This window comes from Gemmobacter sp. 24YEA27 (assembly GCF_030052995.1).
Classification (GTDB): domain Bacteria; phylum Pseudomonadota; class Alphaproteobacteria; order Rhodobacterales; family Rhodobacteraceae; genus Pseudogemmobacter.
In genome coordinates, this window is record NZ_JASJPW010000001.1 from 1,279,173 (window position 1) to 1,333,799 (window position 54,627).

The window sequence follows — 54,627 nt, forward strand, 5'->3', positions numbered from 1 at the left end:
CATCGCCGCGCCGGACCGAGGTTTGCCAGACCTGGGTGCGGCGCCCCTGATGGAGAGGCTCAGATATAGCGCGCACGACCTCGCCCAGCACCAGCGGGCGGAAGAAATTCGTCTTGCTCTCGACGGTGGTGGTGCTTTGATCGGGGCGGATCGCGGTGACAGTGCCAAGCCCGCCGAGGATATCCGCCAGCGCCATGATCGCGCCGCCATGCAGCACGCCATTGCGGTTCAGAAGATCCGGCCGCACCGTCAGTTCGGCCTCGACCCGTGTGGCCGTGGCCGAGATTACCCGCAGGCCGATCATCCCGGCAAAGGCGGAAATATCGTTGGCCTGTGGCGGGCCGGGGGGCAGGTTAAGCTCTGTCATGATCCAGGATCCTGTGCGGCGCCTGCCTCTGTGACAATGCGGGCGCTTTTGCCGATGCGGGGGGATAGCAGCATGGCCGCCCGGAAGGGGCAAGGGGCCTCAGCGGCGCGATCTCGCATCGCGCCTCACCCGGTGATAGCCTGACATCCGCTCCCGCGTGACCTGGCGCCCCCTCGATCCCGCCGGCAAAAGCGATGCACCTCGCTCCGGTTGCCAGCAGCGCCGGATCTTCGTCCGTATTGGCGAGCGCCATCGCATAGCCGCGGAAAGGGGACAGGCAGAGCTGAGATCGGCCATGGCGCGCCGCACCTCCTTGCGGGTCTGGTCGCGCAGCAGCGGGCTGTTCCAGGCCATGCAGGCGGCACAAAAGCACCATGCGCTTTGTCGCCAGATCCGGCTGTGCCAGAAGACCGGTCTGATCCGCGAGCCGGCAGACGCAGGCAAAACGGGCAATACTGCGCGAGTAATGAAAGGCCGCGGGCAGGATGAAACCCGGCTGATGGCCGTTCATCCAGGCGAGAGAGGCGATGCCGCCTGGTCAAACGGCCGCCAGTAAGCGCGGTGAGAGATGTCAGGCGTGGCGCCAGTCGCGGGAGGCGCTCTTGTCGTCGTCGGGATTGCCTGGCTTCCCGCCGCCTTCAGCGCCTCGATCTGTTCGACAGAGGCGGCAGCGCTCCAGCCCGCCGGCAGTCGTCGGAAGGGTGATCATGCGCCTGCTCCGCAATCGAGGTCGAATACGAGGATGCCGGCGAGCCCGCCAACCGCCGCCGCGACCAGCCGCGCGCCAAGGGCGCGGTGATCGGGATGGGCCTGATAGGCGGCCAGCGCCGCCCAGTTGTCGAAGTCGATTGTGAAGCCATGCAGATAGCCGCGCTCGATCTGTTCGGGGCTTTCCGAGCGCCCGGCATGGATCGCACTGATCCCGGCGACCTGGTCGCGGATCGGATGCAAACTGGCGAACAGTGCGGCGATCTCTGCTTCGCTGACAGTCTCGCAAAATCGGATCAGGACGATATGGCGGATCATGGGGAGGCTCCTTGCAATCCATGGGGCGCGCGAATCATGCTCGCGGCTTTCTCGGAGATCATGATGGTGGCAGCATTGGGGTTTGATAAGACCGGGCGCGGCATCACGGTGGCATCGGCCTCCCTGAGCGCCGCAATCCCGTCGAAGCAAAGCTGCGGGTCGACGACCGTCTCCGGGTCTGCCCCCATACGGCAAGCGCCGGCCGGGAGGTGGTCGGTGCTGGCATTGCGACAGGCATGGTGAAAGTAATCCTGGTCGCCTGCGACCCCCGGCCCCGGCAGACGTTCGGCCAGCACGAAGGGTTTACGGCGCGGCCTTGGGCATCATCTCATGCGCGAGCTTTGGCCCCTCGACCGGCATCCGGCGGTCACAGGGGGCGCCCCAGTGATACGGGTCTGTCAGCGGCGCGTCCAGCGGATCGACATTCCAGACGCCACCAGTCTTGAACAAGGACGGGGCGACGGGGCTGCGTTTCGTCAGGATGAACTGCGGTCCGGTCAGGGCCGGTCAGAGTGGTTCTGCATAGCGGTCATAGCTATGCGGGCGCGTATCAGGAAGGTCGCCGCGCGTGATCGCCGTCATCCCACCTTACCGCCAGACGCGCACCAAGTCGCAGCGCCAGCGCCGCGATGGCCAGCGATGGGCTTACCGCCGCCGAAGTCGGCAGGACCGAGGCGTCCGCGATATGGGGGTTGTCGAAGTCATGTGCTTTCAGGTCGGAATCGACCACCGAAGCGCACGGACTCGCCCTCATCCGGCAGGTGCCGCAATGATGGCGGGGCGGGCGTTTCCCGAACCCTTTGGTGAAGACAATCGGCCAGTGCACGCGGCAGCCGGGTTTCCGCCGCGAGGATCAGCGCCCGGGCCCCCGAAGGCGCCAGGGCAGTGGCGAGTGACGCGCCGCCGATCCCGGCCCCGATGATGATATCGGGGCTCATACCTGAATCCGGTCTCCGGTTTTCGGATCAAAGGCCACTGCCTTTTCCATATTCACCGCGAAATCAAAGGCCTGATGGGGGTGGACGTCAGCATCCGCACGCATCCGCGCGATCACATCCTTGCCCGAAAGGGTCATTGTCACGAAGGTGTCGGCACCGGCGGGCTCGGTCACGGTGACCATATTGCGCAAGGGCTGCACATTATGGGAATTGCGATCGGCGCCTTCCGGGTCGGTGATCGCCTCGGGGCGGATTCCAAGAAGGATATCGCGCCCGTCCCAGGCCGCATAATTGCCCGAGGAAAACCCAAGGCGCAGTGGCTTGCCGGCGGCGTCGGTGATTTCAGCCCAGGCACGGCCCTGGTCCACCGCCAGCTTTGCCGGGATGATGTTCATCGCCGGCGAGCCCATGAAAGTTGCGACAAACAGGTTCGCCGGGCTGTCATAAATCTCTTTCGGGGTCCCAAGCTGTTGCACATAGCCCTTGTTCATCACCGCGATCCGGGTCGAAAGCGTCATCGCCTCGATCTGGTCATGGGTGACATAGACGATGGTGCGTTTCAGTTTGTGATGCAGCTTTTTGATCTCGGTCCGCATGTCGACCCGCAGTTTCGCGTCGAGATTGGACAGCGGCTCATCGAACAGGAAGACATCCGGATCCCGCACCAGAGCGCGGCCCATGGCGACACGCTGACGCTGGCCGCCGGAAAGCTGGCCGGGTTTGCGGTCGACGAGATGGTCGATCTGCAAAAGTTTTGCCACATCGGCCAGCGCGCGGTCGCGTTCGGGCTTTGGCGTCCCGTGCATCTCCAGCCCGAAGGTGATGTTCTGGCCGACCGTCATATTCGGATAAAGCGCATAGCTCTGGAACACCATTGCGATATTGCGCTTTGACGGATGGACCCCGTTGACCACCCGGTCTTTGATCGCGATCTCGCCGCCCGAGATGCTTTCCAGCCCGGCGATCATGTTCAGAAGGGTAGATTTGCCGCAGCCCGAGGGGCCGACGAGGACGAGAAACTCGCCTTCCTGAACCTCAATGTCGACGCTGTGCAGCACTTTGACCGCGCCGTAGGATTTGGTGACGTTCTTGATGTCGAGAAAGCCCATGGCATCAACCTTTAACAGAGCCCGCCATCAGGCCACGCACAAAGTAGCGGCCCGCGACGATATAGACGATGAGGGTGGGGATGGCGGCAAGGATCGCGGCGGCGAAATGGACGTTGTATTCCTTCACGCCGGTCGAGCTTTGCACGAGGTTGTTCAGCGCGACAGTCATCGGCTGGGTGGTGCCGCCGAAACTGGCACCGAACAGGAAGTCGTTCCAGATATTGGTGAATTGCCAGATCACGCAGACCACCGCGATGGGACCCGAGACCGGCAGCATGATGCGCCAGAAGATGCGGAAGAAGCCCGCGCCATCGATCTGGGCTGCGCGGACCAGCTCGGTCGGGAAGGCCGCGTAGTAGTTGCGGAAATAAAGCGTCGAAAAGCCGAGGCCGTAGACGACATGGACGAGGATCAGGCCGGGAACCGATCCGGCCAGCCCCAGCATCCCCAGCACCCGCGCCATCGGGATCAGCACGATCTGGAACGGGATGAAGCAGGAAAACAGCATCAGCCCGAAGACAATTGTATCGCCTCTGAAGCGCCATTTCGTCAGGATATAGCCATTGATCGCGCCGAGAATGGTCGAGATCGCGACCGCCGGCACCACCATCAGGATCGAGGTCAGGAAGTAGGGCTTAAGCCCCGTCGCCTGCACGCCGATCTGGGCGGTGGACCAGGCCGAGCGCCAGGGATCGAGCGTCCATTCATTCGGCAGCGACATCATATTGCCGCCGGTGATCTCGGACAGAGGTTTGACCGAATTGATCCCCATCACATAGAGCGGCAGCAGGTAAAACAGCGCGAAAAGCAGCAATATCAGATAGATGAAAGTGCGGGTGATGCGGCCGGTCGAGACGGCGGTGTCCTGGGTCGCGACACTCATTCCTTCTTCTCCTTCAGTTCGGAGTAGAGATAGGGGATCATGATCGCGGCAATGGTCATCAGCATGATCACCGCCGAAGAGGCGCCGACGCCCATCTCTTTGCGGGTGAAGGTGTAGGAATACATGAAGGTTGCGGGCATCTCGGTGGCGCGGCCAGGGCCGCCGCCGGTCAGGGCTATGACAAGGTCGTAGGACTTGATCGCCAGATGGGCGAGGATGACGAAGGCCGACAGAAAGGCCGGCCGCAAAAGCGGGATCACGATGCGCCGGTAAAGCTGCCAGTTCGAGGCCCCGTCGATCTGTGCCGCTTTCAGGATTTCATTGTCGATGCCGCGCAGGCCGGCGAGGAACATCGCCATCACAAAGCCCGAGCTCTGCCAGACCGCCGCGATCACGATCGTATAGATCGCCATGCTGTTCGACTTGATCCAGGTGAAGGAGAAGCTCTCCCATCCCCATTGATGCATGACATGTTCCAGCCCGATGCCAGGGTCGAGGAACCATTTCCAGGCGGTGCCGGTGACAATGAACGAGAGCGCCATCGGATAGAGGTAGATCGGGCGCAAAACGCCTTCACCCCGGATCTTCTGGTCGAGGAAGATCGCCAGCATCAACCCGATGGCGGTGCAGATCACGATGTAAAGCGTGGCGAAGATCGCGATGTTTTTCAGCGCGACATGCCAGTGCGGCAGCGAGAACAGCCGGACATAGTTGGAAAATCCGACGAAATCCCAGCTCGGCAGCATTTTCGAATTGGTGAAAGACAACACCACTGTGAAGAGGATGAAGCCGTAGACGAAAAACAAGGTCACCGCGACGGATGGGGCGAGAACCAGCTTCGGCAGCCAGTCCTGCAATCTCGTGCGGAAATCGGCCTCGGATGCAGATGCCATTTCCCCTCCCTATTCCCGCTTGCGGGGCGGTCGCGCCTGGGGCGCGACAAAAATTTACGTAAATTTTTGAGCAAATTCCTGTTCAGGAATTTGTGGCGCGGGCGGTGTCCGCCCGCACCGGGATCGAAACGCGGGCGTGATTACTGCGCGGCCGCGACGGCGTCCTTCAGGGCAGTGGCGGCAGAGGCGCCATCGGTATATTCGCCATTGAAGACGGCGGTGATCACGTCATAGGTCGCGTTTTTCACCGCAGCCGGCGCACCATAGCCATGCGCCATGGACCCAAACAGCGTGCCATTGGTATTGGCTTCGGCGAGATCCTTGATGCCCTTCTTGCCGCAATCGTCGAAATCGGTATCCGGCACATCAGTGCGCGCCGGGACCGAGCCCTTGACCACGTTGAAGGCCGACTGGAAGGCCGGGCTTTCAATAGCCGAGGCCATCGCCAGCTGCGCTTTGACTTTTTCCTCGCCCTTTACCTTGAACATCGCGAACTGGTCGGCATTGAAGGTCACCGCGCCCTGCGTGCCGGGGAAGCGGATGCAGATAAAGCCTTCGCCCGGCTTTTGTCCGGCTTTCAGGAATTCGCCCTTGGCCCAGTCGCCCATGACCTGCATGCCCGCTTCGCCATTGATCACCATGGCCGACGCCAGGTTCCAGTCGCGGCCCGAGAAATTGTCATCGACATAGCTGCGCAGCTTGATCAGCTGATCGAAAGCCGCAGCCATCTTCTCGCCGCCAAGCGCTTCGGGGTCGAGGTCGATAAAGGCCGCCTTGTAGAAATCGTTGCCCTGGGCCAGCACGAGGCTGTCGAAAATCGTCGCATCCTGCCAGGGTTGGCCACCATGGGCCAGAGGCGTGATGCCGTTTTCCTTCATCTTGTCGAGAACCGCGATCAGCTCGTCCCAATTGGTCGGCTCGCCCAGACCGGTCTTGTCCAGTGCCGCTTTCGAGATCCACACCCAGTTGGTCGAATGCACATTGACCGGCGCCGCGATCCAGTGGCCGTCATGTTTGGAAAAGGCCTGGAGCGCCGCCGGGATCACCTTGTCCCAGCCTTCCGGGCCCGCGACCGCGTCGAGATTGCCGAGCACGCCCTGTTCGGCCCAGTCGGTGATGTCAAAGCCCAGCATCTGCACCGCAGTCGGCGGGTCGCCTGCGGTCACACGTGCCGAAAGCGCGGTCATCGCCGCCTCGCCGCCGCCACCGGCCACCGGCATGTCGACCCAGCCGATGCCTTGCGAGGCAAGATCCTCTTTCAGCACGTTCAGCGCTGCCGCCTCACCGCCTGCGGTCCACCAGTGCAGCACTTCCACATCTTCCGCCGCCGCCATTGAGGCGAGGCCGAAGGTCAGCGCCAGCGCCGAGACCATGCCCTTTGTCATCTTCCTCATCGCATCCTCCCAGATGTTAAGCCCCTTGCGGGAACAGATTATTGAAACGTTACAATATGGCTGCCCGTCAACTGTTTCTTTCTGCCGCTCCACATTGCTGCAATGCAGAAAAATAAGCGATTTTTGCGCTATGGTGCGGAAATATCGCGAAGTTTCTCAGATTCAGTTCTTCAGTTGTATCGTTGCATTTTTTTGTCATACTCCGGGTTCACGCCATGGCAACACGGGCCGGCGTGTCCGCCCCCGCACACGCCCCGGAGTGAAGCCCCTGACCGACCGTCCAACCACTCCTGCCGATCCGCTGTTGCGCCGCGCTGGTGGCCGGGCAAAATCCCGCCCGACCCTGCGCACCATTGCGGCCGAGACCGGCCTGGCGGTCACGACCGTGTCGCGGGCGCTGGCGCTGGATCCGCAGATCAAAGCCTCGACGCGGGATCTGGTCAGGGCAGCGGCAGACCGGCTTGGCTATGTGCCTGATCGCGCGGCACAAAGACTGCGCACCGGACGCACGCGGGTGGTGCAGCTGGTGCTGAATCTCGACCATGAATTCCTTGGCTTCACCCATGAGCTGATCGGCGGCCTGTCTGACGCGCTGACCGGCACCGGCTATTCGGTGACGATCTTCCCCGATATTCTCGGCAGCGACCGGCTGTCCTCGGTTCGCCGTATCGTCGAGGCGCGGCTGGGCGACGGTGTCATCTTCAACCGGACCGAGCCCTTTGACCCGCGCGTGCGCTATCTGCTGGAACAGGGTTTTCCCTTTGTCAGCCATGGCCGCACCGAGTTTTCCGCCCCCCACCCCTGGGTCGATTACGACAATGAAGCCTTCGCCCGTCTCGCGGTCGAGCGGCTGATCGCCCGGGGCCGCAAACGCCTGATGATCGTGCTGCCCCCGGCGAATTTCTCCTTCGCGCAGCATCTTCGCTGGGGGGCTGTGGCAGCGGCAAAGGCGGCAGGCATCAGCTGCGAGATTCCCGAAGCGATCAGCCTCGACACATCCGCGGCCGAGACCATGGCCTGGCTGCGCCAGCGCCTGTCGCAGCCAGACCGCCCCGATGGCATCATCGGCGTGGGCGAGGTCTCGGCGATGGCCGCGCTGGCCGCGATCAGCGATTGCGGGCTGGTGCCCGGGCGCGAGATCGATGTCGTGGCCAAGCGCGCCTCGGCGATTTTCGATCTGATGCGGCCCCGGATCGACACGATGGTGGAAGACCTCCGCCTTGCGGGGCGCAGCATGGGCGAGATGCTCTTACGCGCGATGGCGGGCGAGGAGCCGTCGCGCCTTCAGGTCCTGCATCAGCCGCTGGTGGATTTCTGACCGGCTCACCGCATCCAGTTCGCCCACGTGCGACCGATGCGCCTGACCACCGATTTCGGTTCGAGATAGTCCTCACGCCCGCAGCGACCGTTTTCGCGGCCAAGGCCTTTTTGGTTCATGCCGCCGCTCGCAAGATCGCCTGTTTGGCGATCTTGCGAGCGGCGGCGAGGAATTATGTACGATTTATGTAATTAGCTCAGGCCAATGTGACCTCTGTGGGGCGTCAGGCGTCCGAAAAATGATATTTCTTGTAGGACCACTTACGCGAGCTTTCGCGAGAAAGCTGCGTTCGCGACGAGTCCGGCGCGATGCCGAGGCCGGTTTTCGGCAGTGAAATCGTCGCGCCCGGCACCATCACGCGCAGGTCGCAGGCGCATGTCAGCTCCAGCCCGCCGCCAAAAGCGTGACTCTCCATCAAGGTAAACATCGGCTGCGCCGGTCGCGCCAGCCGGTCGAAGATCCGATGCCCACTACGCACCCAATGCCGGGCGAAATCCCGGGGGCTCAGCCCGCTCCAGCCGGTGATATCGGCACCCGGGCAGGAGCATTTTTCCGGTGTAGCGGTGACCAGCGCCCGGCGCGCTTGGCTTGTCTCAATCGCGTCGAGAAGGGGGGCAAATTGCGCCAGCATATCGGCACTGAAACAGGTCAGCTGTGCCGGATTTTCGAGCCGGATCCCGACTATCTGCCCATTGCGGTTCAGATGCACCGCGCTCATGGTGGCCATCCCATCGGCCCGGAGCCATGGAGCGAGAGCGGCATGCGTATCGCGTTTTCCGCAACTCGGACCCGTCCCCGGCTCGTGGCGGGGATGTCGCGGGCGCGCAGCAGAGAAAGTGACATGTTCGAATTTCTCAACCATCCTGATAAATTTGACAGGTATTGCAAAAGAAAAGCCGGATCCTGTCAATCCGACCCCCGCCTTTGTCTGGAGCCAGCCCGAGAAGGCGATCGTCCTCGCATGCGAAGTGATGTCGACAAACCCGCCGCAACCGGCGGTCAGACGGGTTTTTTACCAGATTTCGCGACACTGACATTGCACTCGGTATCCATCTCGGGAAGGACAGGAACGACATGTCGAACCCGCGCCCTGGAAATAGATGACTTGCTGCGCTGAGGGCACATAGGCAAATGAATTGGGGGTGTAGTCGGTCCGGCACTTGCCGCCCATCGCACCTTGTTCTATCGCCCGGGTCTCCGCCTGTGGACGACCGCCTTCCAGCAGGATACGCGCCACCATGACGGAAATGCCGAAACCGTGATTGGCGGTCTGGCCGCCCATCAGTTCCATCGCGGCGCGCGATGGCTTGTTCGATCCTGTGTTCGGCTCAGGTAAAGCTCTCTCCGGGGCGCAGGATCTGCCCGGAAATCGGCGTGTTGTAATCGGTTCAAGTAGTCTGGCGCTGATGGGGATCCAGGACCACGAGATCCAGCAGATTCCCCGGAACGCGCACATCAAGCGTTCTCAGGAATCCGGCCCAGGTTTCCGCGAAACCTGGGCTATCACCAGTTCGCCTTTGTTGCGGGTGGCGATTGCCTGTTCCCGGCCGCCAAGACAGGCACCCTGATATCCATAGGTAAGGTTGCCATTTGTGTCGGAAGTGGAGATGCGGAGCGTGCAAATATCGGAATAAATGTTCGGAAAGTGTAATCAGGTCTCGTCACCAAACTCGGCGCGGCGGGTAATCGGCCAGCTTGCGGCACACGCGTTCATCGCGCAGCATATCGAACACAATCCCCGACGAGGTTTTCCAGACCACGACCTCGTCTTCGGTGATCATCTTCCAGAACTCCGGCGTCGGCATTTGCGAGCCGTTGGCAGGGTAAGACCCGACCAGAACCTTTGAGATCAGCCCGACCTGCGCGAGCCAGTCGATCCACTTGACGCCAGATATATCGTCAGCCGCGCTCAGGTGCAGCATGGTGATCCCGGGCGGATGTTGCTTCTTCTGAAGCACACACCAAGGGCGCGCAGCTCGAAATCCGGGCAGCCAAGGGCCGAGTAGGAGAAGACGGTGACAGTGGCGCCAACTTTGATATGGGCCGCGGCCTCGGCGTCGGTGATGATCCCGGCGCCTCCGGTGATGCAGAGACCGGTGGCGGAGAAGGGATGGGTAGGGCTCTCATGGCTTTGCACCATGGCGCCCGATGGCATCTGCCAGACCGGTATGGCTGAAGCCACTCCCCTGACCCATGCCCGGGGCCGACATTCCCGCGACCAGCGAGACGGGGTCCTCATTGAACAAAAATCGCACCGTATCAGTGTCATGAACGGCGATGTCCGGGATCACCCCACTCCTCCGTCGCAGGACAATCGCAGCCGCGCGCGGCCGAGGTGCTGACCATGCGCCGGACCTCGCCCCTGGATTGCGGGCGTTGTTTCGCGTGATGCCGCAGATGAGAATTATCCTGGATCGTTCCAAGAGATAGAACGTTCCAGATCATATGCCAATCTTGCTGAATCTGCCTGGCTTTGCGGCATTGTTACAAAAACTTCACGCAGGCGATCCACATTGCCGGGATATAACGCGGGCGTATGCCCCTGGGGAGTGATGTGACCGAAGCCGTAACGCCCATGCCCGTCCTCTCGCCGGACACCAGCTGCGAGGACGCCCTTGGACAGCTGATCATCGGCTGCTGCGCCGCGCTCGACCGGCAGCTGGCGGTTTTTCTGGAAACCGAAGACGAAAGCGGCCCGCATAAGGCCCGGGTCGCGCTGCGCCGGCTGACGACGGCGCTGGACGCTTTCGCGCCGATCCTCAGGCGCAAACAGGCGGGGCAGGTGCGGTCAGCCGCAAAACGGCTGTTCCGGGCGCTTGGCGAGGTGCGCGATGCCGATGTCTTCCTCGCCTCGCATCCGGGCGACAGCGAAACGCTCGGGCGGCGTACGCTGGAGATCCGCCGCAAGACCCGCAAGATGTTGCGCGACAGCAAGGCGGTCGGTTTCGCGCCAGGGCTTTTGAAGCTTTACGGCTCGCAGGAGCTGTTCAAACAGAACCGCCGCAGCCAGATCGTACGGGCCGCGCCGGTGCGCCTGCTCGCCGGGCTGGTGATGGGGGATGCCTGGCGGGCCGCGCGCAGCCATGGCGATGACCCCGCGAAGATGGAAGAGGTCGCGCGGCATGATTTCCGCAAGGATCTGAAGACTTTGCGCTATCTGGGCGAGTTCTTCCAGGACTTCTGGCCGGCGGAAGGCTGGCAGCTGTTCCTGGCCCGGATGCAGGAATTGCAGGATGAGCTGGGCCTGCTGAATGACCTTGCCAATGCGCGGCAAAAGGGGCGCGAGGGCGAGCGCACAGAGGTCACCGCGGCGCTGAAACGCGCCACCGGGCTTTGGGGCGCGCTCAGCACGATGCCGCCATTCTGGCTGCCGGTTGCGCCCCCGGCTGCGGCTGATCCGGAACCCGATCTCTGACCCGGGGTCAGGCGTTCAGAAAGACGCGGACCGTTTCTTCGAATTCACGCGGCTTTTCGGCATGGAGCCAATGGCCGGCGCCGGGCAGTTTCGCGAAACGCGCATGCGGGAACAGCGCGCGGATGGTTTCGCGGTGTTCGGGGCGGACGTAATGGCTCTCGGCGCCGGTCAGGAACAGGGTCGGGCCGTCGAAATGGCCTTCCGTCCCCGGCCAGCCGATGATCTTTGCCATATCGCGTTCCAGCACATCAAGGTTGAGCCGCCAGACCGGCCCGCCTGCCGCCTTAAGATCCAGCGATTGCAGGAAAAACGCCCGCAGTGCCGGGTCATCGACAAGGGCCTGGAGCCGCCGGTCGGCCTCGCCGCGCGAGGTCAGGCCGGTCAGATCCAGCCCCCGCATCGCGTGGATATGCGGGCTCTGATCGTGATTATAGCCGACCGGCGCGATATCGGCGACGATCAGGCGGCGGATCAGCGCGGCTTTGGTCAGGGCCAGCTGCATCGCCGCCTTGCCCCCCATGGAATGACCCAGAAGATCGACCCTACCGCCAAGGCTTTCGATCACTTCGGCCAGATCCCCGGCCATCGACGGATAATCCTGGATCCCGGCGCGCGGGCTTTCGCCATGGTTGCGCATATCCACCGCCACCACATCGCGCCGGTCGGCCAGCCGGCGTGCAATCGCGCCCCAGTTGCGCGCCGAGCCAAACAGGCCATGCACAATCAGGAGCGGCACAGAGCCATCGGGGGCGGAAGCGGGGTGACGGACTGTTGCAAGCATGAACGTTTCCATATCGAAACGAATTGTCCCGAACCAGAGCTGTTGCGAAAACCTCAGGTAAAACGGATAATTTCTGCAGATTGTGAGGACAGATCATGAGCGCGGTCACCATCCGCCAGATGGCCGGCAGGGTCGAAGAGCTGCTCGTCGAGCGGGTCGGCGCGCGTGGGCGCGATTTCGATCAGAAGCTGCGTCATGCCGGGCGCAGATTGCCGCGCCGCGTTCGCAAATCGGCGGCGGCGCTCGCCCAGGCAGCGAATATGACCCAAAACCCAAGGCTGCACGCGCAGATTGATGAGGGCTCTGTCGCCCGCGATTACGATATCTGTCTGCGCTACCTCTCGCCGCTGGCGCGGGGAGAAGGGCGCCGGGGGCGCGGCAGTGTGCTTACCTCGATTGCCTTCTCGCTGATTGTGGTTGCAGCGGGATTTGTGGGCTTTCTGATGTGGCGCGGACTGATCTGATCGCATCCCGGTTTCTGGCGCGGGGCAGGGGGCGCCCGGGCGGGTAAAGCGCCTCGCGGCTGACCAGCGAGACCGTCACAAAGGCCACATAAAGCAACAGATACCAGGATCCGATCTTGGCAAAGCTGACGAGGTGGTCCGGTCGCTGCCCGGCATAAAGCCATGTGCCGGTCAGGGTTCCGATATTCTCGGCGATCCACAATGCCAGCGATGACAGAAATGCGGCAAGCGGCAGCGGCATCCACCAGTCCCGGTCCGAGATGCGAAACCAGATCCGGGTGCGGCCGAACAAAAGCACCGTGGCGACAAACAGGAGGATACGGATATCGGGCAGGACGTGATGGCTGAAGAAATTCACATAGATCGCGCCCGCCAGGATCCAGGTCAGCCAGAGCCGTGGATAAGGCGCAAAGCGCATCTCGAAAATGCGGATCACCCGGACCATATAGCTGCCCACCGCCGCATACATGAAGCCCGAGAACAGCGGCACGCCCATTAGCTTCAGCAGCCCCGCCTCGGGATAGGCCCATGACCCGGCGCCGACCTTGAACCATTCCATCGCGGTGCCGGTCAGGTGGAAGAGGAGGATAACACGCGCCTCGTCCCAGGTCTCGAGCCTCGTCCAGAGGAACAGGGCCTGGATGGCCATCGCGAAGAGAAACAGGAAATCGTAGCGCGCCAGCGCCCAGTCGGGCTGCCAGACCGCGCGGGTGATCAGGATCGCCACCAGCAACAAGCCACCAAACAGGCAGGCCCAGCCCTGTTTCAGCACGAACATCACCAGCTCTGCGAGGCCATAGGGGGCAGGGCGGCACGCACCCTTGTGCCCATATGGCGTTCAAGGCTGCGGGTGGTTCGGGGCTGCGGCGACATGATACCTGGTACGAAAGGGCAGAACCGCCGCAGGATCCGCTGGCACAAGACCCTCCGCAAGGGGGGATTTCTGCCACGCGGTCTGGCGCAGAACAGGAAAAGGCCGGGTGGAGCCCGGCCTTTTATCAGTGAGAGAAGGGTCTGATCAGAACTTTCCGGCGTTCCAGAACAGGGTCTCGCCCGAACTGTCATCGACGCCGTCATTATCGGTGACGATCCAGGCATTGCCCTCGTGATCGAATGCCAGACCCTCGACCTTGTCGACCACATAGCCATTGGTCAGCGATTTCAGCTCAGGGATCAGGTCGCGAACCTCTTCCTTGGTGATGACGGGCAGGGTCTCGCCCAGTTTCACCGGCTTCAGATCGGCCAGCTTCACGCGGAAGATCTTTTTCACCACCGCCGCATCGCCGATCAGATTGTCACGTTCGATGACATAGGCATGATCGCCATGGACGGTCAGTTCCGACAGCCCCATCCAGCCCTCGCCCTTCGGCTCCAGCGGATAGGCGACGGCGCTCCATTCCTTTGCGTCAAGGTCATAGGCCAGCAGCTTCACCTGACCCTTCGGATCATCGCCCCATTCGCGCTGCATCGCCACCCAGAGCACATTGCCGACCTTCGCGATCCCTTCGGCGCCAAACCGGGTCTGATGCGCCAGCAGTTCAACCGGCAGCGAGATCTCTTCCCTGATCTCGCCCTTTGCATTCACGCGCAGGATCGCATGCGGCACCAGTTTCTCGGCATTGCCCTCATTCGCCAGCCAGAAGCCGCCTTCGCCATCCGAGGTCAGCCCTTCGATATCGAGCTTCTGCGCCGGCTGGCCGCCGCGCGTCACCACGGTCTGGGCGACGATCTTCGCCGGGCTTTGCGTGATGTCGATCTCATAGATCGAGGGCATTGCCGAATAGACGCTGTCGGAGGCGGCGAAAAGGCGGCCTTCGACGCCCTCAACCGAGGCCAGCGCCCCAAGCGCGCCCCAGCCGATCAGCTTCTCTGCCCCGGCAGAGGTCAGCATCGGATAGGCGGGCGCGGCATCGGTCAGCTCATAGATCATCACATGCGCCCGTGCGGCGCCGTCCTCGCCCAGATCGGCCTCATTCGCGGTAACCAGCAGGTTGCGCGAAGGGATTGCCATCACGCCTTCGGGCGAAATCCCCGAGGGCAGCAGCTGGGTCAGTTTCGGGGCGGCAAGGTCGGTCACATCATAGACCGCCGCGACCGAGCCGCGCTCGGACAGAACGAACAGATAGGGCGTATCGCCGAAACGGGCGAATTCCATGCCCTCCGGCTCGATCCCTTTGGCTTTCGAGCGTTTTTCGGGGTAATGGCCGATCCCGATGATTGCATGTTCCAGGCTGTTGCCGGAATCCCAGATAATCGTGCCGTCCTTTTTCCAGATCGTGAAGCCGCGGGAGCCGCCCTTCCAGTCGCCTTCATTGGCGGTTGCGAAATGGTCATTGTCGATCCATTGCACGCCATCGGGTTCGCGCGGGAGCGGGTCGGTTGTGGTGGTGAAGTCGAGCTTGCCGTCGGTTTTGGTATCGACATTCTCCAGCACGACCTCGCCGGCAGAGAAATGCGCGGCGATCTGGCCGTCCGCGCCGATCACCACGATATGGTTGTTTTCCTGCAGCGTGACGACGATCTCGCCGGCCGCATTGATATCGACGAATTCCGGTTCGGGATCTTCGCCGCCAATGCTTGCAAGGCCGGTCATGTCGATCTTTTGCATGGCCGCGCAATCGGGGCGCCGTCTTTCAGCGGCAGCTTTACCACATAGCCCGCCGGCATCTGCGGCAGCCCGCCATCGCCCAGGTCTTCATCGCGCTCATTCTCGATCGCGACGGCGATAAAGCTTTCATCTGGTGCCACCGCGACCGAATCCGGCTGACCGCCCAGATCGCAGGATCCGGTCTCGGTTGCCGTTGCAATGTCGATGATCGCGAGACGGCCCGAGGGATTGGCATAGCTTTCCGAGGTATTGACCCCCACCACGGCCTTGTCGCCGATGATATAGGCGGTGGTCGGCTCGCCATGCAGGTCGATATTGCCAAGCGGTTTCGGGGCTTTGGCATCGGTGATGTCGATCAGGCCAACGCCGCCCAGCGGGCTGTCGGTATAGATCAGCGTGTTGCCGTCCTTCGAGACCGAGATGATCTCGGCCGAGGATTCACGCGATTTGTCCTCGCCATCGGCCATATTGGCGATGACCGGGAAAGACGCGATGCGGTTGAAGCTCTGGGAGAGCGCCGGGCTCGCCAGCAGGGCGAAAACGGAAACTGCGGAAAGCAGGCGGGGGGTCATGGCAGCACCTCAGGTCGTTGCGACCTGTTCCCTAACCGCCGATTGCAACAGCGGGGTGAAGGTGACGACCGACCCGGCTCAGAGCCATTTCTTCCAGCGAAAGAACATCCAGGGCGCCACAGCCGAAACGACCATCATCACCAGCGCCGCCGGATAGCCCCATTTCACCGCAAGTTCCGGCATATGTTCGAAATTCATGCCATAGATGCTGGCGATCAGGGTCGGTGGCAGGAAGACGAAGGCCACCACCGAGAAGACCTTGATGATGTCGGACTGGCGGATATTGATCACACCCAGCGTCGCATCCAGCTGAAACCGCACTTTCTCTGCCTGCACCGCCGCCACTTCGCGCAAGGACCGCACGTCATGGATCAGGCTTTTCAGCTGATCGCGATCGATGCCCTTAAGCGCCTCTTTCGCGGCCACAGCGCCGGGCACCGAAAGATAGCCCAGCACCCGCTGGATCGTCGCAAGGCTTTCATTGATCTTGCCATTGCGGTCTTCGGCAGCCCCGATCCGGGTCACCACGCCCGACAGCGCATCGCTGGCGGCCTTGCGGCTGTCAAAGATCGTCTTTGACAGATCATCCAGCTGGCGGGCCTCGTTTTCCAGGATATCGGCAAGCCGGTCGACCATCGCCTCCATCAGCCCGAGAAGGGTCGCGATCCCGGTCGAACAGGGGGTGTCATGGCGCGCCGCCCAATCGGCGAAAAACGCGAAAGAGCCGGGGCGGTGGTAATGCACCGTCACCAGCCGGGCGGGTTGCACCATGAAGGTCACCGGCCCGATCATGAGCTGTTTCATATCGGGCGAGGCCAGCACCTGGGCGGTCAGATACAGCACGCCATCCTCGACATAGATCCGCGACGAGGGCTCGATTTCCTGCATATCTTCGCGGGTCGGGATGCCAAAGCCGAGCGCGTTCTCGATCAGGTATTCCTCGGCATGGGTCGGCGCCTCGATGTCGATCCAGACCATATCGCGCAGCGCCGCAGTGGCGGCAGAGCTGTCCCCCGGCAGAACCGGGGTTTCGGGGCTGAGCCGGCCAAAGGTCGCGGGGATGAAGTTTTCCGGCGGGACGGAAGCCAGCCGCATGCCCTGGCTCTGAAAGCCTCTGATCATATCCGGACGCCCCTGTTTGCTGCCAGCGCCCTGCGCCGGGATCAGCGGCGAGATTAGCGCCGCATCTCGGCAGAGAAAAGCCCGGGCCCGCCTGGCGGATCCGGAGTTTTCTCCCGACTGTTTCCCTGACTGGTCCCCGGGGACGGGGTCAGGCGGCCCTGGTTTCGCCGGGCTGGCCGTAAAAGCTCGTGCCGTTTTCCGCCATCTCGCGCAGAAGGGCGGGAGCCTCGAAGCGGTGCCCGAATTGCGCGGTCAGCTCGCGGCAGATCTGCACGGCACGCGCCGCCCCGATGATGTCGAGCCAGCCGAATGGCCCGCCTGACCAGGGCGCAAACCCCCAGCCCAGGATCGCGCCGACATCACCTTCGCGGATATCGGTCAACACACCTTCCTCCAGCGCCCGGACAGCCTCCAGCACCTGCGCCATCATCAGCCGGTGCTGCACATCTGTAAGCGAGAGCTGCACCTTGTCGGCGGGGTATTTCCCGGCCAGCCCCTCCCAGAGCCCCAGGCGTTCGCCCTTGTCGCTGTAATCATAAAACCCGGCATTGGTCTTGCGGCCCAGCCGTCCCTGATCCGCCATCCAGAAGATCACCCTGTCGACCGCCTCATCGGGATAATCGGCGCCCATCGCGGCTTTGGTGGCCTTCGCGATCTTCACCCCAAGCTCGATCGAGGTCTCATCGACAAGCTGCAACGGCCCAAGCGGCATCCCCAGAAGTTTCGCGGCATTTTCGACCAGCGCCGGTTCGGTGCCTTCGGCGACCATGCGGATGCCTTCGTTGATGTACGGAATGATGCAGCGATTGGCGTAGAAGAAGCGCGCATCATTGACCACAATCGGCGTCTTGCGGATCTGGCGCACGAAATCGAGCGCCTTCGCTACGGCGCGGTCTCCGGTTTTCCTGCCGCGAATGATCTCGACCAGCATCATCTTGTCGACGGGGCTGAAGAAATGGATGCCGATGTAATTTTCGGGGCGCGCACTCGCCGCCGCCAGCCCGGTGATCGGGAGGGTCGAGGTATTGGTCGCGAAAATGACCTCCGGACCTGCGGCCTCTTCGGCCAGCTTTGTGACGCCTGCCTTGACCTTCGGGTCTTCGAACACCGCCTCGACGATCAGGTCGACCCCTTTCAGGCTGGCATAATCGGTGTGGCGGTGATGAGGCCCAGCACCTCGTCTTTCCTCGCAGCCGTCACCTTGCCACGCTTCTCGCCCTTGTCGAGCAGGCTTTCCGAATGCGCGCGGCCCCGGTCGGCGGCCTCTTGCGTCGCGTCGATAAGCACGACCTCGATCCCGGCATTGGCCGCGACATAGGCGATACCGGCGCCCATCATGCCGGCGCCCAGCACGCCCAGCCGCTTCACCGTCTGATCGGCGACTTTGGGCCGGTTCGCGCCCTTCTCAAGCGCTTCTTTGTTGATGAACAAAGACCGGATCATTGCTGAAGAAGACGGGTTCATCAGCACAGAGGTAAACTGGCGTGCCTCGATCTTCAGCGCCTGGTCAAAGGGCACCAGCGAGCCTTCATAAACCGCCGATAGCAGCGCCTTCGCCGCCGGAAACACGCCTTGCGTCTTGCCGTTCACCATGGCCGAGGCGCCGACAAAGGTCATGAACCCTGCCGGATGATAGGGCGCGCCGCCGGGGAATTTATACCCTTTGTCATCCCAGGGCTTCACCAGATCCGCGTCTTTCGCGGCCAGAACCCAGGCCTTTGCGGCCCCGATCAGATCATCCGCGGGCACCACCTCATCAATCAGCCCGGCCGCTTTCGCGCCCTTCGGATCCGAAAGCTTGCCTTCCAGCAGGATGGGTGCGGCCATCATCGCGCCAAGCTTCCGCGACACCCGCGTGGTGCCGCCGCCGCCGGGAAGATACCAACCTTGATTTCCGGCAATCCGATCTTCGCCTTCGGGTTATCGGCGGCAAAGATGCGATGGGTGGCCAGCGGCAGCTCCAGCCCGATGCCGAGCGCGGTGCCGGGCAGCGCCGCCACGATGGGTTTGGCCCCCTTTTTCGTCCTGAAATCCATGCCCGCGAGTTCGATCTTGCGCAGCACAGTATGCATCTGCATCACGCCGTCAAAGATCGCCTGGGCACCCCCCGCCCGCATCCCCGCCAGCACATTCAGATCCATGCCGCCGGCGAAATCCTTCTTGCCCGAGGTGATCACCACCCCCTTCACGGCCATGTCGGCCAGCGCCCGGTCGATCAGTGCATCAAGTTCGGCAAAACCCGCCATCGACATGACATTCATCGACTTGCCCGGGGTGTCCCAGGTGATGGTCGCCACGCCGTCTGCGTCGAGATCCCAGATGAAATCAGCCATTTTCCTCTCCCTCGGGCTGCCAGGGGCGCCCGTCCTTATGGGTGCAAACACCGGCGCCATCTGTGACGGTCAGCACCATGTCGACATCTGAATAGGTCACCACCTCTTCGCGGGCCTTCGCGCCGATGACGACGAACACCGCCGGCGTATCTCCCCGGTTGATGAATTGATGCCCGTCCGGCGTCCCGGCGGGAAAACCGGCGCAATCGCCCACGCGCATGATCTCTTCACCGTCATCGGTGATCATCACGCATTCGCCCGCCACCATCAGGACGAATTCGTCTTCCGCGCTGTGCCAATGGCGTAAACTCGACAGCGCGCCGGGTTTCAGCGTCACGAGATTGACGCCGAATTGCGTCAGCCCTGCCGCCTGACCGAGCCGCAGGCTTGAGCGCCCCTCCATCATTTCAGCATAGGGCGAGGGGTAGATGGAGCCGGTCTTGACCGGAACCTTTGTCAGATCGAGCTTTTTCATCAGACCCTCTCGATGATGGTGGCGGCGCCCATCCCCGATGCGATGCACAAAGTGGCAAGGCCGAGGGTCAGATCGCGCCGCTCCATTTCGTCCAGCAGCGTGCCGATGATGATCGCGCCCGAAGCGCCCAGCGGGTGCCCCATCGCGATCGCCCCGCCATTTACGTTCACGCGATCGGGCGAGACGTTGAACGCCTGCATGAACCGCAAAACCACCGCAGCAAAGGCCTCATTGACCTCGAACAGGTCGATATCGCCGATTCTGAGGCCGGACTCCTTCAGGATTTTTTCCGTCACCGGCACCGGGCCGGTCAGCATGATCGTCGGATCGGTGCCGATCTTGGCGGTGGCGCGGATCCGCGCGCGCGGCTTCAGCCCATGCGCTTTGCCAAACGCGGCATTGCCGATCAGCACCGCCGCCGCGCCATCGACAATCCCCGAGGAATTCCCGGCATGGTGGATATGGTTCACACGCTCCAGCTCGGGGTATTTCATCAGGGCAATCCTGTCGAAACCGGGCATTACCTCGCCGATGTCTCTGAAACTGGCTTTCAGCGCGCCCAGGGCCTCGGCCGTGGTGCCGGGGCGCATATACTCGTCATAGTCAAGGATGGTGAGCCCGTTGATATCTTTGACCGGCACGATGGATTTTGCGAAACGCTGATCCGCCCAGGCCGCCGCCGCCCGGGCCTGGCTTTCGGCGGCCAGCTGGTCTGCCGCTGCGCGCGAAATGCCGAATTTTGTCGCGATGATATCCGCGGAAATCCCCTGCGGCACGAAATGGGTTTTAAAGGTCAGCGCCGGGTCCACCGCAATCGCTGCCCCGTCCGAGCCCATGGCGACCCGGCTCATCATCTCGACGCCACCGGCGATATAGGCCTGCCCCGCGCCGGCCTTCACCTGGTTGGCGGCAAGGTTCACCGCCTCCATGCCGCTGGCACAAAACCGGTTGATCGAGAGGCCGGGGATCGCCTCGTCCAGATCCGAGAGCAGCACCGCCGAGCGCGCCAGGCAGCCGCCCTGTTCCCCCACTTGCGTGACATTGCCCCAGATCACATCCTCGACCGCATGGCCTTGCAGCCCGTTGCGGGTCTGCACCGCGTTCAGCATCTGCGCCGAAAGCGCGACCGAGGTGACCTCATGCAGCGCGCCATCCGGGCGCCCGCGCCCGCGCGGGCTGCGCAAGGCGTCATAGATATAGGCGTCAGTCATCGTCTTTCCTCCATCCGTCTCAGGCCGGACCTCTCACGGGCCGTCACAATCGCAGGTCAGGTCGCAGCCTGGTGTCGATTTCCGTCCAATACAGTCACTTGCGCCGTCGGGGCCGGGAGGGGCAGGGATCGCTTTCGCAGCCATTCCGGCCTCAGTCTGATGCCGCTGTCCTGTTCATCTTCTTGTCTTTGGTGGATTTGCGCAATGATACCGCTGCGTCACGACATCTCGTAAAACGCATGCGGAGCAGCGGCAGCGCGGGCGAGGGTGCGCTGATTGCCGACCCTTTGTTTCGCGTATTCTCGAAGGCTTAAGGCCTGGGAAGAAGAGAAAGGGCTGGAGGTTGTTCACTTTGGGATGAAGCAGAGGAAGGTGAAGCGGGGCGTGTAGCCCCGAAGAAAGTACTGCGCTTCTTCGGTCTTCATCATCCTTCTTTCCCATATCTATCCCTGTTACCCCCCCCCCCAGTCATATCTTTCCATGCGCCAGGTCAGAGAGTGCCTTATTTAGGGTAATATGCTGATACAGAAATATTTTGGTTGGGAGATGTGGGTAATATGCGCGATCAAACTGATCTGTCCACCTTACACCCTGTGCCTGACCTCTGTTCTTTCTTTTCTCCCTTACATGTACCAAATTTTGCAAAGGACAGCCTGTGCTTGCAATGAAACGTCAGGGTCAACGGTTAGCTCCGGTCGGCGCACCGTGGGATTTGCAAGCTTCGTCTGATCGGATATGAATGGGGTGGGACGCCGTCGCCGAATGACTGCCTAGGGGCAGCAATGCTGCAGGGCGGAATTTTGCCCTGTTACAGCGAAAGAGAATGGTTTTATTTGACGTAACAGGGGTTTGATTGAGTTGCGCATAAAGAGATGATTTCACTGCAGAACCGCTACAAGCTTTGCAAAAGGAAAGTGCCGACATGGTGCAGGTGACTGTTCCCCCTTCCGAAGTGGCATATGAAGTGGTTGATGTATCGGATCTGGGGGCAATGCTCTTGGCGCGATCCCCGAAAGTTCTGGGAGCGACGATAGAAATCGCTGTCGCCGGTACAGGACCTCAGCGCTTGCCGGTACGGGTTCTCGCGGCGCCGCGCGGGGATCTGACTGGCGTAGCGCTGGTGGTGGCGTTCCATGGCGGGGTCAACCGGGAGAAGATGAAAATACCGGCATTTGACGGTCGCTTCATCCTGTCGGCTCCGGATCGGCGCGAGACGATTTTATTGTCGATTGCCGACCCGTCACTTGCGATGGCGGATGATCTCGCGGCCTGTTTTTTTGCCGGCAATCACCTTGGTGACACGCCCGCGCAGATTACTGCCGTGGTACGGTCGGTTGCAGAAAGCATCAAACCTGAGCGGATCATCTTTGTCGGAGGATCCGCCGGCGGCCATCCAGCGCTTTTGCAGGCGAGCCGCTTCGAGGACAGCATCGCAGTCCTGTGTAACCCTTTGACCAACATATCAATCTACTATCAACCTACCGTTCGTCGCTATTATGAGATCTGCTGGCCCGACCTCTCAATCGAGGAGATCGAAAGCCGGATCGTGACCGATGCCTCAATTGTTCTCGGGCCCAGGATGGCCGGCAAAGTGCTTTGGTTGCAAAATGCGACCGATCACCATATCACCAATCAGACCCTGCCAGCGCTTGCGCGGCTGAACAATCCGCAAAAGCTCATGTTCCTCAGCACCTTTCTGCCCGGTCTTGTCGGTCACAACTTTGATCCGGCCCTCTGGGCGCTTTGGGTCAGGGCGGCGGTTGAATCTCCGGACGCCAGTCTGGTCGGCATCGCGGGCTATTTTGCGACGATTCAGGAACGGATTGCTGCGCCCGCCGCGGGCAGGAGTGGCAAGTCAAAGCCGGCTGATCCGCGCCAGATTAGTATCGCAGACCGCATTGCGGCCTGGGCAAAGGAGATCAGGGCATGAGCCACCCTTACTCGGATCTGCCGGAACGAGCCTATTGGCGCGCAGCCGTTGGGGGGCGTCATTACGCCGACCTTAAGGACCTGGCCGAGCCGATCCCTGTGCCCGAGGGTGCGCGGATCGCCACGGCAGGCAGTTGTTTTGCTCAGCATATCGGCCGCCATCTGCGCCTGCGCGGTCAGGGCTATCTGGACATGGAGCCCGCGCCTGATTTCCTGACTGCATCAGAGGCGCGGCAGAATGGCTATGGTCTGTTCACCTGCCGCTATGGCAATGTCTATACCGCCCGGCAGCTCTTGCAGCTGACGCAGGAGGCAATGGGCCTGCGTCAGCCGCTGGATATTGTCTGGCCATTGGGTCAGCGCCATGTCGATGCGCTGCGCCCTTCGGTCGATCCGGTTGGCCATGCGCAGGCAGCGGATGTCCTGGCGCTGCGGGCCCTGCATCTGCGGGCAGTGCTCGATATGCTCAAAACGCTGGATGTGATGGTCTTCACGCTGGGCCTGACCGAGGCCTGGCGCGACAGCCGCGATGGCACGGTTTATCCAACTGCTCCCGGAACCGTGGCCGGAGTCTATGATCCGCACATCCACGAGTTCGTTAACTTCAGCTACGTGGATGTGCTTGCGGATCTGACTGAGTTCCGCAAGCTTTTGCACAGTGTCAACCCGGGGGTCCAGATCATCCTGACAGTGTCGCCGGTGCCGCTGGCGGCAACGGCATCGGGCGGGCATGTACTTGTCGCGACCGGCCAGTCGAAGGCGACCTTGCGTGCGGTCGCCGGTGACCTTGCCCGCAGTCATGGGGATATCTTTTACTTTCCCTCCTACGAGATCATTTCTTCTCATCCGGCACGGGGTATGTTCTTCGAGCCGGACCTGAGGAATGTGAACGATTTCGGTGTCAGTCTGGTCATGCAGCATTTCTTCGGCGCTTTGGGCGCGCACCCGGCTGTGGTCACTGACACGGCAGCGCCTGACACCCCGATTTGCGACGAGAGCCGCCTTGACGTTTCTGCCCTTTAATGGCGCGCTGCACCCGCGGGCCGGATGGTAATCCTCCCCGTTTTAACGGGGTGCATGTTGTTTCTCACCCAGAACTGAGCCATTTAAGCGCATAGTTTTCACTGAGAACTGAGCCATGTGAACCTTCTCCCAACGCGGTTAGCGGCGGGAGCAACTGAGTGATCCACATGGGACTTTTGAACATCATCCGACGCATGCATTTGCGGCAGAATCTGTCGATCCGCGAGATTGCGCGGCTAAGGGGCGTGTCACGGATCGAAGCCATTGGACGCCATTGGTTCGAGACCAATGGCTGAGGCGTGACCAGGCACCTGGCGGCTAATATGATAGAGCCAAAATTTGCAACGCCGGAGCGACCCAGCAAGCTTGATGCCTATGCCGAGAAGCTGGCTGGTTGGCTGAAGACCGAGGCTGGAAAGTCGCGCAAACAACGGCGCACGGTGAAGCAGTTGCATGCCGATCTTGCAGTGCCTGGCTTCACCGGCTCCTATCCCCGGGTTGCAGCTTTTACGCGACGATGGAAGGCAGATCGTCAGCGCGAACAGCAGACTATGGCGCGCGGGATCTTTGTGCCGCTGCATTTTGCCCCCGGTGATGCTTTCCAGTTCGACTGGAGCGAGGATTTTGCGGTTCTGGGCGGCGAGCGCACGAAGCTGCAGATGGCGCATATCAAAGCGTTGCGGTTAGTCGGTGAGTGCGCTGGTTCAGAACACCAAACAACCCCGACAACCCCGACAAGGCACGGTGGCGCGACTCCTGTCACGCGGTGCTGAGTGACCCTTACTTTGCGAATGGGATGGGCGGGGCCGCAAGCCTCGCCCTTTCTACATGTCGAACGAGTCGCTAAGGTGCTGAATGCACCATGTGGAACACCCACATGACTGTAACACATGACGCGAGAGGCGTCTTGCTAAGTCTTTGATTTTATGGAAATAAAACGATTGGCTGGGGCGCCAGGATTCGAACCTGGGAATGGCGGTACCAAAAACCGCTGCCTTACCACTTGGCGACGCCCCAACCGTGAGCGGGTGTTTAGCGAAGGCTCTTGCAGGCTGCAAGAGGGGATATGAAGGAAATTTGGCAGGAGTTTGTATGGCCGGGATCTGGGATGTCATCGTGCTTGGCGCTGGTGCGGCGGGGATGCTCGCGGCGGTTGAGGCGGGACGGCGCGGGCGGCGGGTGCTTGTGATCGAACATGGCGCGAATCCGGGCGAGAAGATCCGCATTTCGGGTGGCGGAAGATGTAATTTCACCAATACAGGGATCGGGGTCGGGAATTACCTTGGGGCCAATCCGCGTTTCGCGCTTTCGGCGCTGAAACGGTTCAGCCAGTGGGATGTTGTGTCGCGATTCGATCAGGCCGGCATCGCCTGGCATGAAAAAACACTCGGGCAGCTTTTCTGCGACGGATCGGCGAAACAGGTTGTGGCCTGGCTGGTGGGGGAAATGCGCGATGCCGGGGTCGAGCTCTGGCTTGCGACCGAACCCGGAGAGGTGAGCCGGTCGGGCGCTGGCTTTCGCGTGGCCACGCCGCGCGGGGTGCAGGAGACGCGCTCCCTTGTGCTGGCCACCGGCGGCAAGTCGATTCCGAAAATGGGGGCGAGCCCCTGGGGATACCGGGTCGCGGAAAGCCTCGGGCTGAAGGTGACGGATACGCGGCCGGCGCTGGTGCCGCTGACATTTGCGGAACAGGAACTGGCCTGGATCTCGCCTCTGGCCGGGGTCTCGGCGCCGGTGCAGATCAGCTGCAGGGGCGGGCGGTTCGATGAGGCAATGCTCTTTACCCATCGCGGGCTGTCGGGGCCGGCTGTCTTGCAGATCTCGAGCTATTGGCGCGAGGGGGACCGGATCTCGGTTGACCTGCTGCCGGGGCGGGAGCGGGATGCAGGCTTTGCCGCATTGCTGAAAGCCGCGAAACGCAAGGGCGGGCGGGGGACGCTGACCCAGGCGCTGAGCCCGGTGCTGCCGGAGCGGCTGGCGAAGCATCTGGGCCAGGGCGAGCCGGGGCCTCTGGCGGAAATGGCGGATGCAAAGCTCGACCAGCTGGCGGCGGGGTTGCATGACTGGCAGCTGGTGCCGGTGGGCTCAGAAGGGTATCGCACGGCCGAGGTCACGCTGGGCGGCGTCGACACTGACGGGCTGGACGCAAAGACCATGGCGGCGAAGGCGGTGCCGGGTCTTTATGTGGTGGGCGAGCTGGTGGATATCACTGGCTGGCTTGGCGGGTATAATTTCCAATGGGCCTGGTCTTCGGGCTGGGCGGCGGGGCAGGTGGCCTGAACGTCGCCGGCAGCCAGAGCAGAATGAAAAAGGGCGGCCCGATGGCCGCCCTTTTTGCTGCTGTTGAAAGGTCAGGACGAATGACGGATCAGGATGAGACCTGTTCGCGCAGGATCGCCACCGTCATCGAAATCATCAGATAGATGCCGATCAGAATCAGCAGCGTCACAAGGGTATTCTCGAAGACGCGGGGATAGGTCGGCACATCGGGCGGCACCGGCGCCACCGAGATCGAGAGATAGCGGGTCTGGCTGTTCGCGGCGATTCGCGCGGTTTCCTTGGCCTGAAGCGACTGCGCCAGCATCATCTGACGCGTCTCGACCTCGGCCTGGGCAAGCCGCAGCTGGCCCTGGATCTGCGCCAGCGAACTCTCGCCGCCCTGACCTTCGGTCAGCCGGGTGCGCAATGTCGCGATCTCGGCCTCCAGCGTGGCGATCCGGCGTTTGACCGGCTCCAGCCGGGCCGCGTTCGGGTTCTGGTTCGCCTCCATCTGCGCCAGGGACAGCCGTTCCTGGATCAGCTGATTGTCGAGTGTGCCGATCTGGGTTGTCAGCAGCGTCAGCTCGGTCTCGGAATTGAGAACCTTGAACTGTTCCTGCAGCGCGATGACTTTCTGCTGCGCTTCGAGCAGTTTGATCTCGGCATCCGTGTAACCTTCGTCCGAGGACTGCATCGCATCTTCGCGCAGGCGGTGGGTGAGCTGGTCGACCTGTTCCTCGGCATAGGAAATCAGCTGCTTCGACCATTCGACCGAAAGCTGCGGATCCGGAGCAATCGCTTCCATCCGGATGATGCCCTCAGACGGGTCATAGGAAATCAGGATGTGGGATTTATAAAGCTTATAGGCGTCTTCCAGCGAGGCCTCGGGTGGCAGGCGCAGAATCGGGTCGATCGCCGCGCCCATAAATGCCTCGCGGAACCCGACATCGCCTTCCAGCCGCATCATCGCCTCGCGCGATTGCAGATAGCCCTGCACCGCGATGGAATCCTGCGAGGTGGCAAGCGAGGTGCCCTGCAACATGCCGCCAAGTGCGCCCCCGGCCTGCGGGCTTTCCGCCTTATGCACCGCGAATTCCGATTTGGTGCCATATTGCCGCGTCGCGACCGACGAAAAATACCAGCCCGCGACCAGCGTCGGCAGCAGGACAAAGATGAACATCCGCACGAAGAGGAGCGCCAGCTTGCGGCGGCGGCGTTTGGCGATGTCCTGCTGCATGCGCAGGATCTCGGCGGCGTGATTCACCTCGATCCGCTGTTCGGTCGAGGGCACCTGGATCGGCTTGATGGTCTGGGGCAGTTGCACGCCGTCGCCGGGCAGGGGCGAGAGCGCCCGCCCGGTGCCGCCCCCCGCCTTGCCGCCGCCACCCTCTCCGGCAGCAGCAACCGCAGTGCCGGGTTCGGCCGAGACCATATCCAGCATCGAGCCGCGCTCAAACGGGTTGATCCCGGCGGCGCGCAGCAGACGCACCGCATCGTGATCCGAGGTCGCGGGCAAGTTGTGGCTTTGCGCAAGGCGGCGGGCGGTGCGCAGCTGGCGCCCGGTCAGCCCTTCCTTGCGGATCGCTGCCAGCTCATGCGCGACCGGATGATTCGCCTCTGGCCCGGCGGAGGGCTCTGGTTCCTGAGGGCTGCCGGCGTTCCCGGCCCTGGCCCCGGATGCGACCGGGCCCCCGCCGTTTCGAATTTCTGATCGCCGAACCCGTCTTCGGGATTGTCGAACAGCATCTCGCCCGGCGTCGCCGTGGCAACGAGCACAGGCGCCGGACGCGGGGCCGGGGCAGCAGGCGTCTCCTGGCGGCGAATGTTGTACCGCGCGGCCTTAAGCATAGTCATAGAGGCGTTTCGCTTCTTCGAGGGTGTCGAACATATAAAGCTGCCCATTGCGCAGCACCGCCGCCTGGCGGCAGAATTTTTCCAGCGTTTGCGCTGAATGCGACACGATGACAACCGTCGCGTTCTTCAGTCTTTCGCGCAAGATGCCACCGGCTTTGCGGTTGAACTCCACATCGCCGGTCGAGGGCATGCCCTCGTCGATCAGGTAGATGTCGAATTCCAGCGCCAGCAGGAGCGAGAAGTTGAAGCGCGATTTCATCCCCGAGGAATAGGTCGCATAGGGCATGCGGAAATAGTCGCCAAGATCACAGACCCAGCGGCAGAAGCTTTCGACATAATCGGGGTCAAGCCCGTAAAGCCGGGCAATATAGCGGCTGTTTTCCAGGGCCGACATCTTGCCCGAGACCCCGCCCATGAAGCCCAGCGGAAACGAGACGCGGCTGGTTTTGGTGATGCGGCCATCATCGGGTTTCTCCAGCCCTGCCATCATCTGGATCAGGGTGGTCTTGCCGGTGCCATTCGGGGCGAGGATCCCCAGAGAGCGGCCCTGTTCGACGCGGAAAGAGGCGCGGTCAAGGATCACCTTGCGCCTTGTGCCGGTCCAGAAGGATTTGGAAACACTGTCGAACTCGATCATATTGTAACCTGCTCCGGGCTATTGGCCCTATGTCCTTCCGTCTTACGGCCTCTGACGCCCCGGGGCGGCAGAGCTATCCACAGACCAGGTGGATAATCCGGCATTTGCGTTAACGCGTTCTGACCAGTGTCGCTGCACATTCTGGCCGCATTATGTCTGCGGCGACAGTCCTGTGACACAGAATTGTGAGCTCCGCGATTTTACGGGGAACGGACGGGTCACGGCGTCGGGGCAGAGGGAGCCGGACCCCGGCGCAGCAGGGCACGCGCGACGAGCACGGCAATCGGGCCGGCAAGCAGGCTGATCGCCATGCCCATCCGTGCCGCCTCCCGCATGGCGCCGCCGGGCAGACTGGCCTCGATCGCAACGGCGGGTACGGTGAAGCCGATTGAAAGCAGCATGACCGACAACACCAGATCGCGCACCCGGAGCCCGCGCGGCAGGCGCGAGCCGAAGATCGCCGCCAGAATAAGGACCACGAGCGCCATCCCCGCCGGTCTTCCGAGCCAGAGCGCACCAAGCATTACCAGCGTGGTCGGCGCGAAGGCCGCGAGATCGACGCCCCCCGGATCAGGCCAAAGAGGAAGAGAATGAGGATGACCGGCCATACGAGAAGCCGGATCAGCCGGTTCAGCGGGTCATGCAGGAAACTTTCGGCCTCGGCGAAAAGGCCAAAGCTGCGATCGGCATGGGCGATGGCCGGCAGGAGCGGCAACAGCCCGAGCGTCGCCGGCAAGCCTGCGGCCGCGACCCCGAACCAGCAGAAGGCGCCCGCGATCGCATAGGGCCAGAGCGCGCCGCCGCGCGCCGCTCGCGCTCCGTGGCGCCCGCGCCGGGGCTGCGGCCGAAGAAACGGTGCACCACCAGCGCCGCGGCCAGCGTAACCAGGAGCCACATCAGCCGCGGTGAGACGGCAAGATTGCTGAGCCCAAGGATCACCAGCGCCAGGATATCGGTGGCAATCGCCAGAAGCATCACCAGATGCAGAGCCGGACGCCGGCCAAAAACCATGCGGCCAAAAAGACAGACCAGCAGCGTATCGCTGCCCAGAGGCGCCTGCCATCCGCCACCGCGCACCGCTTCCTCTGCGGTCTCAAGCAGCGCAGACAGGATCAGCCAGCCCGTGCCAGCCCCGATCAGCCCGCCCGCAGTCATGCCCAGCGGCAGGATCGCACGCCGGCCCGACAGCGAGCCACGCTCCAGCGTCATCGCCTCCCAGAGCTCTTTGCCGATCAGAAAGAAAAACAGCGCCATCAGAATATCGGCAACGATCATAAAAGGCGTAAGGCTGACCGAGCCGGCCCAGACCCAGCCCGGCAGAACCAGATCAGAGATTCGCCATTCAATGAAATCGTAATAGCTGCCTGGATCCAGGTTGACCCAAAATGTCGCCAGCCCGGCGCCGGCCAGGAGGGCCAGGGCAAAGGTGCGGATATGGGGCGAGATTCGATACATGGCGGGCAAGACTACATCGCGGGCAAGGTGTCGGGCAGCTGACCCCTCCGGCTTAGCCATGCCCGCCCTGGCCCGCAACCATGGCTTCCCCGATCACCCCCGGCCTGTTGCAACCTTGCCCGCTTACAGCCGGAGCCCGTGCCTGGTGGCATGTCGGGTATGCCTCCGGCGGGGATATTCAGAGACAGAAAATGAGCAGAAAAAAGTACATTTTCTGTCTCTTAATATCCCGGGGGTGAGACTCCGCAGGAGACGAGGGGGCTGGCCCCCAAGAGCCCGGCTGGTAAAAGAAAAGCACAGTTCCTATTTTCATACGATGGATCTGACCGACGAAATCCGGGCCTGCCGCCTTTGTGAGGCGCGTTTCCAGATGACCGCCACCGCGCATGAGCCGCGACCTGTGGTCTGGTTCCGCCCGGCGCCGGCCGGGCAGGGGGCGCGGCTGATGATTGCGGGCCAGGCGCCGGGCGCGCGGGTGCATCTTTCGGGGCGCCCCTTTACGGATCCGAGTGGTGACAGGCTGCGCATCTGGACCGGGCTCGAGGAGGCGCAGTTCTATGATCTCTCGCGCATCGCCATTGTGCCGATGGGCTTCTGCTTTCCGGGCTATGACGCGAAAGGGTCCGATCTGCCGCCACCCGCAGTTTGTGCCCTGACCTGGCGGGAGCGCGTGATCGCCAGTCTTCCCGATCTGCGGCTCACCCTGCTGGTCGGAGGCGCTGCGATCCGCTGGCATCTCGGGTCGCGCGATGTCACTGCCACAGTCCGTGCCTGGCGCGATTTCGGGTCGCGCGGGATCTTTCCCTTGCCCCATCCCTCCTGGCGCAATACGGGATGGCTGAAACGCAACCCCTGGTTCGGGGACGAGCTGCTGCCGGAGCTGCGCGCCCGGATCCGCAGTGTGATGGAGATGCCATGAGCGAGTCCACGCTTCCCAGTCTGCTTGACGAGGCCCATGCGGCGCTCAGCGCCGATTCCGGCAATGAGGCGGCGCTTTTGCGCTTTTATGACCGGCTCGCGGATGGCGAGCTGTATCTTTTGCTGGAACGCGAGGCGGCGGGAGAGACCCTGGATCCTAAGGTGTTCGATCTGGAATCCGGCCCAGTCGTTCTGGTCTTTGACCGCGAAGAGCGGCTGGCGGATTTCACCGGCGGTATTGCCCCCTGGGCGGCGCTGCCGGGCCGGGTGATTGCGGGGCTCTTGCGCGGTCAGGGGATCGGGCTCGGCGTCAATCTGGGGGTCGCGCCGTCTGAGATGCTCTTGCCTCCCGAAGCGATGGACTGGTTGTCTGAGGCGCTGGACCCCGCCCCGGAGGAAGCGCTTGGCCGCCCGGCGCGGTTCTTCGCGCCTTCCGTCCCGGCGGGGCTGAGCCTTGCGCTCCAGGACAAATTCGCCTCGGCCCGCGGGCTGGCCCGGGCCGCGCTTCTGACCGGCGTCGAATATGATGACGGGCGGCGTGGCCATCTCCTCGCCTTCATTGGCGCAAGACCCGAGGCAGAGCCGGCACTGGCGCGCGCCGTGCAGGAAGCGCTGGTGTTCTCGGGCCTCGACGCGGCGGCGCTGGATGTCGCCTTTTTCGGACCGGATGACAGGGCGCTGACCGCCTTAACGGCTGAGGCGCAGCGGTTCGACCTTCCCGAACCCGAAGCGCCGGTCCCGCAAGAGCGGCAGGCCTCGCCTGGGCCCGGGATGAATCCGGAAAAACCACCTTATCTGCGCTGAGAGTGGGGTGTCATTTAACCCCATATATCAAGATATTGATTTTATTGCATTTTATATGAAATCAACCGCTTGACCATGTCGGCATCATCAGCGATAAGCCCCCATCCGAATTCGCGGGGGGATTCCCTCGCCTCTATCCTTGATGGAACCACCGATGAAAACCTTCACCGCTACCCCGGCGGATATCGAGAAGAAGTGGATCCTGATCGACGCTGAGGGCGTCGTTCTGGGTCGCCTCGCCACGATCGTCGCCAATATCCTGCGCGGCAAAAACAAGCCGACCTTCACGCCCCACATGGACATGGGTGACAATGTCATCGTGATCAATGCGGACAAGGTCCAGCTGACCGGCAACAAGCGCGAAGACAAGCGCTACTACTGGCACACCGGCCACCCGGGCGGCATCAAGTCGCGCACCGTGCGCGAAGTGCTGGAAGGCAACCATCCCGAGCGCGTCGTGATCAAAGCTGTCGAGCGCATGATCACCCGCAACAGCCTGGGCCGTCAGCAAATGTCGAACCTGCGCGTCTATGCCGGCGCAGAACATGCCCATGAAGCTCAGCAGCCCACCGTCCTCGACGTCAAGCCGCTGAACCCGAAGAACACCCGGAGCGCGTGATTTAAATGGCCGATATCAAGTCTCTCGACGATCTGAAGGCCGCTGTGGGCACCGCTGCTCCGGCCGCCGCTGCCGAGGCTGCTGTGCGCGCCCCGGTGCGTGACAAGCTGAACCGCTCCTATGCGACCGGCAAGCGTAAGGATGCGGTTGCCCGCGTCTGGATCAAGCCGGGTTCGGGCAAGTTCCTGATCCGCAACAACAAAGGCGAGTATATCGATTACACCGCCTATTTCGCGCGCCCGGTGCTGCAGATGATCCTGCGTCAGCCCTTCCAGGTGGCGAATGTTGAAGGCCAGTATGACGTCATGGCGACTGTCGCCGGTGGCGGCCTTTCGGGCCAGGCCGGTGCGGTGAAGCATGGCATCTCGAAAGCGCTGCAGCTGTTCGAGCCGTCGCTCCGTGGCGCCCTGAAGGCAGCAGGCTTCCTGACCCGCGACAGCCGCGTCGTGGAACGTAAGAAATACGGTAAGGCCAAAGCCCGCCGTTCGTTCCAGTTCTCGAAGCGCTGATCCGTTTCACATTACACGAAAGGCGCGGGGGAAACCTCCGCGCCTTTTGCGTTCAGTCGCTGCTTCTGGCTGGCTGCGGAAGCCTCCGGCGGGATATTTGAGGACAGATGAAAAGCCTTTGCTGATTTCATCTGTCCTCAAATATCCCGGGGTGAGCGGCGAAGCCGCGAGGGGCAGGGCCCCTCCCTTTGCGTCGCTATTCAACGGGGGCGGGCAAAGCAGGTCGGGTCCAGCGCGCCTCATTGGCCTCTATGGCCGCAATGCGGTCGGCGGTTTTCGGGTGGCTGCGCAGCCAGACCGGCACTTCGCCTCCTCCGCCGCCGGTAAGGGTCTCGAGCTTGCGGAACAGGCTGATCTGAGGCCCGGAGCCGTAACCCGCGCGGATCATCAGGGCGGTGGCCCAGGCATCCGCTTCGAATTCATCGCGCCGCGACAGCCTGGCCATCAGCGTGCGTGACAACAAATTGGCGATCATGCCGCCAATGCCGGGGAGAAATCGGTTAAGGACGCCCGCGAGCAGGATGCCGACCGCATTCTGGCCGGTGAAATCGATCATGCGCCGCCGCGTATGGCCATGTGCCACATGGCCAAGCTCATGCGCGATTACCGAAGCCAGTTCTTCGGGCGTCACATGGCCCTGTTGCTTTTTCGTCAGAAATCCCCGCGTCAGGAAGATGCGGCCATCATGTGCGGCAAGCCCGTTCACAGGCTCGATGTCGAGGAGGTTCACTTTGACCTCTGGCAGATCAAGGGCCCGGGCAAGCCGCGCCGCAACCGCCTGGATTTCAGGATCATCCAGCGGGCGGGATTGCTGATCCAGCATCCGTTTCGAACGCCAGACCGAAAAGCGCATCATCAGGAAGCCATAGGCAATCAGCAGCAAAAAGGGCATGAGGCGCAGGATCATGCCCTGAATATAGGGCAGTCGGAGGTTTGAACAGCCCTCAGAGGGCAAGTGCCCGCGCAACCCGCTCCTGGAAATACTGCACGCCCCGTTCATGGTGGCCGGAGAGCGGGCCGGAAGTATAGGCGCCGGCGGCGTAATTGCGATGGGTTTCCACACAGACCTGGTAATCCTCGCGCACCACCGCAAGCGTGCCCTGTACCGATTTCTGCCGCGCCTCCTCGGCCCCGGCTGCGGTATCTGCGAAGAAGAAATGGTAATGCTGATCGGTATGGCCGACCGAGGACGGGTTGATCCGGCTGACATTCATGCCGCCGTCAAACAGCGACAGCGTCCAGTTTGGCCACATCCAGAGCCATTTGCCCCGGTAGAACAGCCCGTCTTTCGGCGGCGCGGTCATCTTCACATAGCCTTTATGGGCGGTGGTGGCGAAGGCCTCGAAATCTATCGCCGCGAAGAAGCCCGGATGGGTGCCGGGGATGTGGTAGCCTTCGACGAAATTGTCGGTATAGACTTTCCAGTTCGCGTCGAAACTGACGGTTGCGGTGTCGGTGGCCTGGTAGCTCTCCATCGGCTCATCTGCCAGCTCTTCGGGCAGATCGCCCAGCTGGTCCAGCAGGCTCTCCACCGGATCAATCGCAGCAAAGAGCAGCCCGCGCCATTCCGCCAGCGAGACCGGCTCCAGCGGCCAGTCCTCGGGGATAATGGCGGGGTCTTTGCCATACCATGGCGCCTGAACCAGCCGGCCCGTGTCTGCGAATGACCATTTGTGATAAGGGCAGACGATCAGCCCGCATTTGCCGGCTCCATCCGCGAGGAGCTTCGCTCCGCGATGGCGGCAGACGTTCCGGAACCCCCTGAGCACCCCGTCCCGTCCCCGGATCGCAAAGACCGGGATCCCGGCAATGTCGATCGCCAGATAATGCCCGCTTGCAGCAACATCCGAGACCGGACCCATCAGCTGCCAGGAGCGGTTGAAGATCCTGGCGCGTTCCTCCTGAAACACTTCGGGCCGGATATAGAGGCCAGGATCGAGGTTCAGATATTGCTGGCCTGGAAGGACGTCATCATGGCGGGTATTGGCTGGCATCGGCTTGCCTCCATTCGTGCCATCACTGGTGTTTGTACGAATGTGCCAGATTAATCCCGCGCCTGGCAAGAGGCGCGTTCAGCGCAGCGCTTTCACGCCGCGCGTGATGCCGTCCAGGGTCATCGGCACCATGCGGCCCTCGAAAATGGCATCAATCATCCGGGTGGACTGGCTGTAGCCCCATTGCCCTTCGGGCACCGGGTTGATCCAGAGGTGATGCGGCCATTGTTCGGTGGCGCGGGTCAGCCAGGTCTGGCCGGATTCGCGGTTCCAGTGTTCATTGGCGCCGCCTGGATGGCTGATCTCATAGGGCGACATGGCGGCATCGCCGACAAAGATCGCGCGCCAGTCAGGCCCATGGCTGCGCAGAATATCCCAGGTGGGCGTCTGGTCCGTCCAGCGGCGCTGATTGTCCTTCCAGACGCCCTCATAAAGGCAGTTGTGGAAATACCAGGTCTCGAGATGGCGGAATTCGGACTTCGCTGCCGAAAACAGCTCTTCCAGAACCTTCACATGCGGGTCCATCGAGCCGCCGATATCCAGAAACAACAGCACCTTGACCGCATTGCGCCGCTCGGGCCGCGTCTGTACATCCAGCCAGCCCTGTTTCGCCGTGGCGCGGATGGTGCCGGCAAGGTCAAGCTCTTCCACCGCGCCGTCCCGCGCCCAGCGGCGCAGCGCGCGCAAGGCCAGTTTGATATTGCGCGATCCGATCTCGGCCTTGTCATCAAGGTTTCGGAATTCGCGCCTGTCCCAGACCTTGACCGCACGGCGGTGGCGGCTCTCGTTCTGGCCGATGCGGATGCCTTCGGGATTGTAGCCATAAGCGCCAAAGGGCGAGGTGCCGGCGGTGCCGATCCATTTATTGCCACCCTGATGGCGGCCTTTCTGTTCTTCCAGCCGCTGGCGCAGCGTTTCCATCAGCTTGTCAAAGCCGCCAAGCGCCTGGATTTCCGCCTTTTCCGCATCTGAGAGGAATTTCTCGGCCAGCTTTTCCAGCCAGTCGCCGGGCAGGTCCAGCGCTTCGATCACCGCCTCATCCGGGATCTGATCGAGGCCCGCAAATGCCTGGGCGAAGGCGCGGTCATAGCGGTCGAGATGACGTTCGTCCTTGATCAGAGTGATCCGGCCAAGATGGTAAAAGGCGTCGATATCATTGGTGGCAAGCCCCGCCTCCAGCGCCTCGAGAAAGGCGAGAAATTCGCGCGGGCTGACCGGCACAGCTTCGCGGCGCAGCGATTCGAAAAAGGGCAGAAACATCGCGCCGCCCTCCGGTGTCAGCTGTAGAGGCGCAGCAGGATGACCTGCGCAAACAGGCCGGTCACCCCCAGCAAAAGCCCGATCCCAAAGGCATATTGCGCCATATCTGCCGCTTTGCCGCCCAGCTGGCGGGCGCGGACCGCGCCGATCACTGCCCCCAGAAGGAAACCCCCGATTGCCAGCATTCTGTTCGCCCCCGTCCTGCCTGTCTGGGCTGGTCGGGGGCTGTCTCAGCCCGGCGATCAGCCGCGGAAGAGGCCGCGCAGCCCGAGCGCGCTGATTTCACGCGTCCGCGCCCGGATATTGGCCTCAGAGCCGAAGCCATAGCGCGCAAGCGGCTGGCTGTCCACTCGCAGCCGGTCGGCTTCGGCCTTGCGGCCCAGCATGTCGAGCGCCTCGGCACGGATAAGCTGGGTGGTGGCCAGCAGCCCGTGGTTTTGCGACTGACGGATCACCGGGATCGCCCTTTCGGTGAAGCGCAGCGCCTGGTCGGCTGGCCATTGGCCAGCGACAGTGCGGCCAGCTGCATGTCGATATGCGCGACATAGACGGCGCCGGCCGGCTGGGTCCGCCAGATCGCGGCGGCTTTGGTGAATTCCGACACGGCCGCGACGCGGTCCGATCCGACCAGAAGCCGCGCATGGGCGAAATAGGCAAAGGCGAGGCGGCTGTCTTTCCAGCCCTGGGCATGGGCCATTGCAATCGCCTTTTCGGCGGCGGCCTTGCGGCGCGCATTGCCATAGCCCGGGTTCAGCGCAACCGCGATAAGTTCCTTCCAGGCCGGCGGCGTGATCGAAGTGTCCTGGGTCAGCGGCCCGCCGGTCCCGAAAATTGCCGGCAGCTGCGCGGAGACTTCGGCTTTCGACATGCCAGAGCGCAGCTTTGGCGAATACCAGGCGCGCAGGATCTTCATGTCGAAATCGGTCAGCACGGCCTGGAAATTATCGTCATTAAAGACCGAATCGGTCAGCCGGTACATGTCGTTCAGGGGCCCATCGCCTGGGCCAGTTCCTCATGCAGGCAGTCGCGCACTTCCTGCGGGCTGGCATCCGAGGGCGCGAAAATCCCGACGGTCCTGCGCTCGGTCACGCGGGTCCAGTCGACGCGGTAGGTGCCGCGATTGGCCTGGTATTCCGCAAGGCTGGAAACATTGGGGACCACGAAACAGGCGGCATTCGGAGCCGCGCGGCCGAGCTCGCGGCGGGTGCTGAATTCGATGGTGACGGAAGCCGGTTCCGAGGCGCTCACACGGCGCACATTCAGGCCGGCCTCGCTGCGAAACCGCTGCAGCAGGCGGTCGAGATCGGCGCCTGCGGTGGCGGGTACATTGCCGGTGAGGGACACGGTGACCGGCCCTTCAAAGCGGCTGAAATACGGCAGCTCGCGCCCGCTTTCCAGCCGGAAGCCAAGCCCGAGGAAGGCGGCTGTCATATCGGCGGGGCTGTGACGCACCGAGGCGACCGGCGCCAGACCCGCAACGGGGTCTACGAAAGCCGGAGCCGAAAGGATGCCGGCCTCGGTGGCAGGAAGCATCCGTCCCTTGGTTACGTCAGCATTGGGCGCGGGTGCGCAGGCGGTAAGGGCCGCCAGGGCGGCGGCAAGCAGCGGAATGTGTCGCATTGAGTGGCAGCTCGATCTTTGCGTGCGGAGGTTTGCCCCCGGCAGTTGCATTGGCCTCCGGCCAGGCCAGCACGCGATGCCCCCGCATCACATGCTGGCCTGAGCCGATGGTGGTCCGTGACGAGCGCATCCGACGGCGCGGTAACGGGGGGGCGAGCAGACATATGGGTGCCCCCCGGAACCGCGTCGTTCACAGCCGTCCCGGGACCTTCCGGGCAGCGACGCGCGAAATCTCTGACGGCAGGGCGATCCGGGCAGGGATGCGCTGGCGGTCAGAGAATGCTGGTGAAGAGGGATGGAGTGCGGCAAGACCCGCCGGTTGCGACCGGTTGGACCAGACATTGTCCGGGCCGCCGGTACGTCCGGTCGCGGTCAGAACGATGTCCATTGTTGCCAGCATACAGGTTGTGTCTCCATCACCAAAGCTTCTGTGTTTCTATTCAACACAATCCCTTTGTCGTGATCGGGGCCTGTATGTGTCAATTGCGCGGAATCTGCGTGTTCAGCGAGTCACTAGCCATCGCGGTCACTTTTGCTTCAGGAACCAGATATGGCCCAAAATTGTCACGCAATATTTCAATATGTTTCATAAATTGTAATGTTGTGATGTGATTGTGGCAGGATCGTGGCGTAATCGGGGCAAAGTCGCCCGAATCGTCCCTCAGGCTGGACACAACACCGGGGCAGGATTCGGGCAAAAGCAATTCGGGGTTGATCCCCTGTCGCGCGACCCGGGGCTCAGCGATTCCCCCGTGACATGAAGGCCAGCCGCTCGAAAAGCTGCACATCCTGTTCGTTCTTCAAAAGCGCGCCATGCAGTTTCGGAAGCAGATGCCGGGGATCGCGTGCGAGGTCCTCGGGCGCGAGGTCTTCCGCGAGGATCAGCTTCAGCCAGTCCAGCACCTCCGAGGTCGAGGGCTTTTTCTTCAGCCCCGATGTTTCCCGGATGGCAAAGAACTCAGTCAGGGCGGCGGTGAGCAGGGTTTCCTTGATATCGGGGAAATGGACACGGATGATCGCGGCCAGGGTCTCGGCATCGGGGAAGCGGATATAGTGAAAGAAACAGCGGCGCAGGAAGGCGTCGGGCAGCTCTTTCTCGTTGTTCGAGGTGATGATCACCACCGGCCGCTGCCGGGCCTTCACCGTCGCGCCGGTTTCATAGACATGGAACTCCATCCGGTCGAGTTCCTGCAGCAGGTCATTCGGGAATTCGATATCGGCCTTGTCGATCTCGTCTATCAGCAGCACCACCCGCTCGGGCGCATCGAAAGCCTGCCAGAGTTTCCCACGGCGGATGTAATTCTGCACGTCATGGACCCGGGCATCGCCGAGCTGGCTGTCTCTGAGCCGGCTGACCGCATCATATTCATAGAGCCCCTGCTGGGCGCGGGTGGTGGATTTCACATGCCATTCGATCAGCTCCATGCCGAGGCTGGCCGAGACCTGACGCGCCAGCTCGGTCTTGCCGGTCCCGGGCTCTCCCTTCACCAGCAGCGGACGGCCCAGAACCACTGCTGCATTCACCGCCACGGCGAGGTCGGGAGCCGCGATATATCCTGTGGTAGACTGGAATTTCATGTGTTCACACGCCCTTGCCGGATTGGGTGCCCAATGGGCCTCGCGGACCCTATCGGCGCGTTGAATTTATCGCAACTGCTAGTGACATTGCTGCCCACATGAGCTAAATGCCGCGCCAACGGGAGTGCGCATATGACAGAAGCCCACCTGTCGGCGCCCGCCGGCGACAAGGAGAGATCTGCGATGAAGGCCGAAGTTTTCCTGCCCGACGATTACCGCCCCGCCGAGGGCGAGCCCTTTATGAATGATCGTCAGCTGGAATATTTCCGTCGCAAGCTGATCATCTGGAAGCAGGAGCTGCTTGGCCAGTCCGCCGAGACCCTTGGCAACCTGACCGAAAGCGGTCGCAATGTGCCCGATCTCGCTGACCGCGCCTCGGAAGAGACCGACCGCGCGCTGGAACTGCGCACCCGTGACCGGCAGCGCAAGCTGATCTCGAAGATCGACTCGGCGCTGCGCCGCATCGAGAACAACGAATATGGCTATTGCGAAATGACCGGCGAGCCGATCAGCCTCAAGCGGCTGGATGCGCGCCCGATCGCGACCATGACGCTCGAGGCACAGGAAAAGCATGAGCGCCGTGAAAAGGTACATCGTGACGACTGAGGGCTGTCAAAGGCCCGTTCCGGGACAGCGCCAGGCGTGGCAAGGCTTGCAAACAGGCCGCTGACACAGGAAAAGAAAGCCGGGCTTCTGCCCGGCTTTGTCATTGCCGGCGGGCTGACCGGTTTCTCAGGATCAGGACAGAATGACGCTCAAAGACCAGGCGGTGACCATACTCGGGGCGGGGGTTGCGGGTCTTGCGCTGGCGCGGGCGCTGGCGCTGAAAGGCGCGCGGGTGATCGTGATGGAACAGGCCGACGCCATCCGCGAGGTCGGTGCCGGTTTGCAGATCAGCCCGAATGGCGCTCGGGTTTTGCAGGCGCTTGGCCTGGGGCCCGCGCTGGAGGCCGCCTCGCTGCGCGCCGGGGCGGTTGAACTGCGCGACGGCTTTGACGGCAGCCTCGTGACGCGGCTCGATGTGGCGCGGCTCCGCCCTGATCAGGGCTGGCATTTCCTGCACCGCGCCGATCTGATCTCGCTTTTGCTTGATGGCGCCAAAGCTGCCGGCGCCGAGTTGCGGCTGTTGCAAAAAGTGCGCCGCGTCGATCTGAGCGGGGCGCAGCCGGTGGTTGAGACCTGCACCGGTGCATTGGAACCCGCCTCGATCCTGATCGGGGCCGATGGGCTGCAATCCCATACCCGCGCCGCGCTGAATGGCGAGGCGAAGCCGGTTTTCACCAGGCAGGTCGCCTGGCGCTGCCTTGTGCCCTGCGATCCGTCCGAGCCGAAGGTCGCCGAGGTCCATATGGGGCCGGGGCGGCATCTTGTCAGCTATCCGCTGCGCGGCGGCACGCTGCGCAATATCGTCGCCGTCGAAGAGCGTGACCGCTGGACCGAAGAGGGTTGGTCGATCCGCGATGATACGATGGAGATGCGGCTGGCCTTTGCAGATTTCAGCCCGCGGGTGAAGGGCTGGCTCGACCAGGCCGGGGATGTCTGGCTCTGGGGTCTCTTCCGCCATCCGGTCGCGAAGACCTGGGTCCGGGTGCTGCCCGAAGGTGCGGTGGCGCTCATTGGCGATGCCGCGCATCCGACTTTGCCCTTCCTTGCTCAGGGCGCGAATATGGCGCTGGAGGATGTCTGGACGCTGGCGGCGATCCTCGAGCGCCACGGCACGGCCGGGCTGGTGGCCTATCAGGTGGCGCGCGCGCGGCGCACGCAGCGCATCGTGACGGCGGCCAGCCGCAATGCGCGCGCCTATCACCTTTCGGGCCCTTTGCGCGCGGTCGCGCATCTGGGGCTGCGGCTTGGTGGCCGCATTGCCCCCGGTGCCGCGCTGTCGCGGTTCAACTGGCTTTATGATTACGATGTGACGAAGATCGGCTGAGATCGCTTACGCCGCCAGACGCACCCAGACCGGCACATGGTCTGACGGTTTGTCGCCGGCGCGAACATCCTTGTCGATGCCGGTCTCTTGCAGCAGATCCGCTGCCTGGGGCGTCATCAGCACATGGTCGATACGGATCCCGTTGCCGCGCTCCCAGGAATTGGCCTGGTAATCCCAGAATGTGTATACACCGGGGCGCGGGTCGCGGGTGCGGATCGCTTCGGTCAGGCCGAGGTTCAGAAGCCTGCGGAACGCAGCCCGGCTTGCGGGCAGGAAAAGCGCATCTTCCAGCCAGGCCTCGGGCTTTGCGGCATCCTCGGACTGGGGATCACATTGTAATCGCCCAGGAAAAGCGTCGGCTCTTCCAGCGCCAGCAGGGTGCGCGCGCGGGCCTCAAGTCGTTCCATCCAGGCGAGTTTATAGTCATATTTCGGCCCCGGCGCCGGGTTCCCGTTCGGCAGATAAAGCCCGCAGACCCGCACCACGCGCGGGCCTTCAACCACAGCCTCGATCCAGCGCGCCTGTTCGTCGCTGTCATCCCCCGGCAGGCCCCGTGTCACATCGGAAAGCGGGTATTTCGACAGGATCGCCACCCCGTTGAAGCTTTTCTGGCCATGGGTCTCGACCTGATAGCCCATCTCCTCAAAGAGCTCGCGCGGGAAGCCCTCATCGACGGATTTGATCTCTTGCAGGCAGACCACATCGGGTTCGGCCTCGCGCAGCCAGCGCGGCAGTGCCTCGATCCGGGCCTTGATGCCGTTGATGTTGAAGGTGGCGATCTTCATGGCATTCTCCCGGAGAGGTGAGCGGCGCGAGGAGAGGCCCCCGCGCCGGAAGGGGTTACGAGCGCAGCGCGCCGCCGGTCGCTTTGGTGACCTTTTCAATGACCTTTGCCGAGACGGCTTCGATATCTGCGTCGGTCAGCGTGGCGGCGGTCGGTTGCAGCCGGACAGTCAGCCCGAGCGATTTCTTGCCCGCGCCCATCTGTGCCTCGGCCTTGTCGCCGGTGAAGTGGTCAAAGACGCGGACAGACTCGATCAGGGCCTTATCGGCACCAAGGGCGGCGTTGACGGCCACCAGGGCTTCGGTCTTTGCATCGACCACGAAGGCGAAATCACGCTCGACCGCCTGGAGGTCGCTGATCACCAGCGCCGGGCGGGTCGGTGTCTTCACCTTGGGCGCCGGGATATTGGCGATCTGTACGGTAAAGCCGACCGCCGGGCCTTTGACCCCCATCGCGGCCAGAACGCGCGGATGGATCTCGCCGTAAGTCGCAAGCGTATTCGGCCCAAGGCCGATCACGCCCGAGCGGCCGGGATGCCACCAGGCATCGGCTTTGCGGGTGATCTGCACCTTTGCGGGCGCGCCAAGTGTGGCCAGCACCGCCTCGACATCGGCTTTCGCATCGAAGACATCGACCGGACGGCGCGAGGCCCATGGATCGCGCGGCGCCGAGGCGCCGACCAGCAGGCCCGAGGCCAGCAGCACCTGTTCCCCGGGCTCACCGCCGGAGAAAACCGGGCCAACCTCGAAAAGCGCCATATCCTGGAAGCCGCGCGCCTGATTGCGCGCCGCTGCCGCCAGCAATCCCGACAGCAAGTCGGGGCGCAGATGGCTCATCTCGGACGAGATCGGATTGTCGACCTTCACCGCATCCGTGCCACCCCCGAACAGGGCCGCAGAAGCGCCGTCGATAAAGCTGTAGGTCACGCATTCATTATAGCCGAGGCCGGCGATCTGGCGCCGCGCGGCTTTCTCGCGGATTTGCATCGGCGTGAGGATCGGCTTCGGCACGCCCGGGAGCGCTCGGGTCAAAGGCGCGCCGACCAGTTTCGTCAGGCTCGCGATCCGCGCGACTTCCTCGACCAGATCCGCCTCGCCCTGGACATCGGGGCGCCAGGAGGGGGGGGCGGCCATCAGCCCGTTCATCGTGAAGCCAAGGGCTTGCAGCGTGCGGATCTGTTCGGCCTCGGGGATCTCCATGCCGACAAGGCTGATCAGCCGTGCCGGGTCCAGCCGGTAGGCGCGGGTGGTGTCGGGGGCGGCGCCATCGCTCACGACATGGCTGGCCTCGCCGCCGCACAGATCCAGCACCATCTGCGTCGCCAGTTCCAGCCCCGGCAGGGTGAAAGCCGGGTCAACGCCGCGCTCGAACCGATAGCGCGCATCCGAGTTGATCTTGAGCGCGCGCCCGGTGGCGGCGACGGTGATCGCATCCCAGAAGGCGGATTCCAGAAAGACCGTGGTGGTCGCGTCGGTGCAGCCCGAGTCCTCGCCCCCCATGATGCCGGCCAGGCTTTCCGGCCCGCGCGCGTCTGCGATGACCATATCACCGGCGCGCACAGCATAGGTCTTGCCATCCAGCGCCAGCAGGGTCTCGCCGGCAACTGCCGGGCGGATATGCAGCGCGCTGCCCTCCATCCGGTCGACGTCAAAGACATGCAGCGGGCGGTTCAGCGCGAAGGTGAAATAATTGGTGATATCGACCAGGGTCGAGATCGGGCGCAGCCCAATGGCCTTCAGCCGGTTTTGCAGCCAGGCGGGCGAGGGTCCGTTCGTCACCCCCCGGATCACGCGGCCCGCGAAATGCGGCGCGGCTTTGGATTTCAGCGCAGGCTCGATCCGCACCGTCACCGGGCTGTCGAATGTGCCGGCAACCGGCGTGATTTCCAGCGGTTTCAGCTGGCCCAGCCCACGCGCGGCCAGATCGCGCGCCACGCCCCGGATCCCAAGCGCATCGGGGCGGTTCGGGGTGATCTTGATCTCGATCACCGGATCATTGACGCCCTTATAATCGATGTAGCGCGCGCCCAGCGGCGCATCCGAGGGCAGTTCGATAATGCCGTCATGATCGTCCGACAGTTCCAGCTCGCGTTCGGAACACAGCATCCCGTTTGAATCGACGCCGCGGATGTTACCGGGTTTCAGATCGACTCCGGTGCCGGGCACATGGGTGCCCACCGGCGCGAACACACCGACCAGCCCGGTTTTCGCATTGGGCGCGCCGCAGACCACCTGGACCTCGACCGGATCCGATCCCGGCCCGCCCGGATAGGTCGCAACACGGCAAACGCGGAGCCGGTCGGCATTGGGGTGCTGCACCGCCTCGATCACGCGGCAGATGCGGAAGGCCCCGAGCCGTGCCGCCGGGTCTTCGATCCCCTCGACCTCAAGCCCCAGATCGGTCAGCGCATCGGCGATTTCCGTGACGGAAGCGCCGGTTTCCAGATGGTCTTTGAGCCAGGAGAGGGTGAATTTCATCGTCAGGTTCCGCTGAGGCGAGGCTATAGGGCAGCCGGTGGTGTCGCAGGTGGGCAGTCGCTTGTATCGCAAAGGGCATTAGCGCAACGGCGCTCAAAGGGAAAGGCGGCAGCGGCATATGCCCTGTAACGGGCAGCAGGAATGACCCGGGCGGCAAGCCCGGCGCCTCGACAGAATGCTTGCCCGGAAGGGCCGGGCGATTTAACCATCACCGGACCGTTACGCGCCCGAAAACGTGCCGGAACAGATGACAGACAGTGTGACAGGCGGCGGGCCGGACAGTGTGAAGGAAAAGTGCTTTGTATGACGCGCCTCTGATTTCAACATCGACGATTTCCCGGAATAAGCAGATTGCGACCGCGACCAGGCACCGAACCGGGCCCGGGGCCAGACCTGAGACCAGATCCGGGAGCAGTGGCACGCGCGTCTTCGCCTGGCTTGCCTGCGCCGCGCTGCTCTCGGCCTGTGTTGCGCCCGCTGGAACGGGTGGGGGCACGGGGGGCGGCACGGCCAGCAAAGGCGGCGCGATGAGCTTTATCGGCGGAGAGATCCGGATCGAGCCGCCCGCCGGCTATTGTATCCATCCCGGTGCCAGCAGCGATTCGTCCGATGGCGCGGTGGTGCTGATCGGTGAATGTGCGGCGAAAGGTGCTGTGGTTCCTGCCGTGATCAGTGTCACCATCGGCGGCGAGGGATCGGCCGAGATCCTGCAATCCGGCGCCAAAGCGCTGTCGGATTATTTCATGTCGCGCCCCGGTCGCGCCGCCCTTGCGCGTGATGGCAACCCTGCCTCGGTCGTTGTGCGCCAGACAGCGCTGTCGGGAGGCGCGCTGGTCATGCGGATGTTTGACCGCCAGGTGGGGGAATACTGGCGCGCGGTGCTGGGGCTGCGGGGGCGTCTGGTCTCGGTCTCGGTCATGGCGCCCGAGACGAGCAGCCTGTCCCCCGACCAAAGCCGCGCGCTGCTGGAAAAATCCATCACTTCGATCCGCGCCGCCAACGGTTCGACGGTGAAAAAGCCAGCGGTTGCGGCACCCTGAAAAGGGCGCCGGGGATCTGGCCCGCAGCGGGGGCGATGTTTTCTGCTGCAACACCCGGCCCGGCCTGCTAACCAGGGCATGGGCCAGATGTGGGCCAGGGACTGTTTCGGCGGGCGGGACACAACGCGGCATCCGGCCCCGGGAATTTTGGCCAGACATACGAAACGGAAAGCAATGGCAGGGCGACTGAGAGAGAAACTTGACCGGCTCATCTTCCGCCGCGCGCTGGCGCGCTGGTCGGAAAACGCCGGCGAAGCCGCCACGACCCCGCTTGACCGCCTGCGCAGCCTGCGCGGCCTTGCCCGTCAGACCCGCCGCGAGGTCGACCGCGTCCTGTTCGAGGCCGAATACCGCCTGACCCTGCCGCTGATCGGCGCAGGATCCTTCCGCCGCCTGCCGGGTACCGACTGGGCCTGGCGCCCGGATCTGTGGAAAGGCCCGATCCCCGTCCCGGGCATGACGGCGGTCGAGGGCAAATCGCTGATCTGCGAGGGCACCACGCTGTTCCATGACTGCCGTCGTTCGGAACTGACCGTCCGCCAGCTGCGCAATACCCGCGAAGAGGATGTGGCGCCTTTTGGTTTTCGTATGGATGTCTTCCGCTTTGACGGCAGTTTCCTGTCGCTGGTGCTGGATCTGCCCGATGCGGCGGCGCAGGGGCTGCGGTTGCGGCACCTGATCCGGCTTGACGCCATCATCGAGGTGGAAAAACCGCTCGAAGTCTTTGCAAGGCTGAACATCCGCCATGGGCCGAATGTCGAACAGGTGGTGCGCGAGCTGCCGCTGAACGGCAAAGACGCCTGTGTCGAATTCGACCTCGCCTATACAAGGGTCAATGAGAAACGGATCGAAAAGCTCTGGATCGACCTGATTTTCGAAGGGCCCGAAATGAACCAGGTGACGCTGCGCGATCTGACGATCAGCCGGCGCCCCAGGGCCGAACTGTAAGGAACTGACCATGCCGGACGCCGTCACCCTGACCCGCACCCGCATCCGCGCCGGCACCTGGGAGGGGATCCTCTCGGGTGCAGGTGACACCGCCCCGACCCTTGAAGTCACGCTGGACGGCACAATGCAGCCCGGCGTCACCGTCACGCCGATCCCCGGCCGCTCCGGCGATTACGCGGTGAAAGTGCCGGTCCGGTCCGAGGTGCTCTCGGAAGGCGTCCAGACCTTCCTGATCCGGCGCAAGGGGGCGGCGGCCGAGCCGGTGCTCGCCCATTTCACCATCATCACCGGCGTCGCCATGGAAGACGACCTGCGCGCCGAATTCGACCTCCTGCGCGCCGAGCTCGATATGCTCAAACGCGCCTTCCGCCGCCATTGCCTGGAAGCCGCCGGCCGGAGCTGACATCCGGCTGAACGAGTGACGCCAGAGGGAGGCGAGGACAGAAAACCCGATCCGGGCTTTCTCTTGACGTAAATACTTCCCCGCCGGAGGCGCTTCGCGCCCTGAATGGCGGTGAAACAGTCACATCCGCCCGGTTTTCCTGAGCCGGACATGCCAGGACAAAGCCTCTTCCAGAATATGCGGCGTATGGCCGCCAAAGCTCAGCGCCCGCTCATAGTAATCGCCAAGGCCCGCCCGCCAGTCGGGATGGGCGCAACTGGCGATGATCCGCACCGCCCGTTCGCGCGGGGCCAGCCCGCGCAGATCCGCAAGCCCCTGTTCCGTCACCAGAATATCCACGTCATGTTCGGTGTGGTCGACATGGCTGACCATCGGCACCACCGATGAAATCGCGCCCGCTTTCGCAATCGACTTGGTCACAAAGACCGAAAGCATGGAGTTTCGCGCAAAATCCCCCGATCCCCCGATCCCGTTCATCATATTCGTTCCCATCACATGGGTTGAATTCACATTGCCGTAAATGTCGAATTCCAGCGCGGTATTGATCGCGATCAGACCCAGCCGGCGCACAACTTCGGGATGGTTCGAGATCTCCTGCGGCCGCAGGATCAGCTTTGGCTTATAGCGGTCGAACTGCGCCATCACCCTTGCATTGCACCCGGCTGACAGGGTGATCGACGAACCCGAGGCGAAACTCAGCTTGCCTGCATCCATCAGATCGAACGTGCTGTCCTGCAGCACTTCGGAATACATCCGCATGTCTTCAAACGGGCTGGCGATCAGCCCGTGCAACACCGCATTCGCAATCGTCCCGATCCCGGCCTGCAAAGGCGCGAGCCGTTTTGTCAGCCGTCCCGCTGCCATCTCTCCCTCGAAAAACCGGATCAGATGGCCGGCAATCGCCCGCGTCTCATCGTCAGGCGCAGAAATCGCCGCTGCCGAATCCTGTTTCTCGGTGATTACAATTGCGGCGATCTTCTCGGGCGGAATGGCGATCCAGGGCGTGCCGATCCGGCTGTCCACCGTCACCACCGGGATAGGCATCCGGTTCGGCGCATAGGTCGGGATAAAGACATCATGCAGCCCCTCAAAACTCAGCGGCTGCGAAAGGTTGATCTCGACGATCACCTTATCCGCCAGAATGGCGAAACTCGCGGAATTGCCGATCGAGGTCGTGGGAATGATGCCGCCATCCGAGGTGATCGCCACCGCCTCGATCACCGCCACATCCACCCCCGGGATCTGGCCACGCCGGAGCTGTTCAACGGTTTCCGACAGATGTTGGTCAATGAACATGACCTCACCCGCATTGATCGCCCGGCGCAGTCCCGGATCTGACTGAAACGGCATTCGCCGCGCCGTCACTTTCGCCTCTGCCAGGATCTTATCTAGGTCATGGCCGAGGCTCGCCCCGGTCAGCAGCGTGATCTTCAGCGGGTCGGTCTTTGCCCGCTCCGCCAGCGCCAGCGGCACGGCCATCGCCTCACCCGCACGGGTAAAGCCCGACATGCCGACCACCATCCCGTCCCGGATCAGGCTTGCCGCCTCAGCGGCAGAGACCACCTTGTCGCGCAGGGCCCCGTGACGGATCCGGTCCTCATACATGGCAGTGCTCCTGTGGCATCATGGCTGGCTGACCCCTGCTAGGGGCTGCGCGCCTGCCACGCAACTTTTGTATGCGAAAGTATGCGAAGACCTGATATGCAAAATTTGCATGCGTGCATCAATAAATGCATATCTCAGGCGATCAGAGCTGCCGCTTTGCCACCGCTCACCGTCAGGGCATCCCCGGGGGCTATCCCCAGCAAAAGCCCGCGCTGGCCGGCATTGATCCAGACCTTTTCCGCCGTCGAGACCGTCACTTCCAGCGCAACCGGCACCGCTTTGCGCTGCCCGAAAGGCGATATGCCGCCGGTATGATAGCCTGTCAGCTTCTCGGCCTTTGCCGGCTGCATCATCGCCGCCTGTTTGGCCCCAAAAGCCGCCGCCACCTTCTTCATTGACAGGCTTGCATCCGACGGGATCACACAGCAGGCGGGCTTGCCGTCAACCTCGACCATCAGGCATTTCAGCGCCAGATGCGGGTCAAGGCCAAGCGCCTCAGCCGCCGCCATGCCGATCTTTTCTGCTCCCGGATCATAGTCATAAGGGTGAAGCGTGAACGCCACACCCGCGCGCGTCAGCTGATCGGTGCCGCGCGTCGCCGCCATTACGCCGCCGCCTGATCCCAGGTCCGGAAAAAGGTGCCCGCAGGCGAGAGGGTAAAGATCTCGCAGCCCGTCGCGGTCACCCCGATCGAATGCTCATATTGCGCCGAAAGCGATTTGTCGCGCGTGACTGCGGTCCAGTCATCGGCCAGTGTCTTGGTCTCCGGGCGGCCCAGATTGACCATCGGCTCGATGGTAAAGAACATACCCTCTTCGAGGATGATCTTATCGGCGCTGCGGGTATGGTAATGCAGCACATTCGGCGGCGCATGGAACACCAGCCCCAGCCCGTGGCCGCAGAAATCGCGCACCACCGACATGCGCTGCGCTTCGACATGGGTCTGGATCGCGCGGCCGATATCGCCAAAGCTCGCGCCGGGCTTCACCTCGGCAATGCCACGCATCAGGCTTTCATGGGTGACCTCGATCAGCCGCTCGGCCTTGCGCGGCATCTTGCCGGCCGCATACATCCGGCTGCTGTCGCCATACCAGCCATCGACAATCACCGTCACGTCGATATTGGTGATATCGCCCTCGGCCAGCACCTTCGGCCCCGGGATCCCGTGACAGACGACATGGTTGATCGAAATGCAGGAGGCGTGCTGATAGCCTTTATAGCCGATGGTTGCCGAAATCAGCCCGCGCCGCCGGATCTCCTCGCGGATGAAATCGTCGATGGACGCCGTGGTCACCCCCGGCTGCACCAGAGGCGCAACCATGTCGAGGATCTCGGCCACCTGCCGCCCCGCCGCACGCATCCCCGCAAAATCCGCCTCTTCATAGATGCGAATACCGTCTTTCGTGATCCGTCCGCGCGTGTCCATCGCCCCTCGCTTTCAACGCCGTAAATAGGCAATCGCAAAGAAAAACACCAGAGCCAGCGGCCCCTTGCCATTTTCTGTCTGAAAATACCCTCCGGGGGTGTGGGGGTGGAAAACCCCCGCCGCCACGCTATACCTTTACGCGCAATGCATCTGATGAGGCGCCTATGGCCAATCCCAAAGCCGCAATGCTGGTTATCGGGACGAGATCCTCTCCGGCCGCACCCGCGATTCCAATCTCTGGCACCTGGCGGGTGAACTGACCCGCGCCGGCATCGACCTGACCGAGGCCCGTGTGGTCGGCGACGCGCATGCCACCATCGTCGCGGCGGTCCGGGCGCTCTCGACCTCGCATGACTATGTCTTCACCTCGGGCGGCATCGGTCCGACCCATGACGATATCACCGCCGATGCGGTGGCCGAGGCGATGGGGCCGCAATCTCCCACAGGGCGGACGCGATGGCGCTGCTCAGGGCGCATTACGATCGTCAGAGCCTCCCCTTCAACGAGGCCCGCCAGCGCATGGCCCGTATCCCGGATGGTGCAACGCTGATCGACAATCCGATCTCGGTCGCGCCCGGCTTCATCCTCGGCAATGTCCATGTCATGGCAGGGGTGCCGAATATCTTCGAATCCATGCTGGCCTCGGTCCTCCCGCGCCTCACCGGCGGCGCGCCGCTTTTGTCGCAAAACCTGCGTGTCATGCGTGGCGAGGGCGAGATTGCCGGCGATTTTGGCCGTCTGGCCGAAGAGTATCCCGATCTCAGCATGGGGTCTTACCCGTTCCAGCAGAACGGCGCTTTCGGCACCAATCTGGTGATCCGCGGCACCGATCCGGGGCGGCTTGATCAGGCGATGATGCGTCTTGTGGGGATGTTTGGATGAACTGGCCGGGAAAACTCATAGCCGATGTTATGGAGGCCACCTGGCCGCCCTTTGCCACCCGTATCCTGGGCCGTTCCACCTGCGCGACGGGGCAGGGGGCGGCAAACGCGTCTCGGCGGCCACCGTGCATGGGTCCTGGAACGAGGCGACGCTCAGCGCTGCCGAGGCCGCAATGGCCGAGCCGCTTTTCACGATTTACGATGGTGACGCAGCCCTTGATGCCGCGCTTGAGACGCGGGCTATGAGGTGATTGATCCGGTGGTGATCTATGCTGCCCCGGTCGCGGATCTGCAACAGGATCTGCCGCCGCTGGCCGCTTTCCCGCATTGGCCGCCGCTGGAGACCGCCCGCGAAATCTGGGAACAGGGTGGGATCGGCCCCGCCCGGATCCGGGTGATGGAGCGCGTGTCCGGCGCAAAGACCGCGATCCTCGCGCGGCACAGCGACCGCCCGGCCGGCGCCTGTTTCGTGGCGCTTTCCGGGCATCATGCGATGATCCATGCGATCGAGGTCGCGCCGCATATGCGCCGCCAGGGCGCAGGCGCCAGTCTTCTGGCTGCGGCGGCAAACTGGGCCGCAGATGCGGGGGGCCATTCGCTCAGCCTCGCAGTGACAGAGCAGAACACCGCCGCCCGCGCGCTTTATGATCGCGCCGGCATGTCGATTGTGGGAAAATACCATTACCGGATCCGAAAGGGCTGAGTTCAGGCTCTTTGGTCCGGTCTGACCGAGGTCGTTACAGGGGTTCCGTTTGCCGTGACCTTCCGCTTGCCCCTGCCGGCCCTTGTGCTGGTTCTTGTCCCTGTGCTGCCCTTCGCCGCGCCGCAACCCTTGCGCGCGGCAGAACCATTTCAGCCGCTGTTCTCGTTTCCTGTGGCAGGCGCCACCGCGCAGCCTGCAGCCTATGACAGCTATGATCTGCCGGTGGCGCCCTGGCGCAATGACGAGCTGACGGTGGAAACTTTCGAGGGTCAGGTCGACCGCCGCGCCTGGCAGCTGGAAAGCGCCGGTGCCTCGCCCCTGGAATTGCTGGCGCCGTTGCGCGACCAGCTTCTGGCGCTGGGATACGAGGTCGTGCTGGATTGCGAGGCACGCAGATGTGGCGGTTTTGATTTCCGTTTCGCAACCGAAGTGCTGCCAGAGCCGGGGATGCATGTTGATCTCAACGAATTCCGCTTTCTCTCTGCCCGACGGGGCGATGAGGCCGTGGGGCTGATGGTCAGCCGCTCGGCCAGCGCGGGATTTGTGCAGGTGATTTCAGTCGGACGCGAGGCGCTGCCGGCGCCAATCCCGGTATCGGGGTCCCGGGTAATTCGGAGCCTGGTATGTCGGGCACAAGCCCCGGTCGGCCAGATCCTGTGGCGGTTCCCCTGATCAAACCCGTGACGCCTGCCGCCCCGGGGCTGAGGCAGACGGGCAGTCGCAGCTTGATGCCGGCCTGCCCTTTGCACTGGACGATCTGGTATTCGAGACCGGCTCCGCCGCGCTCAGCGATCGCGATTACGCCTCGCTCACCCTGGTCGCGGCCTGGTTGCAGGCCGATCCGGCCCGGCGTCTCATCCTGGTCGGGCATACCGATCTCTCGGGTGCGCTTGGTGCCAATATCGCGCTGTCGAAGCGGCGGGCCGAGGCGGTGCGTCAGGCCCTGATCACCGATTTCGGCATTCCGGCCGCCCGGATGACCGCCGAAGGCGCTGGCCCGCTTGCGCCGCGCGCCAGCAATGCGAATGATGAGGGGCGCCAGAAAAACAGAAGGGTCGAGGCCATTCCGGCCCCGACCTGAGTTTGGCTTCCCGACAAGGCGTGTAACGGGACAGCGGAATTTCAGATTCCGGGGCACTCAGTCGCCCCGGTGGTTACCTGTGCGGCTCTCCTTTGCGGGGTCACCACTTATCCGGCCCTTTGTCGATAAAGCGGCGTGCGAGGAAGTCGATGAAGGCGCGCACTTTCGGTTGGGTGAACCTGCCCGGCGGGTAGACCGCATAGATGCCCAGAACTTCGGTCGGCAGGCCGGGAATGGCCTCTTCGACCTGGCCCTGGCGCATCGAATCCGCATAAAGGAACGAGGGCAGATAAGCGATCCCAAGCCCCGCCAGGGCGGCGTTCAGCAGGCTCTGCCCGTCATTCACCGTCAGCCAGCCATTCGAGCGCACCTGGCGGCGTTCACCCGAGGGCGCGGTCAGCTTCCAGACATTGCCATTGGCCTGGTTGGAATAATGCAGGAGCTTGTGTTCGTTCAGATCGTCGATCTTCATCGGGCGGCCATAGCGCTGGAAATAGCTCGGCGAGGCGATCATGCGCTTGGTGGTCTCGGTCAGTTTGCGGGCGCGAAGCGAACTGTCTTCCAGCTCACCCACCCGGATCGCCATGTCGAACCCTTCCGAGATCAGCTCTACATAACGGTTGTTGAGCACCATATTCACGGTGATATCGGGGTATTCCAGCAGGAAATCCCCAGAATGGGCGAAAGCAGGTTCACCCCGAAATCGGTCGCAACCGAAATCCTGAGCAGCCCTGAAGGGGCCGATTGCATCGACGTCACCAGCGCATCCGCTTCGCCGGCGTCATTCAGCACGCGGCGGGCGCGGTCGTAATAGGCAAGGCCAATCTCGGTCGGTGAGACACGTCTGGTGGTCCGGTTCAGCAGTCGCGCACCAAGCCGTGCCTCAAGCGAGGAGACATGTTTCGAGACGGCGGATTTCGAGATCCCCATCTTCTTGGCCGCATCTGTGAATCCGCCCTGATCCACAACGGTGGCAAAAGCTTCCATCTCGGTCAGTCGATCCATCGGGTTCCTCGGCAGCAGAATTGAGGGCAGAAAACTGGGGTAGCGACGCAGCCATAGTGCCCGGAGGTCCGGGCTGCGCAGTCAGCGCATCTTTGCCCGGGAAAGACCCTCCAGATCCTGGGCCTTCGCTCTCTTTGCCCCCCAATTCGGGCGGGATCGGGGCAGAGACGCGACCTATCCGGGGAATTTGCAGGGATCGTTGAAGGCACGGAAACGGCGACCCTGGTCCGGATGGGCGGTTTGTCTGTGCCCATCCGACAGGCAGGGCCTTGCGCAAAGCGCGGGCCGGCCCTGGCGGGAAAAGGGCGCAAAGCCGCTCCAGGCGGAGAAAATCCGCGTGCAGGGACGGTTTCAGCGGGCGATCCCCGCCGGTTGGCGGCGGCTCTTTACCCTGCCGCGATCCTGCCCAGATTGGAGGTCGGGGCCGGTAATGCCGCGCCCCGTCAGACTGAAACGGAAACACCGAAAGGATGACCCGATGAAACGCCCGATGAAACGCATGGCTCTCTTCGCAATGTCGCTTGGCCTTTTCGCAGGCGCAGCAGTCGCTCAGACCGCCCTGCCGATGATCGAGGACCTGGATGCCAGCGGTGACTGGTCGCATGCCGAGCTGCAATCGGTGTGGCCAGATCTGACCGCAGAGGGCTTCGCTGCCATCGATACCGATGCCAATGGCGCGGTCTCGCCGGAGGAATTGCAGGCCGCAGTTGATGCAGGCATCGTACAGCTGCCCGCGCAGTAACGCGGCAGATACGCAGCAGACAGGGGGGTGGCGTCCGGGCCGCCCCCCAACCCTTTTCCTCCCTTTGCGGTGCGTGAAAGCGTGATCGCCAGCCTCACCGCCTGAACAATGGCGCGCTGATCAACGGCGCGTTTCGCAACCGGCCCGGCGGCCCCGGTCGCGCCCCCGATCAGATTATATACGGGTCCTGCCAGCTGAACGGGCCGCCCGCAATCCCGCCGCGCGGCGCCCGGG

The 54,627-nt window shown here is 63.0% G+C and carries 55 protein-coding genes, 1 tRNA gene and 6 pseudogenes (1 of these 62 cut by a window edge); 24 read left to right on the top strand and 38 right to left on the bottom strand.

Annotated features, from left to right (window positions below):
• Positions 1-367 carry the 5' portion of a PaaI family thioesterase gene (locus QNO18_RS06370; protein WP_283177006.1) on the bottom strand. The gene continues 50 nt to the left of window position 1, outside the view, so the window shows 367 of its 417 coding nt (coding positions 1-367); the start codon lies at positions 365-367; its stop codon lies off the left edge, out of view.
• Positions 368-662: 295 nt separating this feature from the next.
• Between QNO18_RS06370 and QNO18_RS06375 the strand changes: the two genes are divergently transcribed.
• On the top strand, positions 663-923 hold the full coding sequence (locus tag QNO18_RS06375) for a hypothetical protein (RefSeq protein ID WP_283177007.1): 261 nt from the start codon (positions 663-665) through the stop codon (positions 921-923).
• 149 nt (positions 924-1,072) lie between these two features.
• On the opposite strand, the gene QNO18_RS06380 is transcribed toward QNO18_RS06375, so the two are convergent.
• The 8 genes from QNO18_RS06380 to QNO18_RS06415 form a co-directional block, all read right to left on the bottom strand.
• Positions 1,073-1,393, bottom strand: a complete 321-nt coding sequence (locus QNO18_RS06380; RefSeq protein ID WP_283177008.1) for a Dabb family protein — start codon at positions 1,391-1,393, stop codon at positions 1,073-1,075.
• Positions 1,390-1,689 carry a GMC oxidoreductase gene (locus QNO18_RS06385; RefSeq protein ID WP_283177009.1) on the bottom strand — a complete coding sequence of 100 codons (300 nt, stop codon included), beginning with the start codon at positions 1,687-1,689 and terminating at the stop codon, positions 1,390-1,392. The genes QNO18_RS06380 and QNO18_RS06385 overlap by 4 nt, the downstream gene beginning before the upstream one ends.
• A 7-nt stretch (positions 1,690-1,696) precedes the next feature.
• Positions 1,697-1,843, bottom strand: coding sequence for a hypothetical protein (locus QNO18_RS06390; protein WP_283177010.1), 147 nt, complete (start codon positions 1,841-1,843; stop codon positions 1,697-1,699).
• 100 nt (positions 1,844-1,943) lie between these two features.
• Entirely contained in the window at positions 1,944-2,219 is a 276-nt protein-coding gene (locus QNO18_RS06395; protein ID WP_283177011.1) for a GMC oxidoreductase, read from the bottom strand.
• Positions 2,220-2,327: 108 nt separating this feature from the next.
• Positions 2,328-3,440 (bottom strand): sn-glycerol-3-phosphate ABC transporter ATP-binding protein UgpC, encoded by a 1,113-nt coding sequence (ugpC, locus tag QNO18_RS06400; protein WP_283177012.1) that lies wholly within the window; start codon positions 3,438-3,440, stop codon positions 2,328-2,330.
• 4 nt (positions 3,441-3,444) lie between these two features.
• Positions 3,445-4,323 carry a carbohydrate ABC transporter permease gene (locus tag QNO18_RS06405; RefSeq protein ID WP_283177013.1) on the bottom strand — a complete coding sequence of 293 codons (879 nt, stop codon included), beginning with the start codon at positions 4,321-4,323 and terminating at the stop codon, positions 3,445-3,447.
• The gene (locus tag QNO18_RS06410) at positions 4,320-5,216 is read right to left on the bottom strand and encodes a sugar ABC transporter permease (RefSeq protein WP_092895445.1); all 897 of its coding nucleotides are present in this window, start codon (positions 5,214-5,216) and stop codon (positions 4,320-4,322) included. Before QNO18_RS06410 ends, QNO18_RS06405 begins: the two co-directional genes overlap by 4 nt.
• A 140-nt stretch (positions 5,217-5,356) precedes the next feature.
• Positions 5,357-6,610, bottom strand: coding sequence for an ABC transporter substrate-binding protein (locus tag QNO18_RS06415; protein WP_283177014.1), 1,254 nt, complete (start codon positions 6,608-6,610; stop codon positions 5,357-5,359).
• Positions 6,611-6,869: 259 nt separating this feature from the next.
• Here QNO18_RS06415 and QNO18_RS06420 point away from each other — a divergent pair, with 259 nt between their 5' ends.
• The gene (locus QNO18_RS06420; protein WP_283177015.1) at positions 6,870-7,928 is read left to right on the top strand and encodes a LacI family transcriptional regulator; all 1,059 of its coding nucleotides are present in this window, start codon (positions 6,870-6,872) and stop codon (positions 7,926-7,928) included.
• A gap of 223 nt (positions 7,929-8,151) precedes the next feature.
• On the opposite strand, the gene QNO18_RS06425 is transcribed toward QNO18_RS06420, so the two are convergent.
• Positions 8,152-8,646 carry an enoyl-CoA hydratase/isomerase family protein gene (locus QNO18_RS06425; protein WP_283177016.1) on the bottom strand — a complete coding sequence of 165 codons (495 nt, stop codon included), beginning with the start codon at positions 8,644-8,646 and terminating at the stop codon, positions 8,152-8,154.
• Positions 8,647-9,190: 544 nt separating this feature from the next.
• Between QNO18_RS06425 and QNO18_RS06430 the strand changes: the two genes are divergently transcribed.
• On the top strand, positions 9,191-9,496 hold the full coding sequence (locus tag QNO18_RS06430) for a hypothetical protein (protein WP_283177017.1): 306 nt from the start codon (positions 9,191-9,193) through the stop codon (positions 9,494-9,496).
• A 93-nt stretch (positions 9,497-9,589) separates the two neighbouring features.
• Here QNO18_RS06430 and QNO18_RS06435 read toward each other — a convergent pair whose 3' ends face one another.
• Together QNO18_RS06435 and QNO18_RS06440 are read right to left on the bottom strand one after the other, a co-directional pair.
• A complete protein-coding gene (locus tag QNO18_RS06435) occupies positions 9,590-9,850 on the bottom strand; it encodes a hypothetical protein (protein WP_283177018.1) in 261 nt (86 codons plus the stop codon).
• Positions 9,838-10,110 (bottom strand): hypothetical protein, encoded by a 273-nt coding sequence (locus QNO18_RS06440; RefSeq protein WP_283177019.1) that lies wholly within the window; start codon positions 10,108-10,110, stop codon positions 9,838-9,840. The genes QNO18_RS06435 and QNO18_RS06440 overlap by 13 nt, the downstream gene beginning before the upstream one ends.
• Before the next feature lie 372 nt (positions 10,111-10,482).
• On the opposite strand from QNO18_RS06440, the gene QNO18_RS06445 reads away from it, so the two are divergent.
• Positions 10,483-11,343 (top strand): CHAD domain-containing protein, encoded by an 861-nt coding sequence (locus QNO18_RS06445; protein ID WP_283177020.1) that lies wholly within the window; start codon positions 10,483-10,485, stop codon positions 11,341-11,343.
• Between the two features lie 7 nt (positions 11,344-11,350).
• Here the strand turns inward: QNO18_RS06445 and QNO18_RS06450 are convergent, their stop codons facing one another.
• Positions 11,351-12,124 carry an alpha/beta fold hydrolase gene (locus QNO18_RS06450; protein ID WP_283177021.1) on the bottom strand — a complete coding sequence of 258 codons (774 nt, stop codon included), beginning with the start codon at positions 12,122-12,124 and terminating at the stop codon, positions 11,351-11,353.
• Positions 12,125-12,219: 95 nt separating this feature from the next.
• Between QNO18_RS06450 and QNO18_RS06455 the strand changes: the two genes are divergently transcribed.
• A complete protein-coding gene (locus QNO18_RS06455) occupies positions 12,220-12,588 on the top strand; it encodes a hypothetical protein (RefSeq protein WP_198836911.1) in 369 nt (122 codons plus the stop codon).
• On the opposite strand, the gene QNO18_RS06460 is transcribed toward QNO18_RS06455, so the two are convergent.
• The 6 genes and pseudogenes from QNO18_RS06460 to QNO18_RS06485 all read right to left on the bottom strand — a co-directional run bounded on the left by QNO18_RS06460 (position 12,512) and on the right by QNO18_RS06485 (position 20,909).
• Positions 12,512-13,366, bottom strand: a complete 855-nt coding sequence (locus QNO18_RS06460; RefSeq protein ID WP_283177022.1) for a DUF817 domain-containing protein — start codon at positions 13,364-13,366, stop codon at positions 12,512-12,514. The genes QNO18_RS06455 and QNO18_RS06460 overlap by 77 nt on opposite strands.
• 240 nt (positions 13,367-13,606) lie before the next feature.
• Positions 13,607-15,768, bottom strand: a pseudogene (locus QNO18_RS06465) (esterase-like activity of phytase family protein).
• Between the two features lie 78 nt (positions 15,769-15,846).
• Positions 15,847-16,890 carry a magnesium transporter CorA family protein gene (locus tag QNO18_RS06470; protein ID WP_283177023.1) on the bottom strand — a complete coding sequence of 348 codons (1,044 nt, stop codon included), beginning with the start codon at positions 16,888-16,890 and terminating at the stop codon, positions 15,847-15,849.
• A 148-nt stretch (positions 16,891-17,038) separates the two neighbouring features.
• Positions 17,039-19,223: pseudogene (locus QNO18_RS06475) on the bottom strand (3-hydroxyacyl-CoA dehydrogenase NAD-binding domain-containing protein).
• Positions 19,216-19,698 (bottom strand): cupin domain-containing protein, encoded by a 483-nt coding sequence (locus QNO18_RS06480; protein ID WP_283177024.1) that lies wholly within the window; start codon positions 19,696-19,698, stop codon positions 19,216-19,218. The pseudogene QNO18_RS06475 and the gene QNO18_RS06480 overlap by 8 nt, the downstream one beginning before the upstream one ends.
• Positions 19,698-20,909 carry an acetyl-CoA C-acetyltransferase gene (locus QNO18_RS06485; protein WP_283177025.1) on the bottom strand — a complete coding sequence of 404 codons (1,212 nt, stop codon included), beginning with the start codon at positions 20,907-20,909 and terminating at the stop codon, positions 19,698-19,700. Before QNO18_RS06485 ends, QNO18_RS06480 begins: the two co-directional genes overlap by 1 nt.
• A 922-nt stretch (positions 20,910-21,831) precedes the next feature.
• Between QNO18_RS06485 and QNO18_RS06490 the strand changes: the two genes are divergently transcribed.
• From QNO18_RS06490 to QNO18_RS06500, 3 genes and pseudogenes are all read left to right on the top strand, one after another.
• Complete coding sequence (locus tag QNO18_RS06490) at positions 21,832-22,839, top strand: hypothetical protein (RefSeq protein WP_283177026.1); 1,008 nt, start codon at positions 21,832-21,834, stop codon at positions 22,837-22,839.
• On the top strand, positions 22,836-23,861 hold the full coding sequence (locus QNO18_RS06495) for a GSCFA domain-containing protein (protein ID WP_283177027.1): 1,026 nt from the start codon (positions 22,836-22,838) through the stop codon (positions 23,859-23,861). Before QNO18_RS06490 ends, QNO18_RS06495 begins: the two co-directional genes overlap by 4 nt.
• Before the next feature lie 167 nt (positions 23,862-24,028).
• Positions 24,029-24,529, top strand: a pseudogene (locus QNO18_RS06500) (IS21 family transposase); the annotation flags it as partial.
• 274 nt (positions 24,530-24,803) lie between these two features.
• On the opposite strand, the gene QNO18_RS06505 reads toward QNO18_RS06500, so the two are convergent.
• A tRNA-Gln gene (locus QNO18_RS06505) sits at positions 24,804-24,878 on the bottom strand.
• Positions 24,879-24,953: 75 nt separating this feature from the next.
• On the opposite strand from QNO18_RS06505, the gene QNO18_RS06510 reads away from it, so the two are divergent.
• The gene (locus QNO18_RS06510; RefSeq protein ID WP_283177028.1) at positions 24,954-26,141 is read left to right on the top strand and encodes an aminoacetone oxidase family FAD-binding enzyme; all 1,188 of its coding nucleotides are present in this window, start codon (positions 24,954-24,956) and stop codon (positions 26,139-26,141) included.
• An 88-nt stretch (positions 26,142-26,229) separates the two neighbouring features.
• On the opposite strand, the gene QNO18_RS06515 is transcribed toward QNO18_RS06510, so the two are convergent.
• The 4 genes from QNO18_RS06515 to QNO18_RS06530 form a co-directional block, all read right to left on the bottom strand.
• Complete coding sequence (locus QNO18_RS06515) at positions 26,230-27,636, bottom strand: capsule biosynthesis protein (RefSeq protein WP_283177029.1); 1,407 nt, start codon at positions 27,634-27,636, stop codon at positions 26,230-26,232.
• Between the two features lie 324 nt (positions 27,637-27,960).
• Positions 27,961-28,611, bottom strand: a complete 651-nt coding sequence (locus tag QNO18_RS06520; RefSeq protein WP_092895495.1) for an ATP-binding cassette domain-containing protein — start codon at positions 28,609-28,611, stop codon at positions 27,961-27,963.
• Between the two features lie 218 nt (positions 28,612-28,829).
• Positions 28,830-29,219: a Na+/H+ antiporter NhaA gene (locus QNO18_RS06525; RefSeq protein WP_283177030.1), complete on the bottom strand. Its 390-nt coding sequence runs from the start codon at positions 29,217-29,219 to the stop codon at positions 28,830-28,832.
• A gap of 22 nt (positions 29,220-29,241) precedes the next feature.
• Positions 29,242-30,066 carry a Na+/H+ antiporter NhaA gene (locus QNO18_RS06530; protein WP_283177031.1) on the bottom strand — a complete coding sequence of 275 codons (825 nt, stop codon included), beginning with the start codon at positions 30,064-30,066 and terminating at the stop codon, positions 29,242-29,244.
• Positions 30,067-30,436: 370 nt separating this feature from the next.
• Between QNO18_RS06530 and QNO18_RS06535 the strand changes: the two genes are divergently transcribed.
• From QNO18_RS06535 to rpsI, 4 genes are all read left to right on the top strand, one after another.
• Positions 30,437-30,985: a uracil-DNA glycosylase family protein gene (locus QNO18_RS06535; RefSeq protein WP_283177032.1), complete on the top strand. Its 549-nt coding sequence runs from the start codon at positions 30,437-30,439 to the stop codon at positions 30,983-30,985.
• Positions 30,982-31,788 (top strand): SseB family protein, encoded by an 807-nt coding sequence (locus tag QNO18_RS06540; RefSeq protein ID WP_283177033.1) that lies wholly within the window; start codon positions 30,982-30,984, stop codon positions 31,786-31,788. The genes QNO18_RS06535 and QNO18_RS06540 overlap by 4 nt, the downstream gene beginning before the upstream one ends.
• Before the next feature lie 154 nt (positions 31,789-31,942).
• On the top strand, positions 31,943-32,407 hold the full coding sequence (gene rplM, locus QNO18_RS06545; RefSeq protein WP_092895502.1) for a 50S ribosomal protein L13: 465 nt from the start codon (positions 31,943-31,945) through the stop codon (positions 32,405-32,407).
• Between the two features lie 5 nt (positions 32,408-32,412).
• A complete protein-coding gene (gene rpsI, locus QNO18_RS06550) occupies positions 32,413-32,916 on the top strand; it encodes a 30S ribosomal protein S9 (RefSeq protein ID WP_092895504.1) in 504 nt (167 codons plus the stop codon).
• A 196-nt stretch (positions 32,917-33,112) separates the two neighbouring features.
• Here the strand turns inward: rpsI and QNO18_RS06555 are convergent, their stop codons facing one another.
• The 8 genes from QNO18_RS06555 to QNO18_RS06590 all read right to left on the bottom strand — a co-directional run bounded on the left by QNO18_RS06555 (position 33,113) and on the right by QNO18_RS06590 (position 39,368).
• Positions 33,113-33,820, bottom strand: a complete 708-nt coding sequence (locus QNO18_RS06555; RefSeq protein ID WP_283178755.1) for a M48 family metalloprotease — start codon at positions 33,818-33,820, stop codon at positions 33,113-33,115.
• 40 nt (positions 33,821-33,860) lie between these two features.
• Positions 33,861-34,910 carry an aromatic ring-hydroxylating dioxygenase subunit alpha gene (locus tag QNO18_RS06560; protein ID WP_283177034.1) on the bottom strand — a complete coding sequence of 350 codons (1,050 nt, stop codon included), beginning with the start codon at positions 34,908-34,910 and terminating at the stop codon, positions 33,861-33,863.
• A gap of 78 nt (positions 34,911-34,988) precedes the next feature.
• Positions 34,989-36,170, bottom strand: a complete 1,182-nt coding sequence (locus QNO18_RS06565) for a VWA domain-containing protein (RefSeq protein WP_283177035.1) — start codon at positions 36,168-36,170, stop codon at positions 34,989-34,991.
• Positions 36,171-36,187: 17 nt separating this feature from the next.
• Positions 36,188-36,355: a hypothetical protein gene (locus QNO18_RS06570; protein ID WP_171909442.1), complete on the bottom strand. Its 168-nt coding sequence runs from the start codon at positions 36,353-36,355 to the stop codon at positions 36,188-36,190.
• 57 nt (positions 36,356-36,412) lie between these two features.
• On the bottom strand, positions 36,413-36,625 hold the full coding sequence (locus QNO18_RS06575; RefSeq protein ID WP_283177036.1) for a hypothetical protein: 213 nt from the start codon (positions 36,623-36,625) through the stop codon (positions 36,413-36,415).
• Positions 36,622-37,149, bottom strand: coding sequence for a DUF2927 domain-containing protein (locus QNO18_RS06580; protein WP_283177037.1), 528 nt, complete (start codon positions 37,147-37,149; stop codon positions 36,622-36,624). Before QNO18_RS06580 ends, QNO18_RS06575 begins: the two co-directional genes overlap by 4 nt.
• 5 nt (positions 37,150-37,154) lie before the next feature.
• Positions 37,155-37,790 (bottom strand): DUF2927 domain-containing protein, encoded by a 636-nt coding sequence (locus tag QNO18_RS06585; protein WP_283177038.1) that lies wholly within the window; start codon positions 37,788-37,790, stop codon positions 37,155-37,157.
• Positions 37,791-38,528: 738 nt separating this feature from the next.
• Positions 38,529-39,368, bottom strand: a complete 840-nt coding sequence (locus QNO18_RS06590; RefSeq protein ID WP_283177039.1) for a MoxR family ATPase — start codon at positions 39,366-39,368, stop codon at positions 38,529-38,531.
• A 183-nt stretch (positions 39,369-39,551) separates the two neighbouring features.
• Between QNO18_RS06590 and dksA the strand changes: the two genes are divergently transcribed.
• Entirely contained in the window at positions 39,552-39,974 is a 423-nt protein-coding gene (gene dksA / locus QNO18_RS06595; protein ID WP_092901232.1) for an RNA polymerase-binding protein DksA, read from the top strand.
• A 142-nt stretch (positions 39,975-40,116) separates the two neighbouring features.
• Positions 40,117-41,298 (top strand): FAD-dependent monooxygenase, encoded by a 1,182-nt coding sequence (locus QNO18_RS06600; RefSeq protein ID WP_283177040.1) that lies wholly within the window; start codon positions 40,117-40,119, stop codon positions 41,296-41,298.
• Positions 41,299-41,304: 6 nt separating this feature from the next.
• Here QNO18_RS06600 and xth read toward each other — a convergent pair.
• Both xth and pheT read right to left on the bottom strand, forming a co-directional pair.
• Positions 41,305-42,083 (bottom strand): annotated as a pseudogene (gene xth, locus QNO18_RS06605) (exodeoxyribonuclease III).
• Positions 42,084-42,138: 55 nt separating this feature from the next.
• The gene (gene pheT, locus QNO18_RS06610) at positions 42,139-44,559 is read right to left on the bottom strand and encodes a phenylalanine--tRNA ligase subunit beta (protein WP_283177041.1); all 2,421 of its coding nucleotides are present in this window, start codon (positions 44,557-44,559) and stop codon (positions 42,139-42,141) included.
• Between the two features lie 527 nt (positions 44,560-45,086).
• On the opposite strand from pheT, the gene QNO18_RS06615 reads away from it, so the two are divergent.
• The 3 genes from QNO18_RS06615 (at position 45,087) to QNO18_RS06625 (ending at position 46,950) form a co-directional block, all read left to right on the top strand.
• Positions 45,087-45,599 (top strand): hypothetical protein, encoded by a 513-nt coding sequence (locus tag QNO18_RS06615; protein ID WP_283177042.1) that lies wholly within the window; start codon positions 45,087-45,089, stop codon positions 45,597-45,599.
• A 174-nt stretch (positions 45,600-45,773) separates the two neighbouring features.
• Entirely contained in the window at positions 45,774-46,547 is a 774-nt protein-coding gene (locus QNO18_RS06620; protein WP_283177043.1) for a DUF6478 family protein, read from the top strand.
• Between the two features lie 10 nt (positions 46,548-46,557).
• A complete protein-coding gene (locus QNO18_RS06625; protein ID WP_283177044.1) occupies positions 46,558-46,950 on the top strand; it encodes a hypothetical protein in 393 nt (130 codons plus the stop codon).
• Between the two features lie 120 nt (positions 46,951-47,070).
• Here QNO18_RS06625 and QNO18_RS06630 read toward each other — a convergent pair whose 3' ends face one another.
• The 3 genes from QNO18_RS06630 to map form a co-directional block, all read right to left on the bottom strand.
• Positions 47,071-48,555, bottom strand: a complete 1,485-nt coding sequence (locus QNO18_RS06630; protein ID WP_283177045.1) for an acetyl-CoA hydrolase/transferase family protein — start codon at positions 48,553-48,555, stop codon at positions 47,071-47,073.
• A gap of 134 nt (positions 48,556-48,689) precedes the next feature.
• A complete protein-coding gene (locus QNO18_RS06635; protein ID WP_283177046.1) occupies positions 48,690-49,160 on the bottom strand; it encodes a YbaK/EbsC family protein in 471 nt (156 codons plus the stop codon).
• On the bottom strand, positions 49,160-49,981 hold the full coding sequence (gene map / locus QNO18_RS06640; RefSeq protein ID WP_198839036.1) for a type I methionyl aminopeptidase: 822 nt from the start codon (positions 49,979-49,981) through the stop codon (positions 49,160-49,162). Before map ends, QNO18_RS06635 begins: the two co-directional genes overlap by 1 nt.
• A 164-nt stretch (positions 49,982-50,145) precedes the next feature.
• On the opposite strand from map, the pseudogene QNO18_RS06645 reads away from it, so the two are divergent.
• The 5 genes and pseudogenes from QNO18_RS06645 (at position 50,146) to QNO18_RS06660 (ending at position 52,646) form a co-directional block, all read left to right on the top strand.
• Positions 50,146-50,863: pseudogene (locus tag QNO18_RS06645) on the top strand (molybdopterin-binding protein).
• A 124-nt stretch (positions 50,864-50,987) separates the two neighbouring features.
• Positions 50,988-51,113 (top strand): hypothetical protein, encoded by a 126-nt coding sequence (locus QNO18_RS25630; RefSeq protein ID WP_349293840.1) that lies wholly within the window; start codon positions 50,988-50,990, stop codon positions 51,111-51,113.
• The gene (locus tag QNO18_RS25635; RefSeq protein WP_349293841.1) at positions 51,110-51,565 is read left to right on the top strand and encodes a GNAT family N-acetyltransferase; all 456 of its coding nucleotides are present in this window, start codon (positions 51,110-51,112) and stop codon (positions 51,563-51,565) included. The genes QNO18_RS25630 and QNO18_RS25635 overlap by 4 nt, the downstream gene beginning before the upstream one ends.
• Positions 51,566-51,619: 54 nt before the next feature.
• Positions 51,620-52,237, top strand: coding sequence for a hypothetical protein (locus QNO18_RS06655; protein WP_283177047.1), 618 nt, complete (start codon positions 51,620-51,622; stop codon positions 52,235-52,237).
• An 85-nt stretch (positions 52,238-52,322) separates the two neighbouring features.
• Positions 52,323-52,646: an OmpA family protein gene (locus QNO18_RS06660; protein WP_283178756.1), complete on the top strand. Its 324-nt coding sequence runs from the start codon at positions 52,323-52,325 to the stop codon at positions 52,644-52,646.
• Positions 52,647-52,746: 100 nt separating this feature from the next.
• On the opposite strand, the pseudogene QNO18_RS06665 reads toward QNO18_RS06660, so the two are convergent.
• Positions 52,747-53,651: pseudogene (locus QNO18_RS06665) on the bottom strand (LysR family transcriptional regulator).
• A 478-nt stretch (positions 53,652-54,129) separates the two neighbouring features.
• Between QNO18_RS06665 and QNO18_RS06670 the strand changes: the two are divergent.
• Positions 54,130-54,393: an EF-hand domain-containing protein gene (locus QNO18_RS06670; RefSeq protein WP_283177048.1), complete on the top strand. Its 264-nt coding sequence runs from the start codon at positions 54,130-54,132 to the stop codon at positions 54,391-54,393.
• Positions 54,394-54,627: the final 234 nt, after the last annotated feature.

Coding starts and splice junctions, on each gene's coding strand:
- QNO18_RS06375 (WP_283177007.1), top strand. CDS start 663: ATGGCGCGCCGCACCTCCTTGCGGGTCTGGTCGCGCAGCAGCGGGCTG.
- QNO18_RS06380 (WP_283177008.1), bottom strand. CDS start 1,393: ATGATCCGCCATATCGTCCTGATCCGATTTTGCGAGACTGTCAGCGAA.
- ugpC (WP_283177012.1), bottom strand. CDS start 3,440: ATGGGCTTTCTCGACATCAAGAACGTCACCAAATCCTACGGCGCGGTC.
- QNO18_RS06405 (WP_283177013.1), bottom strand. CDS start 4,323: ATGAGTGTCGCGACCCAGGACACCGCCGTCTCGACCGGCCGCATCACC.
- QNO18_RS06410 (WP_092895445.1), bottom strand. CDS start 5,216: ATGGCATCTGCATCCGAGGCCGATTTCCGCACGAGATTGCAGGACTGG.
- QNO18_RS06415 (WP_283177014.1), bottom strand. CDS start 6,610: ATGAGGAAGATGACAAAGGGCATGGTCTCGGCGCTGGCGCTGACCTTC.
- QNO18_RS06425 (WP_283177016.1), bottom strand. CDS start 8,646: ATGAGCGCGGTGCATCTGAACCGCAATGGGCAGATAGTCGGGATCCGG.
- QNO18_RS06435 (WP_283177018.1), bottom strand. CDS start 9,850: ATGCTGCACCTGAGCGCGGCTGACGATATATCTGGCGTCAAGTGGATC.
- QNO18_RS06450 (WP_283177021.1), bottom strand. CDS start 12,124: ATGCTTGCAACAGTCCGTCACCCCGCTTCCGCCCCCGATGGCTCTGTG.
- QNO18_RS06455 (WP_198836911.1), top strand. CDS start 12,220: ATGAGCGCGGTCACCATCCGCCAGATGGCCGGCAGGGTCGAAGAGCTG.
- QNO18_RS06460 (WP_283177022.1), bottom strand. CDS start 13,366: ATGTTCGTGCTGAAACAGGGCTGGGCCTGCCTGTTTGGTGGCTTGTTG.
- QNO18_RS06470 (WP_283177023.1), bottom strand. CDS start 16,890: ATGATCAGAGGCTTTCAGAGCCAGGGCATGCGGCTGGCTTCCGTCCCG.
- QNO18_RS06480 (WP_283177024.1), bottom strand. CDS start 19,698: ATGAAAAAGCTCGATCTGACAAAGGTTCCGGTCAAGACCGGCTCCATC.
- QNO18_RS06485 (WP_283177025.1), bottom strand. CDS start 20,909: ATGACTGACGCCTATATCTATGACGCCTTGCGCAGCCCGCGCGGGCGC.
- QNO18_RS06490 (WP_283177026.1), top strand. CDS start 21,832: ATGGTGCAGGTGACTGTTCCCCCTTCCGAAGTGGCATATGAAGTGGTT.
- QNO18_RS06495 (WP_283177027.1), top strand. CDS start 22,836: ATGAGCCACCCTTACTCGGATCTGCCGGAACGAGCCTATTGGCGCGCA.
- QNO18_RS06510 (WP_283177028.1), top strand. CDS start 24,954: ATGGCCGGGATCTGGGATGTCATCGTGCTTGGCGCTGGTGCGGCGGGG.
- QNO18_RS06520 (WP_092895495.1), bottom strand. CDS start 28,611: ATGATCGAGTTCGACAGTGTTTCCAAATCCTTCTGGACCGGCACAAGG.
- QNO18_RS06525 (WP_283177030.1), bottom strand. CDS start 29,219: ATGGCCGGTCATCCTCATTCTCTTCCTCTTTGGCCTGATCCGGGGGGC.
- QNO18_RS06530 (WP_283177031.1), bottom strand. CDS start 30,066: ATGTATCGAATCTCGCCCCATATCCGCACCTTTGCCCTGGCCCTCCTG.
- QNO18_RS06535 (WP_283177032.1), top strand. CDS start 30,437: ATGACCGCCACCGCGCATGAGCCGCGACCTGTGGTCTGGTTCCGCCCG.
- QNO18_RS06540 (WP_283177033.1), top strand. CDS start 30,982: ATGAGCGAGTCCACGCTTCCCAGTCTGCTTGACGAGGCCCATGCGGCG.
- rplM (WP_092895502.1), top strand. CDS start 31,943: ATGAAAACCTTCACCGCTACCCCGGCGGATATCGAGAAGAAGTGGATC.
- rpsI (WP_092895504.1), top strand. CDS start 32,413: ATGGCCGATATCAAGTCTCTCGACGATCTGAAGGCCGCTGTGGGCACC.
- QNO18_RS06560 (WP_283177034.1), bottom strand. CDS start 34,910: ATGCCAGCCAATACCCGCCATGATGACGTCCTTCCAGGCCAGCAATAT.
- QNO18_RS06565 (WP_283177035.1), bottom strand. CDS start 36,170: ATGTTTCTGCCCTTTTTCGAATCGCTGCGCCGCGAAGCTGTGCCGGTC.
- QNO18_RS06570 (WP_171909442.1), bottom strand. CDS start 36,355: ATGCTGGCAATCGGGGGTTTCCTTCTGGGGGCAGTGATCGGCGCGGTC.
- QNO18_RS06580 (WP_283177037.1), bottom strand. CDS start 37,149: ATGTACCGGCTGACCGATTCGGTCTTTAATGACGATAATTTCCAGGCC.
- QNO18_RS06585 (WP_283177038.1), bottom strand. CDS start 37,790: ATGCGACACATTCCGCTGCTTGCCGCCGCCCTGGCGGCCCTTACCGCC.
- QNO18_RS06590 (WP_283177039.1), bottom strand. CDS start 39,368: ATGAAATTCCAGTCTACCACAGGATATATCGCGGCTCCCGACCTCGCC.
- dksA (WP_092901232.1), top strand. CDS start 39,552: ATGAAGGCCGAAGTTTTCCTGCCCGACGATTACCGCCCCGCCGAGGGC.
- QNO18_RS06600 (WP_283177040.1), top strand. CDS start 40,117: ATGACGCTCAAAGACCAGGCGGTGACCATACTCGGGGCGGGGGTTGCG.
- pheT (WP_283177041.1), bottom strand. CDS start 44,559: ATGAAATTCACCCTCTCCTGGCTCAAAGACCATCTGGAAACCGGCGCT.
- QNO18_RS06615 (WP_283177042.1), top strand. CDS start 45,087: ATGAGCTTTATCGGCGGAGAGATCCGGATCGAGCCGCCCGCCGGCTAT.
- QNO18_RS06620 (WP_283177043.1), top strand. CDS start 45,774: ATGGCAGGGCGACTGAGAGAGAAACTTGACCGGCTCATCTTCCGCCGC.
- QNO18_RS06625 (WP_283177044.1), top strand. CDS start 46,558: ATGCCGGACGCCGTCACCCTGACCCGCACCCGCATCCGCGCCGGCACC.
- QNO18_RS06630 (WP_283177045.1), bottom strand. CDS start 48,555: ATGTATGAGGACCGGATCCGTCACGGGGCCCTGCGCGACAAGGTGGTC.
- QNO18_RS06635 (WP_283177046.1), bottom strand. CDS start 49,160: ATGGCGGCGACGCGCGGCACCGATCAGCTGACGCGCGCGGGTGTGGCG.
- map (WP_198839036.1), bottom strand. CDS start 49,981: ATGGACACGCGCGGACGGATCACGAAAGACGGTATTCGCATCTATGAA.
- QNO18_RS06670 (WP_283177048.1), top strand. CDS start 54,130: ATGAAACGCCCGATGAAACGCATGGCTCTCTTCGCAATGTCGCTTGGC.